General features: G+C 65.3%; 61 protein-coding genes, 1 tRNA gene and 1 pseudogene (2 of these 63 cut by a window edge). 36 read left to right on the forward strand and 27 right to left on the reverse strand.

Features of this window, described 5'->3' with window-relative positions:
- The 6 genes from HNS34_RS12935 to HNS34_RS12960 all read left to right on the forward strand — a co-directional run.
- Nucleotides 1-137 carry the 3' portion of a hypothetical protein gene (locus tag HNS34_RS12935; protein WP_172320394.1) on the forward strand. 325 nt of this gene lie to the left of the window's left edge, so 137 of the gene's 462 nt are visible here — the last part of the coding sequence; the start codon falls outside the window, past its left edge; its stop codon occupies nucleotides 135-137.
- Nucleotides 138-259: 122 nt separating this feature from the next.
- Nucleotides 260-577 carry an antibiotic biosynthesis monooxygenase family protein gene (locus HNS34_RS12940; protein WP_172320491.1) on the forward strand — a complete coding sequence of 106 codons (318 nt, stop codon included), beginning with the start codon at nucleotides 260-262 and terminating at the stop codon, nucleotides 575-577.
- Nucleotides 574-1299 carry a copper homeostasis protein CutC gene (locus HNS34_RS12945; RefSeq protein ID WP_172320492.1) on the forward strand — a complete coding sequence of 242 codons (726 nt, stop codon included), beginning with the start codon at nucleotides 574-576 and terminating at the stop codon, nucleotides 1297-1299. Before HNS34_RS12940 ends, HNS34_RS12945 begins: the two co-directional genes overlap by 4 nt.
- On the forward strand, nucleotides 1296-1562 hold the full coding sequence (locus HNS34_RS12950) for a DUF5665 domain-containing protein (protein ID WP_172320493.1): 267 nt from the start codon (nucleotides 1296-1298) through the stop codon (nucleotides 1560-1562). Before HNS34_RS12945 ends, HNS34_RS12950 begins: the two co-directional genes overlap by 4 nt.
- A 71-nt stretch (nucleotides 1563-1633) precedes the next feature.
- Nucleotides 1634-1876, forward strand: a complete 243-nt coding sequence (locus HNS34_RS12955) for a TFIIB-type zinc ribbon-containing protein (RefSeq protein ID WP_172320494.1) — start codon at nucleotides 1634-1636, stop codon at nucleotides 1874-1876.
- A 48-nt stretch (nucleotides 1877-1924) separates the two neighbouring features.
- Nucleotides 1925-2740 carry a sugar phosphate isomerase/epimerase family protein gene (locus HNS34_RS12960; RefSeq protein WP_172320495.1) on the forward strand — a complete coding sequence of 272 codons (816 nt, stop codon included), beginning with the start codon at nucleotides 1925-1927 and terminating at the stop codon, nucleotides 2738-2740.
- A gap of 67 nt (nucleotides 2741-2807) precedes the next feature.
- On the opposite strand, the gene HNS34_RS12965 is transcribed toward HNS34_RS12960, so the two are convergent.
- The 3 genes from HNS34_RS12965 to HNS34_RS12975 form a co-directional block, all read right to left on the reverse strand.
- On the reverse strand, nucleotides 2808-3197 hold the full coding sequence (locus HNS34_RS12965; protein ID WP_172320496.1) for a hypothetical protein: 390 nt from the start codon (nucleotides 3195-3197) through the stop codon (nucleotides 2808-2810).
- Nucleotides 3198-3381: 184 nt separating this feature from the next.
- Entirely contained in the window at nucleotides 3382-3768 is a 387-nt protein-coding gene (locus tag HNS34_RS12970; protein WP_172320497.1) for a hypothetical protein, read from the reverse strand.
- Nucleotides 3769-3843: 75 nt separating this feature from the next.
- A complete protein-coding gene (locus tag HNS34_RS12975) occupies nucleotides 3844-4119 on the reverse strand; it encodes a hypothetical protein (RefSeq protein WP_172320498.1) in 276 nt (91 codons plus the stop codon).
- Nucleotides 4120-4247: 128 nt separating this feature from the next.
- Here HNS34_RS12975 and HNS34_RS12980 point away from each other — a divergent pair, with 128 nt between their 5' ends.
- Nucleotides 4248-4538, forward strand: a complete 291-nt coding sequence (locus HNS34_RS12980) for a hypothetical protein (protein WP_172320499.1) — start codon at nucleotides 4248-4250, stop codon at nucleotides 4536-4538.
- A gap of 3 nt (nucleotides 4539-4541) precedes the next feature.
- Here the strand turns inward: HNS34_RS12980 and HNS34_RS12985 are convergent, their stop codons facing one another.
- From HNS34_RS12985 to HNS34_RS12995, 3 genes are read right to left on the reverse strand one after another with little or no spacing between them, the layout of a single operon-like run.
- Nucleotides 4542-4934, reverse strand: a complete 393-nt coding sequence (locus HNS34_RS12985; protein WP_172320500.1) for a RidA family protein — start codon at nucleotides 4932-4934, stop codon at nucleotides 4542-4544.
- A gap of 12 nt (nucleotides 4935-4946) precedes the next feature.
- Nucleotides 4947-5372: an excinuclease ABC subunit B gene (locus HNS34_RS12990; protein ID WP_172320501.1), complete on the reverse strand. Its 426-nt coding sequence runs from the start codon at nucleotides 5370-5372 to the stop codon at nucleotides 4947-4949.
- 47 nt (nucleotides 5373-5419) lie between these two features.
- Nucleotides 5420-5557 (reverse strand): hypothetical protein, encoded by a 138-nt coding sequence (locus HNS34_RS12995; protein WP_172320502.1) that lies wholly within the window; start codon nucleotides 5555-5557, stop codon nucleotides 5420-5422.
- A 193-nt stretch (nucleotides 5558-5750) separates the two neighbouring features.
- Here HNS34_RS12995 and HNS34_RS13000 point away from each other — a divergent pair, with 193 nt between their 5' ends.
- Entirely contained in the window at nucleotides 5751-6293 is a 543-nt protein-coding gene (locus HNS34_RS13000) for an REP-associated tyrosine transposase (protein ID WP_172320503.1), read from the forward strand.
- Between the two features lie 64 nt (nucleotides 6294-6357).
- On the opposite strand, the gene HNS34_RS13005 is transcribed toward HNS34_RS13000, so the two are convergent.
- Nucleotides 6358-6639: a hypothetical protein gene (locus HNS34_RS13005; protein ID WP_172320504.1), complete on the reverse strand. Its 282-nt coding sequence runs from the start codon at nucleotides 6637-6639 to the stop codon at nucleotides 6358-6360.
- Nucleotides 6640-6708: 69 nt separating this feature from the next.
- A complete protein-coding gene (gene uvrB, locus HNS34_RS13010) occupies nucleotides 6709-8886 on the reverse strand; it encodes an excinuclease ABC subunit UvrB (RefSeq protein WP_328700529.1) in 2178 nt (725 codons plus the stop codon).
- 351 nt (nucleotides 8887-9237) lie between these two features.
- On the opposite strand from uvrB, the gene HNS34_RS13015 reads away from it, so the two are divergent.
- The 3 genes from HNS34_RS13015 to HNS34_RS13025 all read left to right on the forward strand — a co-directional run bounded on the left by HNS34_RS13015 (nucleotide 9238) and on the right by HNS34_RS13025 (nucleotide 10149).
- Complete coding sequence (locus tag HNS34_RS13015) at nucleotides 9238-9549, forward strand: ETC complex I subunit (protein WP_172320505.1); 312 nt, start codon at nucleotides 9238-9240, stop codon at nucleotides 9547-9549.
- Between the two features lie 6 nt (nucleotides 9550-9555).
- Nucleotides 9556-10026 (forward strand): GNAT family N-acetyltransferase, encoded by a 471-nt coding sequence (locus tag HNS34_RS13020; RefSeq protein ID WP_172320506.1) that lies wholly within the window; start codon nucleotides 9556-9558, stop codon nucleotides 10024-10026.
- Between the two features lie 46 nt (nucleotides 10027-10072).
- Nucleotides 10073-10149 (forward strand) — tRNA-Arg (locus tag HNS34_RS13025).
- Nucleotides 10150-10278: 129 nt separating this feature from the next.
- On the opposite strand, the gene HNS34_RS13030 is transcribed toward HNS34_RS13025, so the two are convergent.
- From HNS34_RS13030 to HNS34_RS13050, 5 genes are all read right to left on the reverse strand, one after another.
- The gene (locus HNS34_RS13030; RefSeq protein ID WP_172320507.1) at nucleotides 10279-10632 is read right to left on the reverse strand and encodes a hypothetical protein; all 354 of its coding nucleotides are present in this window, start codon (nucleotides 10630-10632) and stop codon (nucleotides 10279-10281) included.
- Between the two features lie 38 nt (nucleotides 10633-10670).
- Nucleotides 10671-10901 (reverse strand): hypothetical protein, encoded by a 231-nt coding sequence (locus HNS34_RS13035; protein ID WP_172320508.1) that lies wholly within the window; start codon nucleotides 10899-10901, stop codon nucleotides 10671-10673.
- Nucleotides 10902-11000: 99 nt separating this feature from the next.
- The gene (locus HNS34_RS13040; RefSeq protein ID WP_172320509.1) at nucleotides 11001-12029 is read right to left on the reverse strand and encodes an ABC transporter substrate-binding protein; all 1029 of its coding nucleotides are present in this window, start codon (nucleotides 12027-12029) and stop codon (nucleotides 11001-11003) included.
- Nucleotides 11999-13363: a sensor histidine kinase gene (locus HNS34_RS13045; RefSeq protein WP_172320510.1), complete on the reverse strand. Its 1365-nt coding sequence runs from the start codon at nucleotides 13361-13363 to the stop codon at nucleotides 11999-12001. The genes HNS34_RS13040 and HNS34_RS13045 overlap by 31 nt, the downstream gene beginning before the upstream one ends.
- Nucleotides 13360-14025 (reverse strand): response regulator transcription factor, encoded by a 666-nt coding sequence (locus HNS34_RS13050; RefSeq protein ID WP_172320511.1) that lies wholly within the window; start codon nucleotides 14023-14025, stop codon nucleotides 13360-13362. The genes HNS34_RS13045 and HNS34_RS13050 overlap by 4 nt, the downstream gene beginning before the upstream one ends.
- Nucleotides 14026-14132: 107 nt before the next feature.
- Here HNS34_RS13050 and HNS34_RS13055 point away from each other — a divergent pair, with 107 nt between their 5' ends.
- The 3 genes from HNS34_RS13055 to HNS34_RS13065 all read left to right on the forward strand — a co-directional run bounded on the left by HNS34_RS13055 (nucleotide 14133) and on the right by HNS34_RS13065 (nucleotide 17281).
- Nucleotides 14133-15119 carry a Bug family tripartite tricarboxylate transporter substrate binding protein gene (locus HNS34_RS13055; protein WP_172320512.1) on the forward strand — a complete coding sequence of 329 codons (987 nt, stop codon included), beginning with the start codon at nucleotides 14133-14135 and terminating at the stop codon, nucleotides 15117-15119.
- A gap of 152 nt (nucleotides 15120-15271) precedes the next feature.
- Entirely contained in the window at nucleotides 15272-15760 is a 489-nt protein-coding gene (locus HNS34_RS13060; protein WP_172320513.1) for a tripartite tricarboxylate transporter TctB family protein, read from the forward strand.
- Nucleotides 15761-15763: 3 nt separating this feature from the next.
- On the forward strand, nucleotides 15764-17281 hold the full coding sequence (locus HNS34_RS13065; RefSeq protein ID WP_172320514.1) for a tripartite tricarboxylate transporter permease: 1518 nt from the start codon (nucleotides 15764-15766) through the stop codon (nucleotides 17279-17281).
- A gap of 166 nt (nucleotides 17282-17447) precedes the next feature.
- Here HNS34_RS13065 and HNS34_RS13070 read toward each other — a convergent pair whose 3' ends face one another.
- The gene (locus tag HNS34_RS13070) at nucleotides 17448-18029 is read right to left on the reverse strand and encodes a VOC family protein (RefSeq protein ID WP_172320515.1); all 582 of its coding nucleotides are present in this window, start codon (nucleotides 18027-18029) and stop codon (nucleotides 17448-17450) included.
- A gap of 113 nt (nucleotides 18030-18142) precedes the next feature.
- On the opposite strand from HNS34_RS13070, the gene HNS34_RS13075 reads away from it, so the two are divergent.
- A complete protein-coding gene (locus HNS34_RS13075) occupies nucleotides 18143-19120 on the forward strand; it encodes a zinc transporter ZntB (protein ID WP_172320516.1) in 978 nt (325 codons plus the stop codon).
- Nucleotides 19121-19143: 23 nt separating this feature from the next.
- Here the strand turns inward: HNS34_RS13075 and typA are convergent, their stop codons facing one another.
- Entirely contained in the window at nucleotides 19144-20964 is a 1821-nt protein-coding gene (gene typA / locus HNS34_RS13080; RefSeq protein WP_172320517.1) for a translational GTPase TypA, read from the reverse strand.
- Nucleotides 20965-21082: 118 nt separating this feature from the next.
- The gene (gene irrA / locus HNS34_RS13085; RefSeq protein ID WP_172320518.1) at nucleotides 21083-21511 is read right to left on the reverse strand and encodes an iron response transcriptional regulator IrrA; all 429 of its coding nucleotides are present in this window, start codon (nucleotides 21509-21511) and stop codon (nucleotides 21083-21085) included.
- Between the two features lie 190 nt (nucleotides 21512-21701).
- Here irrA and fabA point away from each other — a divergent pair, with 190 nt between their 5' ends.
- From fabA to HNS34_RS13110, 5 genes are all read left to right on the forward strand, one after another.
- Nucleotides 21702-22211 carry a bifunctional 3-hydroxydecanoyl-ACP dehydratase/trans-2-decenoyl-ACP isomerase gene (fabA, locus tag HNS34_RS13090; RefSeq protein WP_172320519.1) on the forward strand — a complete coding sequence of 170 codons (510 nt, stop codon included), beginning with the start codon at nucleotides 21702-21704 and terminating at the stop codon, nucleotides 22209-22211.
- A 30-nt stretch (nucleotides 22212-22241) separates the two neighbouring features.
- A complete protein-coding gene (locus tag HNS34_RS13095; RefSeq protein ID WP_328700530.1) occupies nucleotides 22242-22952 on the forward strand; it encodes a M50 family metallopeptidase in 711 nt (236 codons plus the stop codon).
- 152 nt (nucleotides 22953-23104) lie between these two features.
- Nucleotides 23105-24724, forward strand: coding sequence for a thiamine pyrophosphate-binding protein (locus HNS34_RS13100; RefSeq protein WP_172320520.1), 1620 nt, complete (start codon nucleotides 23105-23107; stop codon nucleotides 24722-24724).
- Between the two features lie 98 nt (nucleotides 24725-24822).
- The gene (locus HNS34_RS13105; protein WP_172320521.1) at nucleotides 24823-26052 is read left to right on the forward strand and encodes a beta-ketoacyl synthase N-terminal-like domain-containing protein; all 1230 of its coding nucleotides are present in this window, start codon (nucleotides 24823-24825) and stop codon (nucleotides 26050-26052) included.
- A gap of 5 nt (nucleotides 26053-26057) precedes the next feature.
- Nucleotides 26058-26864: an enoyl-ACP reductase FabI gene (locus HNS34_RS13110; protein ID WP_172320522.1), complete on the forward strand. Its 807-nt coding sequence runs from the start codon at nucleotides 26058-26060 to the stop codon at nucleotides 26862-26864.
- Nucleotides 26865-26888: 24 nt separating this feature from the next.
- Here HNS34_RS13110 and HNS34_RS13115 read toward each other — a convergent pair whose 3' ends face one another.
- The gene (locus HNS34_RS13115) at nucleotides 26889-27317 is read right to left on the reverse strand and encodes an FKBP-type peptidyl-prolyl cis-trans isomerase (protein WP_172320523.1); all 429 of its coding nucleotides are present in this window, start codon (nucleotides 27315-27317) and stop codon (nucleotides 26889-26891) included.
- 139 nt (nucleotides 27318-27456) lie between these two features.
- On the opposite strand from HNS34_RS13115, the gene HNS34_RS13120 reads away from it, so the two are divergent.
- From HNS34_RS13120 to HNS34_RS13135, 4 genes are read left to right on the forward strand one after another with little or no spacing between them, the layout of a single operon-like run.
- Nucleotides 27457-28146, forward strand: coding sequence for a haloacid dehalogenase type II (locus HNS34_RS13120; protein WP_172320524.1), 690 nt, complete (start codon nucleotides 27457-27459; stop codon nucleotides 28144-28146).
- On the forward strand, nucleotides 28143-28979 hold the full coding sequence (locus HNS34_RS13125) for an alpha/beta fold hydrolase (RefSeq protein ID WP_172320525.1): 837 nt from the start codon (nucleotides 28143-28145) through the stop codon (nucleotides 28977-28979). The genes HNS34_RS13120 and HNS34_RS13125 overlap by 4 nt, the downstream gene beginning before the upstream one ends.
- Complete coding sequence (locus tag HNS34_RS13130) at nucleotides 28976-29962, forward strand: threonine ammonia-lyase (protein ID WP_172320526.1); 987 nt, start codon at nucleotides 28976-28978, stop codon at nucleotides 29960-29962. Before HNS34_RS13125 ends, HNS34_RS13130 begins: the two co-directional genes overlap by 4 nt.
- On the forward strand, nucleotides 29959-31161 hold the full coding sequence (locus HNS34_RS13135) for an endonuclease/exonuclease/phosphatase family protein (RefSeq protein ID WP_172320527.1): 1203 nt from the start codon (nucleotides 29959-29961) through the stop codon (nucleotides 31159-31161). The genes HNS34_RS13130 and HNS34_RS13135 overlap by 4 nt, the downstream gene beginning before the upstream one ends.
- On the opposite strand, the gene HNS34_RS13140 is transcribed toward HNS34_RS13135, so the two are convergent.
- Genes HNS34_RS13140 through pcaD form a run of 3 tightly spaced genes read right to left on the reverse strand, consistent with a single transcriptional unit; the run spans nucleotide 31124 to nucleotide 34456 of the window.
- Nucleotides 31124-32344 carry a TCR/Tet family MFS transporter gene (locus tag HNS34_RS13140; protein ID WP_235952724.1) on the reverse strand — a complete coding sequence of 407 codons (1221 nt, stop codon included), beginning with the start codon at nucleotides 32342-32344 and terminating at the stop codon, nucleotides 31124-31126. The two genes, HNS34_RS13135 and HNS34_RS13140, sit on opposite strands and share 38 nt — an antisense overlap.
- Nucleotides 32337-33662 (reverse strand): class-II fumarase/aspartase family protein, encoded by a 1326-nt coding sequence (locus tag HNS34_RS13145; RefSeq protein WP_172320529.1) that lies wholly within the window; start codon nucleotides 33660-33662, stop codon nucleotides 32337-32339. The genes HNS34_RS13140 and HNS34_RS13145 overlap by 8 nt, the downstream gene beginning before the upstream one ends.
- Nucleotides 33659-34456, reverse strand: coding sequence for a 3-oxoadipate enol-lactonase (pcaD, locus tag HNS34_RS13150; protein WP_172320530.1), 798 nt, complete (start codon nucleotides 34454-34456; stop codon nucleotides 33659-33661). The genes HNS34_RS13145 and pcaD overlap by 4 nt, the downstream gene beginning before the upstream one ends.
- 144 nt (nucleotides 34457-34600) lie before the next feature.
- Here pcaD and HNS34_RS13155 point away from each other — a divergent pair, with 144 nt between their 5' ends.
- Both HNS34_RS13155 and HNS34_RS13160 read left to right on the forward strand, forming a co-directional pair.
- Nucleotides 34601-35686 (forward strand): Zn-dependent alcohol dehydrogenase, encoded by a 1086-nt coding sequence (locus tag HNS34_RS13155; protein ID WP_172320531.1) that lies wholly within the window; start codon nucleotides 34601-34603, stop codon nucleotides 35684-35686.
- Entirely contained in the window at nucleotides 35683-36906 is a 1224-nt protein-coding gene (locus HNS34_RS13160) for a mandelate racemase/muconate lactonizing enzyme family protein (protein WP_172320532.1), read from the forward strand. The genes HNS34_RS13155 and HNS34_RS13160 overlap by 4 nt, the downstream gene beginning before the upstream one ends.
- 68 nt (nucleotides 36907-36974) lie before the next feature.
- On the opposite strand, the gene HNS34_RS13165 is transcribed toward HNS34_RS13160, so the two are convergent.
- The 4 genes from HNS34_RS13165 to HNS34_RS13180 all read right to left on the reverse strand — a co-directional run bounded on the left by HNS34_RS13165 (nucleotide 36975) and on the right by HNS34_RS13180 (nucleotide 40162).
- Nucleotides 36975-37742, reverse strand: coding sequence for an FCD domain-containing protein (locus tag HNS34_RS13165; protein ID WP_172320533.1), 768 nt, complete (start codon nucleotides 37740-37742; stop codon nucleotides 36975-36977).
- A gap of 67 nt (nucleotides 37743-37809) precedes the next feature.
- On the reverse strand, nucleotides 37810-38466 hold the full coding sequence (locus tag HNS34_RS13170; protein ID WP_172320534.1) for a YiaD family glycine zipper/OmpA-like lipoprotein: 657 nt from the start codon (nucleotides 38464-38466) through the stop codon (nucleotides 37810-37812).
- Nucleotides 38467-38614: 148 nt separating this feature from the next.
- Nucleotides 38615-39193, reverse strand: coding sequence for a hypothetical protein (locus HNS34_RS13175; protein WP_172320535.1), 579 nt, complete (start codon nucleotides 39191-39193; stop codon nucleotides 38615-38617).
- A gap of 105 nt (nucleotides 39194-39298) precedes the next feature.
- Nucleotides 39299-40162 carry a methylated-DNA--[protein]-cysteine S-methyltransferase gene (locus HNS34_RS13180; RefSeq protein WP_172320536.1) on the reverse strand — a complete coding sequence of 288 codons (864 nt, stop codon included), beginning with the start codon at nucleotides 40160-40162 and terminating at the stop codon, nucleotides 39299-39301.
- Between the two features lie 68 nt (nucleotides 40163-40230).
- On the opposite strand from HNS34_RS13180, the gene HNS34_RS13185 reads away from it, so the two are divergent.
- The 3 genes from HNS34_RS13185 to HNS34_RS13195 are packed head-to-tail and all read left to right on the forward strand — an operon-like array spanning nucleotide 40231 to nucleotide 42811.
- Entirely contained in the window at nucleotides 40231-41115 is an 885-nt protein-coding gene (locus tag HNS34_RS13185) for a serine hydrolase domain-containing protein (protein ID WP_172320537.1), read from the forward strand.
- A 59-nt stretch (nucleotides 41116-41174) separates the two neighbouring features.
- Nucleotides 41175-41819, forward strand: coding sequence for an endonuclease III (gene nth / locus HNS34_RS13190; protein WP_172320538.1), 645 nt, complete (start codon nucleotides 41175-41177; stop codon nucleotides 41817-41819).
- Complete coding sequence (locus tag HNS34_RS13195; RefSeq protein WP_172320539.1) at nucleotides 41816-42811, forward strand: adenosine kinase; 996 nt, start codon at nucleotides 41816-41818, stop codon at nucleotides 42809-42811. The genes nth and HNS34_RS13195 overlap by 4 nt, the downstream gene beginning before the upstream one ends.
- 34 nt (nucleotides 42812-42845) lie before the next feature.
- Here HNS34_RS13195 and HNS34_RS13200 read toward each other — a convergent pair whose 3' ends face one another.
- The 3 genes from HNS34_RS13200 to HNS34_RS13210 form a co-directional block, all read right to left on the reverse strand.
- Nucleotides 42846-43907 carry a hypothetical protein gene (locus HNS34_RS13200; RefSeq protein WP_172320540.1) on the reverse strand — a complete coding sequence of 354 codons (1062 nt, stop codon included), beginning with the start codon at nucleotides 43905-43907 and terminating at the stop codon, nucleotides 42846-42848.
- A 31-nt stretch (nucleotides 43908-43938) separates the two neighbouring features.
- Nucleotides 43939-44355, reverse strand: a complete 417-nt coding sequence (locus tag HNS34_RS13205; RefSeq protein WP_172320541.1) for an OsmC family protein — start codon at nucleotides 44353-44355, stop codon at nucleotides 43939-43941.
- 61 nt (nucleotides 44356-44416) lie between these two features.
- Complete coding sequence (locus HNS34_RS13210; protein ID WP_172320542.1) at nucleotides 44417-45235, reverse strand: sulfotransferase family protein; 819 nt, start codon at nucleotides 45233-45235, stop codon at nucleotides 44417-44419.
- Nucleotides 45236-45368: 133 nt separating this feature from the next.
- Here HNS34_RS13210 and HNS34_RS13215 point away from each other — a divergent pair, with 133 nt between their 5' ends.
- The 7 genes and pseudogenes from HNS34_RS13215 to speB form a co-directional block, all read left to right on the forward strand.
- Entirely contained in the window at nucleotides 45369-46946 is a 1578-nt protein-coding gene (locus HNS34_RS13215) for a DUF5928 domain-containing protein (RefSeq protein ID WP_172320543.1), read from the forward strand.
- Between the two features lie 12 nt (nucleotides 46947-46958).
- Nucleotides 46959-47342, forward strand: a pseudogene (locus tag HNS34_RS13220) (HIT domain-containing protein).
- Between the two features lie 127 nt (nucleotides 47343-47469).
- Entirely contained in the window at nucleotides 47470-47658 is a 189-nt protein-coding gene (locus HNS34_RS13225; protein WP_172320545.1) for a zinc-finger domain-containing protein, read from the forward strand.
- Between the two features lie 79 nt (nucleotides 47659-47737).
- Nucleotides 47738-48184 (forward strand): hypothetical protein, encoded by a 447-nt coding sequence (locus HNS34_RS13230; protein WP_172320546.1) that lies wholly within the window; start codon nucleotides 47738-47740, stop codon nucleotides 48182-48184.
- A gap of 83 nt (nucleotides 48185-48267) precedes the next feature.
- The gene (polA, locus tag HNS34_RS13235; RefSeq protein WP_172320547.1) at nucleotides 48268-51060 is read left to right on the forward strand and encodes a DNA polymerase I; all 2793 of its coding nucleotides are present in this window, start codon (nucleotides 48268-48270) and stop codon (nucleotides 51058-51060) included.
- Between the two features lie 215 nt (nucleotides 51061-51275).
- Nucleotides 51276-52583 carry a short-chain fatty acid transporter gene (locus HNS34_RS13240; RefSeq protein ID WP_172320548.1) on the forward strand — a complete coding sequence of 436 codons (1308 nt, stop codon included), beginning with the start codon at nucleotides 51276-51278 and terminating at the stop codon, nucleotides 52581-52583.
- A gap of 125 nt (nucleotides 52584-52708) precedes the next feature.
- Nucleotides 52709-53538, forward strand: partial view of an agmatinase gene (speB, locus tag HNS34_RS13245; protein ID WP_172320549.1) — the 5' portion only. Its footprint extends 127 nt past the window's final position; 830 of the gene's 957 nt are visible here — the first part of the coding sequence; it begins with the start codon at nucleotides 52709-52711; the stop codon falls past the right edge of the window.

The following is a 53538-nucleotide window of genomic DNA, read 5'->3' on the forward strand; positions in this document are numbered from 1 at the left end:
TTTACCCCCATGCCCAACATGAGACCGATCGGATCGGGGTGATGGAGCAGGAGATGGCCGCGCGCGGGATGACCATCCCCAACGGCAACACGCCCTATACCACATTGCACACCAACCAGGGTGGCACGGTCAGCTGACGCGGACGCGTGGATGAAGCTGGCGGGCGGGTCCGGAAAAGGGCCTGCCCGTTCTGGCATCCGGGTCTGGCGGGGGCTGCGATGGGTTGCTAGGCTGATCTCCAGTGATGGGAGTAAGCCAGATGCCGAACATTCAGAAAGGTGCCGACCTGCAAACGGTCATCACCACATTCGAGACCACGCCGGGAACCTGCCAGGACCTGCTGGACGCGCTGACCGACGCCTATGCCGTCTTCATCTCGAAGCAGCCGGGATTCATCGGGGCGGGCCTGCATGTCAACGATGCGCAGACGCGGGTGGCGAATTACTCGCAATGGACGCGGCGCGAGGATTTCCAGGCGATGCTGCGCTCGGACGAGATGCGCAGGCGCAACCGGATCATCCATGACATGTGCCGCAGCTTCGAGCCGGTGATGTATGATGTCACCGCCACGTTTTGACGATAATCGCGCTTGAGGTCTGCGTCGACACGCTGGCCGGTGCGAAGGCCGCGCAGGAGGGGGGCGCGGACCGGGTGGAACTGTGTTCGTCGCTGTCGGAAGGCGGGCTGACGCCGTCGGCGGGGTTGATGCAGGCGGCGGCAAGGCTCGACATTCCCTGTGTCGCCATGATCCGGCCCCGGTCGGGGCTGTTCGATTTCGACGCGGGCGATCTGCCCGTGATGCTGGCCGATATCGCGGCGGCGAAGGCGGCGGGATTGGCGGGCGTGGTTCTGGGCGTGCAGGGCGCCGATGAGCGGCTGGACACCGGGTTGCTGCGGCAATTGCTGGAGGCCGCCCGCCCGTTGCCCGCGACGTTGCACCGGGTGATCGACGTGGTGCCGGACCCGATGGCGGCGCTGGACCAGGCGATTGCGTTTGGCTTTGAACGGGTGCTGACATCAGGCGCGGAGCCTGCGGCCCCCGATGGCGCGGCCCTGATCCGGGCGATGGTGGCGCGCGCGGGCGGACGGGTCTCGGTCATGCCGGGCTGCGGGCTGGAGCCGGGGAATGTCGCCGCGCTGGTGCGCGCCACGGGCGTGACGGAGGTTCACGCGGCCTGCGCCTCGCCCGCGCCCGGCGCGCGCGCGTTTTCCGATTTCGACCCGCCGGGCGGGCGCTTCGTGACCGATCCGGCAAAGGTGCGCGCGATGGTGGCGGCACTGGACGGGGTGACGCCATGAGCAGTGATTTCAAGAGCGAGCTCAAGCTCTTGCGCCAGGAGGTCGCGCGCCTCAACGCGCATCGGTTCATCCGGTTGCAGAACTCGGTTCCCCGGATGCTGGCCTTCAACTTCGCGCGCGGGCTGGCCTTTGGCCTCGGCACCGTGGTCGGCGCGTCCTTCCTGGTCTCGGTCGTGGTCTACGCGCTGAGCCAGATAGATTTCATCCCCGTCCTGGGCGATTGGGCGGCGCAGATCGCCGACCAGATCCGGAACGCGCCCTGACGGGACTTGTCCGGCCTCCGCGTTCTCCTATCTAAAGGGTCAGGATTAACGCAGCCCAGGAGACCTAGCCGATGCAATGCCCCGTCGATGGAGCCACCCTTGTCATGACCGACCGCAACGGGGTCGAGATCGACTACTGCCCCACCTGTCGCGGCGTCTGGCTGGATCGGGGCGAACTGGACAAGATCATCGAACGCAGCGCCGCACCTGCCGCGCCGCCCCGTGGCGAGGATCGGGACTATCGCGAGCGCCGCGACAAGCCCCGCAAGCGCGAGGGCGTGGGGTCGTTCCTGGGCGATATCTTCGACTTCTGAGGCGCGGTCTGGCATGGTGGCACCCGAGACCCCACCAGCGGAGGCCCCATGTCCGAGCTACCCGTGATCGGCGCGCAGTTGTGCGTGCTGGATATCGACCGCCACCGCGACTGGCTGTTCGAGAAGAACCGCGACCTGGAGTTGCCGGAATTCTGCCTGGCCGACATCCTGAACGCGCCCGCGCCCTTCATCGGGATGGCGAAGGCCAAGCTGGATGGCTGGCACGGGCGGCTTGGTATTCACGGGCCGTTTTCGGGGTTCGAACTGGACGTGAAGGATGCCGAGATCCGCGCCGTGGTGCAGAAGCGGATCGACCAGGCGCTCGATGTCTGCGCCGCGCTGGAGGCGCGCCAGATGGTGCTGCATTCGCCCTATGACGTCTGGGATCATGCCAACCTGGACAATGGGCCGGGCGACCGCGCGCGCCATGTCCGGGCGGTTCTGGAAACGCTGAAACCGGCGCTGGACCGGGCCGAGGCCCTGGGCGTCGTGCTGGTGCTGGAGAACATCAAGGATGTCGATCCCGCCGCCCGCGCCGCCGTGGTGGACGCCGCCGACAGCCCCGCCCTGCGCCTCTCGGTCGATACCGGCCACGCGCTTTGGGCGCATGTGACCTGTGGCGCGCCGCCCGTGGATCGGTTCATTTCGCAGGCGGGCGCGAACCTGGCGCATATTCACCTTCAGGATGCCGACGGCTATGCCGACCGGCACTGGCCGCTCGGGCGGGGCAATATCTTGTGGGAGGCGGTCTTCACCGCGCTGGCCGGGACCAAGGCCGCCCCGCACCTGATCGTCGAGATCAACGATTTCGACCGGGTCCGCGAGAGCGTGGCGCATCTGGAACGGTTGGGGCTGGCCTGCTGACCGGGTCGGCGCGGGAACGCCCCCGACCGGGTTTGGCGGGGGCGTTCGGTCATGTTGCGCTCTGGCGTCAGTCGAATTGCACCTGGATCAGGTCAAAGGCCGGATCGGCGACCCGCGCGCAGGCCGTCTGTCCATCATCGCTGATCGGCAGGGCAAGCTCTCCGCCCGCTGCCAGCATGGCGATGGCCTGGGTGATCCGTGTGCCGGGGGCCATCGTGACGCAGGCATTGACGGCGCCCGGCATCATCGGAACGGCGGCGATGGACTGGTTCGGTTCGGTCGGCGCGACGGCAAGGCCGGTCGCGTCGAGCGTCTGCCCGTTGCCGTCCATCTGGGTCATGGCGACCTCGATCTGGGCCGGGTGGGCATTGCTTGAGAAGGCCGCGATGAACTGTTCGGCGGTGGCGGTGGTGGCGGTGGCGCCCAGAACGAGGGCGGCAGTAAGAAGGCGTCGCATGGTACGTTTCCTTTCCTGAAGCATCCGCCCGTCCAACTGAAGCGGGCGCATGGGGGCTGCGCGGGCGGTGCCGGTCTTGCAGTGACCTGCGTGGCCGCCCGTGATGCGGAAAGAACGCCGCCGGTGCGGTTCGGTTCCCGGCGCCCATCACCATATGTGGCAAATGCGCAACAGGTTAGGTGCCTCAGTCGAAATTCACCACGATCATGTCGAGATTGGACAAGCTGCCGGGGGTGCAGGTCGTGCGCCCGTCGGAGGTGGCGGCAAGCGCCTGTTCGCTGCCGTTTTCCATCAAGGCGCGCGCGCTGGTGATGCGCTGCGATCCGCTCAAGCTGACGCAGACGCGCGCGGCTGAGGGCAGCATGTTCACCGCCCAGGTCGATTGTCCGGCCCCGATGCGCGCGATGCGCTGGCGCTCGGTGTCGATGGTGCCGCCGGAGGCGTCGAATTGGGTGATCTGAATGTTGAGCGTGTTGGGGTGCGAGGGGCTGAGGAAGGTGGCGATGAATTGTTCGGCGCTGGCAATATGGGCCGAGCCGAGAAGCAGCAGGGCAGAGAGGGCAAGACGCATTGCAATGTTCCTTTGGAGAAATCAGGGCGCGGTTATTTTAACATAATATGGGCTCGTGCGGAATTGAATCGTCGCTCAGGGGGCGGGGGCCACGCAGAGCACGACCTCACGCGTGGTGCAGGCGGTGTCGAGGCAGGTGATCTGGTCGAGATGGACGGGGTCGGAGGGCGCGGGGTCTTCGCCAAAGGCGAGCACGCGGGTCACGCATTGCGGCGTCGCGGGCAGCGCGGTGCCCAGATCGGTGACATAGCTGGCGGCGGCAAGGTCGAGCCCGATGGCGGGGCGCGCGTTATGGGCCAGCGCGGGGCTGACGCCGAGGGCGAGGCAGAGCGGGGCGAGGAACTGGCGCATGGGGTCAACCTCCGAGCGGGCATTCAGGGGTTGGTCGTGCGGGGGCGGGAACGGGTTCAAAAATCCCGATGGTTTACCCGGTGTTTACTCCGGCTTCGCTAGCGTCGGGCGCGAAGGAGGGCCGTGCCATGCATCCGGCAAGCGAGTATTTTCAATTGAAACAGCAGATCAAGGAGATGACCGCGCGCGCCGATGCGATGCGGGCGGGGTTTCTGTCCGGCGCGCTGCCGGTGGCCAGCAACGCCCATATCGTGCGGGTCCGGCAGCAAAAGCGCCGCGTGTTCAAACGCGACCGGCTGCCGCCCGAGATCCTGTCGGACCCGCGATACTGGGACGAAGCGGTGTCGCCGGTTGTCTCGGTTCGGTCCACCACGCCGCTGCTGGAAGAGGAGGAGTTCGAGCTGCTGGAACGCTGGTAGGCGTCAGGGTCGGCGCGCGATGCAATCGACCTCGACCAAGGCCCCCACGGCCAGCGCGGTGACCCCGATCGTGGTGCGGGCGGGGCGACTGTCCGGGGCGAAATAGCCCTGGTAGGTGTCGTTGAACGCGGCGTAGTCGCGGGTGAACTCGGTCAGGTAGGCGCGGACCTGCACGACATGGGCGAGGTCGAGGGAAAGCTCCCCCAGGATCAGCGCGAGGTTGTCCATGACGCGGGCGGTCTGCGCCGCGATTCCCTCGGGCAGGGGGGCGTCGGGGGCCTCCGGGTCTGTGGGCATCTGGCCGGTCAGGAACACGAATCCGTCGGTCTCTACCGCGTGCGAAAACGGCGCGACCGGGCGGGGGCCCCTGGCGAAGAGGTGAAACTCGGGCGGCATGGGCGGATCCTTTCAGGCGGAGGGCGCGTCGGTGCAGGCGCGGAAGGCGGCGACGGCGGGGGCGGCATCGGTCAGCGGGACCGGAATTGCGGCATCACCGGTCAGCGCCGTTGCGGTGCGATTGAATTGCAGACCGTCCAGAACGTTGCCGAAGCCCCGGTCGGTGACGGAGAGAGAGAACCCGTCGATGACATGCCGGTCGGTGGTGATCAGGTTGGGTCTGTCCCCGGTGAATTGCAGCGCGAAGACGGGGGCCACGGGCCAAGGTGTCCCTGCGCGGGTCAGGATAATCGCGTATTCCGGCGGGCCGGGGTCGTAGGTCAGGCGGATATGCAGATCGGGCTCGGTATGGGTGAGGGTGCAGAGCGCGCCTTCGCGCGCGGCTTCCCAGCCATGGGCCGGGGTCGTGAGAACAGCAAGGAGAAGGAGCGCGCGCATGGGGGGAAGTGTGGCCCGGCGCGCGGCGTTTGTGAAGGGTGCCGGGATCAGCGCCGGGTGAAGGGGCAGATCGTGATCGTCATGTCATCGCAATTCCGCCCGGAACAGGCCACGGCGCGGATCGCGGTATGGTCGGGAAAGCTGACCGCGCGGTCGCCGTCGGTGATGATCTCATAGTCAGACATAAGCACGTGCTTAGGGCTATCCCTAAGCCTCCATGGGTATGCCCAAGTGTCCCGTCGAAAGGGGGACCAGTTCATCAGGTGACGTTGGGGAAGGGTTCAAGGGTGGGGTGGTGTGAAGGGATGCCTAGGGTGGGCAGTTCTGCCCGCCATCCGGATCAACACGACGTTAAACTTCCTGCGTCAATGATGGCCCATGCCGACCTATCGCCGCCTTCATCTGCCCGGGACCAGTTACTTCTTTACTGTCAATCTTGCGGACCGTCGGGCGTCCCTCCTGACCGATCGTATCGCCGATCTGCGCCGTGCTTATGCCGAGACGGTGGCCTCAGCCCCGGTCATCTGTGATGCGATGGTGGTCCTGCCGGATCACCTCCATGCGGTCTGGACCTTGCCGCCCGGTGACAGCGATTATTCCGAGCGCTGGCGCAAGATACAGCACCGTTTCACGCGTGCCGTGGGGGCGGAGGTGGACAGAACTGCCCACCCTACGCGGTCGGCCAGCAAGCGGGCGAAGCGGGAAGCGGGGATCTGGCAGCGGAGGTTCTGGGAACATACGATCCGGGCCGCGCAGGATTATCGGATGCATGTCCGGTATTGTTGGGGCAACCCGGTGAAACACGGGCTGGTCGCCCGGGCCGCAGAGTGGCCGTTTTCCTCGATCCACCGCGATATTCGGGTGGGACGGGTCGATGCCGGTTGGGCCGGGGAGTTGCCGGAGGGGATGTTCGGGGAGTGAAGGGCGGTCGGGTTTGGTGGGCGGAGGTTGGGATGGTGGGCAGAACTGCCCACCGTACGGATTGCTATTCCACCGCTTTGAGGTGGCCAAGAGATTGCCATTCAACGACCTCGTGGCAATCCTTCAAAAGCTCGATCCACTCACAGATTTGAGCATTCACGTCCTTGTCGTCAAAGCCGAAGGTGAAGCCGTCTGAATACCACACGTTCCCATCTTCTTCCCGACGACAGGTAAGCGAGTAATCGATGTCAAAGCCATTTTTGGTCTCGGTGACTTTCACAAACAAAATGAAGGGTAGGCCGGTCCTCTTGTGAGTGAATGTTTCACGTCGCTGGGCATATTGCATTAAAACGCTCCATTTTAGCATGAAGCGATTGTTGCAGCGCCAAAGGCAATCGAAAATGCACGGCTGACGCTACCGCCCCCTCCTCGCCTTCCCGCCCCGCTGCCCCGGCCGACCCGCCGTGGAGCGTCCGCTCATCTTCGCCGCGCCCTCGACCGCCGCATCCACCGCCGATTGCCGGGCGAGGGGGTCGTCTGACACCACGAGGTCGACCACCTCCAGCCGCTTGACCTCGTCGCGCAGCCTTGCGGCTTCCTCGAATTCCAGGTTCTCGGCGGCCTTGCGCATCTGCTCGCGCAGGCCCTCCAGGTGGGCCTCCAGGTTGGCGCCGTGCAGCGGTTTCTCGACCTTTGCCGTGACCCGGTTCATGTCGACATCGCCCTGGTAGAGACCGGCGAGGATATCCTCGACGTTCTTCTTGACCGTCTCGGGGGTGATGCCGTGTTCCTCGTTATAGGCCAGTTGCTTGGCCCGCCTGCGATCGGTCTCGCGGATGGCGCGCTCCATGCTGCCCGTCACCCGGTCGGCATACATGATCACCTTGCCATCGACGTTACGCGCGGCGCGGCCGATGGTCTGCACCAGCGAAGTTTCCGAGCGCAGGAAGCCTTCCTTGTCGGCGTCCAGAATGGCGACCAGCCCGCATTCGGGGATGTCCAGCCCCTCGCGCAGCAGGTTGATCCCGACCAGCACGTCGAAGGCGCCGAGGCGCAGGTCGCGCAGGATCTCGATGCGTTCGATGGTGTCGATATCGGAATGCATGTAGCGGACCTTGATGCCCTGTTCATGCAGGTATTCGGTCAGATCCTCGGCCATGCGCTTGGTCAGGACCGTCACCAATGTGCGGTAGCCTGCGGCGGTGACGCGGCGGATCTCGTCCATCACGTCATCGACCTGCGTGGTGACGGGGCGTATCTCGACGGGCGGGTCCAGAAGGCCGGTGGGGCGGATCACCTGTTCGGTGAAGACGCCGCCGGTGCGCTCCAACTCCCAGGCGGAGGGCGTGGCCGAGACGAAGACCGATTGCGGGCGCATCGCGTCCCATTCCTCGAACTTGAGGGGTCGGTTGTCCATGCAGGACGGCAGGCGGAAGCCATGTTCGGCCAGCGTGAACTTGCGTCGGTAGTCGCCGCGATACATGCCGCCGATCTGCGGCACCGAGACGTGGGATTCATCGGCGAAGACGATGGCATTGTCGGGGATGTATTCGAAGAGGGTGGGGGGCGGTTCGCCGGGGGCACGGCCCGTCAGGTAGCGCGAGTAATTCTCGATCCCGTTGCAGACGCCGGTGGCCTCAAGCATTTCGAGGTCGAAGCGCGTGCGCTGTTCCAGACGTTGCGCCTCCAGCAGCTTGCCCTCGTCTTCCAGCTGTTTCAGGCGGACCGTCAGCTCCTCGCGGATGCCCTTGATCGCCTGTTTCATGGTCGGCGTGGGGGTGACGTAATGCGAATTGGCATAGACGCGGACCTTGTCCAGCGTGTCGGTCTTGGCCCCCGTCAGCGTGTCGAACTCGGTGATGGCCTCAAGCTCCTCACCGAAGAAGGAGAGCCGCCAGCCGCGATCCTCCAGGTGGGAGGGCCAGATCTCTAAGCTGTCGCCGCGCACGCGGAAAGACCCACGCTGAAACGCGGCGTCGTTGCGGCGGTATTGCTGCGCGACCAGGTCGGCCATGACGGCGCGCTGGTTGTATTCCCGGCCCACCTCCAGATCCTGGGTCATCGCGGTGTAGGTCTCGGGGCTGCCGATGCCGTAGATGCACGAGACCGAGGCCACGATGATTACGTCGTCGCGTTCCAGCAGCGCGCGGGTGGCCGAGTGGCGCATCCGGTCGATCTGCTCGTTGATCTGGCTTTCCTTTTCAATGTAGGTGTCCGAGCGCGGCACATAGGCCTCGGGCTGGTAGTAGTCGTAATAGGAGACGAAATACTCGACCGAGTTGTCGGGGAAGAAGCCCTTGAACTCGCCGTAGAGCTGTGCGGCGAGCGTCTTGTTGGGGGCCAGGATGATGGCGGGGCGCTGCGTTTCCTCGATCACCTTGGCCATGGTGAAGGTCTTGCCCGAACCGGTGACACCCAGAAGCACCTGGTCCTGTTCGCCGTCCTTCACCCCTGCCGCCAGTTCCGCGATGGCCGTCGGCTGGTCGCCCGCGGGCTTGAACGTGGTGCTCATGACGAAGCGCTTGCCGCCCTCCAGCTTGGGCAGGTCGCGGTTGGGCGCGGCTGTCATCATCGGCGATTGTGTCGTGGACATGGGCGATTCCCTCAGACTGCCCCATTAGAATGATCTTATTTTGTTCCGGTTCAAGGGGGGCTGCTGACAGGGTTTGTCAGGAGGCGCAGGGCTTTGCGCATTTGCCGACAATTTTAGCGAAATGCGAGAGGCTATTCGCTTGCCGTGCGGGGTCATGCGCGCCTAATCTCTGCCTGCAAGCATCTTTCGGTTGCCGGTCGGTCCCCCCGCACCACCCACCCCACCCCTCGCTCCACGGGGGGCGCCGGTCGGCAACCCGCTTGACCCACCCCTCCCCGCGACCAGAATGCCCGTTGCATCGGCGCCCGTTTGCCGGGATAAAAGGGCGCATCAGCCAAGGAGTCCCGCCAGATGCGCGCGCGTATTTACAAACCGGCCCGGAACGCCATGACCTCGGGCACCGCCAAGACCAAGACCTGGGTGCTTGAATTTGCCCCCGCGGAGCGGCGCGAGGTCGATCCGCTGATGGGCTGGACCAGTTCCGGCGACATGAACAGCCAGGTGAAACTGCGCTTCGACAGCGCCGAGGCGGCGCAGGATTACGCCCGCGCCCATGGCATCGACGCCATCGTCCAGCAACCGAAGCGCCGCAAGCCCAATATCCGCCCCGGCGGCTATGGCGACAATTTCGCCACCAACCGGCGCCAGGTCTGGACCCACTGAAGGCCCATGCCTGACGGCCTGTCCTTCCAAGCCGACGATCCCGCACGCGCCCCCGTGGCCGACCTGCTGGCGTGCCATCACGCGATGATGCGGGCCGGGTCGCCGCCCGACAGTTGCCATGTGAGAACGGCGGAGGAATTGGTCGGCGGTGGGGCGCAGGTCTTTTCCATCACCGATGCAGGCGGCGCGGTTGTCGCGGTCGGCGGGTTGAGCCCGGTTGCCCCCGATCACCTGGAGCTGAAATCCATGCATGTCGCGGCTGGCCTGCGCGGCACCGGCATCGGGGCCCACCTGCTGGCACGGATGATCGAGGCCGCCACCCGCGCCGGGGCCACGCGGCTGAGCCTGGAGACCGGGTCCGGCCCCGACCACGCCGCCGCCCGCGCGATCTATGCCCGGGCCGGGTTCGTGCCCTGCCCGCCCTTCGGCAGCTACCGGCCCGATCCGCTGAGCGTGTTCATGACGAAGGTGCTCTGATCACGCTTGCATCCCGCCCGCCCCTTGCGCAATGAAGGGGACCAGCGGTCCCGTAGCTCAACTGGATAGAGCAGCTGACTTCTAATCAGCAGGTTCGGGGTTCGAGTCCTCGCGGGATCGCCAAGCTTGCCATGTCTGATCCGGCGGCTTGTGCCCGAGGCAATCCGCGCGCGACCGGGCGTCGCGGAAACCGCCGGGGGCTTCATGGCCGATCGGCGAATCCCGGCCCCTAGTCATCCGGGCAGTCGCAGCTCATGCAACGATCTGTGACAGGACATCGCGGATCGGGGCCGGCACTGCGCCATCGTAGGCGTTCCAGTAGCTGGGGGTCGATTTATAGGCCAGCTTGATATGCGAATGGACGTGCCGGAACATCAGGCTCTGCTGCAGGATCCGCAGGTCGCCCCGGACCTCTTCGGCGAGAACGCTGGCGAAGATCCTGTCGGCCTGGACGGCATCGCCTGCGGCAAGAAGGGCCTGTGCCCGCTGCATGGCCCCGGCGTGAGCGTTCGGGGCGGCGGTGCTCTTCGGATTTCGTTCGACGACCCTGCGCAGCAATGCCGCGGCGGCGGTGGCCTCGCCTTCCGCGTTCAGCGCCTGGGCCATGTCGATCTGGTTGCGCGCCCGTGCTGCGCCCGCGTCGATCAGCGCAGCGAGTTTTTTGCCGCCATCGCATGATCAGGGTCGGATTGCAGTACCGCCCGGTAAAGGGACCGGGCGCGCGCCGGCATGTCAGCGGCAACGAAGCCCGCAGCTTGGGACATGCGCAGCGGGTTGTCGATGGCCTTCGCTGACTGCACCCGATCCTGGTGCCGCTCCATGCGCGCCAGCACCGCGTCCCTGGCCATGTGTATCGCCGATGTCGCTTCAGCCATTGTCGCACTCGTTCCTGTCAGACCAGACGCGGCAGTTTCCACCGAACCTCTGGCAAGTTCAAGGGCTTGGTGCGGTTGGACGCAGCTTGGATCCGGCCGCTATTCGGCCTGCACCATCGCCGCCTCCCATTCGCGCAGGAATTGCTGGCGTTTCAGCCGGTCCAGGTAGACCAGAAGGCCGGGGCCAAGCGCGATGGGGCGCAATCCGGCATTGCCCGACAGCCCCTCGCCGGTGATGCCCGGAAAGGCGAAACCGTTGTCGGGGCGCAGCCATGAGGTCTGGATCAGATGGTCGATGAAGGCCCCGGCCTGGTCGGGCAGGGTGGCGGTTTCGGGGATCAGCACGGTGCGCAGCATCACAGTGGTGAAATCCTGCGGCGCGATGATGTGGATCGCGTCATGCAGGTCGGCGCGGGCCTGCGCGTAGGAGCCGAGCACGTTGTAAGCCACCGCGATCTCGCCGCTGGCGACATCCTCGATCATCGCGCCGGAGCAGCAGTAGAGCCGGGTTTGCAGGCTGCCCATGACCTCGGCCAGCCGCCAGAAGGTCTCGGACGTGCGCCCGTCCTGGGTGGCGAAGAGGTAGCCCAAGCCGCTGACCCGCACGTCATAGGTGCCGATCCGGCCCGCGAAACGGTCGGGATTGTCGCGCAGCACGGTGATCAGTTCCTGCCGCGTCCGGGGCAGGGGCAGCCCCTCGAAGGCCGCGCGCGACAGGACCATGGTGGCCGGCTCCTGGGTGAAGGCGAAGACCTGCCCGTGCCAGCGCGCCCAGGGCGGCAGGGCCGCGGTCTGGACCGACTGGTAGAGCCGCGCCAGCCCGTCATTGGCCAGCTTCACCTGCAAATCCATCGCGCTGGAAATGGCCAGGTCAAAACTCTCGCCCTCCTCGGCCAGGGCGATCATCAGTTCTGTTGTGCTGACGACGTGATAGGCGACGGAAATGCCCGGGTTCGCCTGCTGAAACTCCAGGATGAAGGGGGCGAAAAGCTCGGTATCGGCGGTCGAGATGACGCGCAGCTCGGCGGTCTCGTTCTCGGCCGGAAACTGCACCAGTTCCTCGATCTCGAAACCGGGCGCGGCACTGGCGACGAGGCTCAGCGCAAGGGAAAGGACAAGCTGACGCATGCGCCGGGGCCTCCTTCATTGTTGGACATTGCAAGGTGGCCGCCATGGGCGCGGGCGACCTCATCGGCGATGGTCAGGCCAAGGCCCGACCCGACAACGCCCGTGGCGTTCGTGCCGCGCGTGAACCGGCCCCTGAGGGGGGTGGTGTCGGCCTCGGGAAAGCCGATGCCCTCATCGTGGATGGTGAGCGTGGCTGTGGTGCCGTCCGAGGTGGTTGTCACCGCGATCCGGGTCTCGGAGGGGGCGTATTTGATCGCGTTGTCCAGCAGGTTGCGCACCGCGTTCTGGATCAGGATCGTATCGCCCATGATAGCGCCGCGCGCGCCGGTCTCAAGCCGGATCTCCATGTCCTTCAGTTCCGCCACCGGGCGCAGGCGGTCCACAAGCTCGACCACCAGCGCGTTCAGGTCGAGCGGTTCCAGTTCCAGCTGGTCGGCGCGCAGCGACACCATGGCGTGGTCCAGAAGCTGCCCGGCGGCGCGGCTGCTCTCATCAATGGCGCGGATCATCTCGCGCAGGGAGGCGCGGTTCTCCTCGCGGTCCACCCGGCGCAGCGTGTTCTCGGCATGGGCGCGGACCGTGGCCAGCGGCGTGCGCACGCGGTGCGCGGCCTCGGCGATGAAATCCTCGGTCCGGTTCAGCGCGGTTGAAAGCCGCGCGATCAGCCGGTTGAGCGATTGGACCAGGGGCACCATCTCGCTCGGCACTTCGGCCTCCACGGGCCGCAGGTCCTGCGGGCCGCGCCGCGAGACCGAACCCGCCAGCCGCCGCAGCGACCCGGCGGTGACCTGCCCCGCCAACACCGCCAGCACGGCGGAGACGGCGAAGAAGCCGAGGCCCAGATAGACCGAGATGCGGCTGATGCGTTGCAGGGTCTGGGCCTGCGCATCGCGGGTCTGGCCGACGGTCACGGCGATCTGGACCGGGGCGCCGTTCACGGACAGACGCCGGGTCGCGGTGACGGTGCGCAAGGTCTCGTCGCGATAGGGCAGGGTGGCGGTGCCGGGGGTGGTCGCGGGCAGGTCGTCATAGCCGGTGATCACCTCGCCATCCTGCATGATGCGGTAGAACACGCGGTCATCGCTGGGATTGTCCAGCATGGTGAAGGCGGAATAGGGGATATCGACGCTGACCTCGCCCGAGGCAACCGAGACGGCATCGAGGATTGAGGCCACCGAGGCGGACAGGATCCGGTCCTGCGATTCGGCGCTGATCTGGCGGGCGAAGCTGGAGACGATGAGAAAGAGGATCACTGCCAGGATCGCCGCGCTGGTCAGCAGTTGCAGCGTCAACCGGCGGCGGATCGAGCCGCGGGCGCGGGGCCAGCCGGTCATGGCACCGACAGTCTGTAGCCAAGCCCGCGCACCGTCACGATGGCCACGTCGGAGCCTTCAAGGTGCTTGCGGATGCGCCCGACATAGACCTCGATCGCGTTTTCCGAGACGTCCTCGTCATAGGAAAACAGCCGGTCGATGAGTTGCGGTTTGGCAATGATCTGACCGGGGGCGGCGAAGAAGACCTCCAGGAGGCGCAGCTCGCGATTGCGCAGGGTGATGGCGCGATCCGCGACCGTCAGCGTGCCCGCGAGCGTGTCGAATGCGACGTTTCCGAATCGAATCCGGTTGCTTGCGGTGCCCGCGCGGCGGCGCAGGACGGCCCTGACCCGCGCCTCCAGCTCGGCGAAATCGAACGGTTTGGAGATATAATCATCGGCCCCCATATCCAGCGCACCGACCCGGTCCGAGACCTCGGAGCGCGCCGTCAACACGATCACCGGCGTCTCGGCCCCGCGCGCGCGCTGCGCGTTCAGAAAGTCGCGGCCATCACCGTCGGGCAACATAATATCCAGCAAGATCAGATCGTAACCCGTTGTCGCGGTGTAGTCGGCGGCGGTGGCAAGGTCGCTTGCGTGATCGACGACATGGCCATCCTGGCCGAGCCGGTCCAGGATCGCGGCGGCCAGTTGCGGGTTATCTTCGACAAGCAGGAAACGCATGGGGTGCCGGAAAAGCCTTTGGGGCGTGACAGCAAGGTGTCAGGTTGAGGTGGTGATCATTCGACATGGGCAGGCAAGCCCCAATTTGTCAAACTGGGAGGACAGACATGACAAGATTGACTTTGACCCGCCGGGCCTTTGCGGCCGCGGCGGTGGCGACCATGAGCCTTGGCAGCCCGGCCTTTGCCGGAGGGCATCAGATGCTGGACAGTGTCCACTTCCTGATCCCCGGCGGGGCGGGCGGCGGCTGGGACGGCACCGCGCGCGGCACCGGCGAGGCGCTGACCGAGTCCGGCCTTGTCGGCACGGCCAGCTACGAGAACATGTCGGGCGGCGGCGGAGGGGTGGCCATCGGCTACCTGATCGAAAACGCCGAGAGCCAGTATGGAACGCTGATGGTGAACTCCACCCCCATCGTGATCCGCTCGCTGACGGGCGTGTTCCCCTACAACTTCTCGGACCTGACGCTTGTCGCGGGCACCATCGGGGATTACGCGACGCTGGTGGTGAATGCCGATAGCGACATCGAGTCCATGGACGACCTGCTGGCCGCCTATCGCGCGGATCCGCAGGGCACCGCCATCGGCGGCGGCTCGGTTCCGGGCGGCATGGATCACCTGGTCGCGGCCATGGTGATGGAAGCGGCGGGCGAGGATCCGCTTGAGGTGACCTACATCCCCTATGACACCGGCGGACCGGCCATGGCGGCGCTGCTGTCGGGTGAGATCGCGGCGCTATCGACGGGCTTTTCCGAGGCCGTCGATCTGGCCGAGGCCGGTGAGGTGCGCATCATCGGCGTGACATCGGAAGAGCGTGTGCCGGCCTATCCGGACGCGCCCACGATGATGGAGCAGGGTATCGACACCAGCTTCGTCAACTGGCGCGGCTTCTTCGGCGCTCCGGGGATGCCCGAGGATCAGGTCGCGGCCTACCAGGCAGCACTGGCGGCGATGTACGAGACGGAAGAATGGGAAGAGGTCCGCGCCCGCAACGGCTGGGTCAATATCCACAATTCCGGCGACGATTTCCGCGCCTTCCTGGAAGAGCAGGAAGAGGTGATCGGCACTCTGATGCGTACGCTGGGCTTTCTCTGAAGCCTGACGCCTGAAACGGGGACGAGGCTTTTCGAAAAGCCTCGTTTTCCGGATTTTCAGAATCCGGGAGGCGCGGGGGTGACCCCGCGCGGCCCAAGGCGCATCGACGCGCCTTCCCCCTCCGACCGCAAGCGAGCACAAGGGAGACTGACATGGCCCTCGACCGATGGATCGGCCTCGTGATCCTGATGATATGCCTGGCCTATGGCTACGGCGCGTTCTTTACCATGGATGCGGGCCTGCCGCCCTTCATGCAGCGCAACCCGGTCTGGCCCTCGACCTTCCCCAAGGTGCTGTCGGTCCTGGCGATCCTGACCGCGCTGGTCATCGTTTTGGGGCTGGAAAAGCCCGCCGGTGAGCCGTCGCCGCAGGATATCAACTATCGCCGCCTGGGCGATTACAAGATCGGCCAGGCGTTGACGCTGTTGGGGCTGATGGTGGCCTATGCGCTGCTGCTGCGTCCGGCGGGGTTCCTTCTGTCCACCACCGGCTTCCTGATCATCAGTGGGATGGTCCTGGGCGAGCGCCGGTTTCACATCCTGATCCCCGTCGCGCTGATCGCGGCCGGGTTCATCTGGTGGCTGGTGCAGGAGGTGCTCGGCATCTTCCTGCGCCCCTGGCCGTTCTTCATGGGAGTATGAGCGATGCTTGAAGGCATGATGATCGGCCTCTCGACGGCCTTTTCAGTCACAAACCTCCTGATGGTGATCGGCGGCTGCCTGATCGGCACCTTCATCGGCATGTTGCCGGGCCTGGGTCCGATGTCGATCATCGCCATCATGATCCCGGTGGCGATCACCATCGGCGATCCCTCCGCGGCGCTGATCCTTCTGGCGGGCGTCTATTACGGGGCCATTTTCGGCGGCTCGACCTCGTCGATCCTGATCAATGCGCCGGGGGTCGCCTCGACCGTGGCGACCAGCTTCGACGGCTACCCGCTGGCGCGACAGGGCAAGGCGGGCAAGGCGCTGACGGTGGCCGCGATCTCGTCCTTTTGCGGCGGCACGATCGGGGCGATCCTTTTGATGATCTTCGCGCCGATGCTGGCCTCGGTCGCGCTGCTCTTTCATTCCGCCGAGTATTTCGCGCTGATGGTGGTGGGCCTGTCGGCCATCGCGGCCTTCGCGGGAACCGGCAATGTCGCCAAGGCGCTTCTGATGACGCTGCTTGGGCTGATCATGGCCACCGTGGGGGAAGGCGCGCTCTTCAACATGCCACGCTTCACGATGGGGATCATGGACCTGCAATCGGGCTTCGGCTTCATCACGCTGGCCATGGCGATGTTCGCCCTGCCCGAGGCCATGTACCTGGTGCTGGACCCGAGCCGGTCGAACGAGGGCGGACCGGGCGGCGAGATCAAGGACATGCGCATCACGCGGGCCGAGGCGCGCCAGATCGCGCCCGTGATCGGGCGGCAATCGGTGCAGGGCTTCCTGGTCGGCGTGCTGCCCGGCGCGGGGGCTACCATCGCCTCTTTCCTGGGTTACGCGGTGGAGCGCAATATCGCCCCCAAGGAGGAGCAGGACCAGTTCGGCAAGGGCTCCCTCAAGGGCCTCGCGGCGCCGGAATCGGCCAATAACGCGGCCTGCACCGGGTCTTTCGTGCCGCTGCTGACGCTTGGCATTCCGGGCTCGGGCACCACGGCGATCCTGCTTGGCGCGTTGATCGCGCTCAATGTCAGCCCCGGCCCGCGCCTGATGATCGACGAGCCGCAGATCTTCTGGGCCGTGATCATCTCGATGTATCTGGGCAACCTGATCCTGCTGGTTCTGAACCTGCCGCTGATACCCTATATCGCCAAGGTTCTGGCGGTGCCGCGCAGCTTCCTCATCCCGTTCATCCTCTTCTTCACCCTGATGGGGGCCTATATCGGGCAGAACAACGCGACGGAACTGCTGATCCTGGTGGGGTTCGGCATCTGCGCGACGATCCTGCGCTTTGCCGATTACCCGCTGGCCCCGCTTCTGATCGGGTTCATCCTGGGCTCGATGCTGGAGGACAATTTCAGCCGCGCGATGCAGCTTTACGGCGGCGTCAGCTTCATCCTGGAACGGCCGATGACGCTTGGCCTGCTTCTGCTGGCGGTGGCGCTGGTGGTGGTGCCGAGCTACCGGGCGCGGAGGGCGCGGGCGCGGGCCAAGGGCGTGGCCGACGGGGATTGATCGGGATCGACGCCTTCGGCGCCGACCGGGGAACGCGCGGCCTCGGGCCCCTGACGGGGCCGCTCGGGCCGCGCGTGGTGCCCCCGCCTGGAATGGCGGAGGTTTCGCGTGGGGGCCAATGTCGGATGCCTCCGGCGGGGATATTTGCGGAACAAAGAAGGCGGGATCAGTAGGGATCTTGCGGTCCGCGATCCGCGCTGAGGCTTTGCTGGTGGCGGGTGACGAGGGCTTCGATGGCGTCGGCCAGGTGAACCTCCGCGATATGGCCGTCGCCCGCGGCGACCCGGATGCGATGCGCCTCGATCATGACATCGGCATGGGTGCAGCCGGTGGGCGGCTCGAACCGGTAGCAGGCCAATTCTATGAGCAGGCCCATCGGATCCTTGAAATAGATCGAGTCCATGAAGCCGCGATCCTTGGGGCCGGAATGTGTGATGCCGCGCGCGTCCAGACGCTCGACCGCCTGGCTGAAGGTGGCCTTTGAGACGTTGAAGGCGAGGTGATGCACGCAGCCGGGTTCGGTCGGCGTGCGGCGCGGGTCGGCTGTGCGGCCCTCATTGGTGAAGACGGTGATGAGCCGCCCGTCGCCGGGGTCGAAATAGAGATGCCCCTCGTCCGGGTTGTCCAGATTGGGCTGGTCGAAGATGAAGGGCATTCCCAACACGCCCTCCCAGAAGTCGATGGATGTCTGGCGATCCGCGCCGGTCAGGGTAATGTGATGCACGCCCTGTGCCTGTAGCTTTCTCATATCTCGGCTCCTGCTGGTTTGAGCCGCAACTGTAGCCCGTTTGGCGCATCAGGCAAATTCGGCTTTGCCAAAGCGGCGCGGGCTTTGCAGACTGGACAAAAAAAGGGGACGCGATGGCAGGCTTACCAATTCCGCCGCTTCTGTCGGTGGTCATTGACCGGCAGGGTGGCGCGACTGTTCGGGCGGAGGACGCGTTTGCCGATCCCGCGCCGGAGGCCGCGCTGCTGTGGCAGCATCTCTACCGCGACGCTCCGCGCGCGGAGGCGGAACTGGCGGCCTCGGGGCTGGACGGTTTCGTTCTGGACGCGCTGACCGCCAAGGAAACAAGGCCGCGCTGCACGGTGCATGGATCGGGCGTGGTCCTGAACCTGCGGGGCGTGAACCTCAACCCCGGCGCGGAGCCTGAGGACATGGTCTCGGTCCGGTTGTGGCTGGAAGCGGGGCGCATCTTCGGCGTCTGGCTCAGGCCCCTGCAAGCGGTGGAGGATCTGCTTGGCGCGATGGAGCGCGGACAGGCCCCGGCGACGCCCGGCGAGTTCGTCGCCCGTCTGGCCCTGCGCCTGGCGGATCGGGCCGAACCGGTGGTCGCCACCCTGAACGAGAGGATCGACACGCTGGAGGAACAGGTGCTGGACCAGGAGGCGGGCCTGGCGCGCGGCGACCTGGCCGAGGTGCATCGCAGCGCCATCATCCTGCGCCGCTTCATGCAGCCGCAGCGCGACGCGCTGACCACGCTGGAGATCGAGGACCTGGACTGGCTGACCGAGCGCGACAGATCGCGCCTGCGCGAGGCGGCGGAGCGGGTGCAGCGGCTGGCCGAGGACCTGGATGCGATCCGCGACCGCGCGCAGGTTGTGCGCGACCAGATCATGGAGCTGCGCAGCGACCAGATGAATTGGCGGATGCTGGTCCTGTCGATCGTGGCCGCCGTGTTCCTGCCGCTCGGGCTGCTGACGGGACTCTTGGGGATCAACGTGGGCGGCATGCCGGGGGCGGAAAATCCCTGGGCGTTCTGGATCGTCACGGGCGTGTTGGTGGCGCTTGGGTCGGCGCTGGTCTGGTGGGTCTGGCGGTTGGGGATGTTCCGGTAGGGGCGCAATGCCCCTCCCCTATCTCACCCCGCCGCTTTCGCCTGCCGTTTCCGCTCATGCGGGTCGAGATAGCGTTTGCGCAGGCGGATCGCGTTCGGTGTCACCTCCACCAGTTCGTCATCGTCGATATAGGCGATGGCCTGTTCCAGCGACATGGTGACGGGCGTGGTCAGGCGCACGGCCTCGTCGGTGCCCGACGCGCGCACGTTGGTCAGTTTCTTGCCCTTCAGCGGGTTCACTTCCAGGTCGTTGTCGCGGGAGTGCTCGCCGATGATCATGCCGGTATAGACCGGCTCCTGCGCGCCGATGAACATCTTGCCGCGATCCTCCAGGTTCCACAGCGCGAACGCGACCGAGGTGCCGTTCTCCATCGAGATCAGCACGCCTTGGCGGCGTCCCGGAATGGTGCCCTTGAAGGGTTCCCAGGCGTGGAACACGCGGTTCAGGACGCCGGTGCCGCGCGTGTCGGTCAGGAATTCGCCGTGATAGCCGATGAGCCCACGTGACGGCACATGCGCGATGATGCGGGTCTTGCCCGCACCTGCCGGTTTCATCTCGACCAGGTCGCCCTTGCGCGCGCCGGTCAGCTTTTCGATCACCGCGCCGGAATACTCGTCATCGACATCGACGGTAACCTCCTCGACCGGCTCCAGCTTCTGCTCGCCATCGTCGCGGATCAGGACCTGCGGGCGCGAGATGGACAGCTCGAACCCCTCGCGGCGCATGTTCTCGATCAACACGCCCATCTGCAATTCACCTCGGCCCGCGACCTCGAAGGCCTCGCCGCCGGGCGTGTCGCTGATCTTGATGGCGACGTTGCTCTCGGCCTCCTTCATCAGCCGTTCACGGATGACGCGGGACTGCACCTTCTTGCCGTCGCGGCCCGCAAGGGGCGAGTCGTTGATGCCGAATGTGACGGTGATGGTGGGCGGGTCGATGGGCTGCGCGTAAAGCGGCTCATCGACGGCCAGCGCGCAGATCGTGTCGGCGACTGTAGCCTTGGACATGCCCGCGATGGAAACGATGTCGCCCGCCTGCGCCTCGTCGATATCCTGCTGCGCGAGGCCCCGGAAGGCCTGGATGCGGGTGACGCGGAACTGCTCGATCTTCTCGCCCACGCGGGAGAGCGCCTGCACGGTGGCCCCGACCTTGAGCTTGCCGGATTCGACGCGGCCGGTCAGCAGCCGACCGACGAAGGGGTCGGCGCCGAGCGTGGTGGCCAGCATCCGGAAATCCTCGCCCTGGCGGGCGATCTGGCGCGGGCGCGGCACGTGGTTGACGATCAGGTTGAACAGCGCATGCAGATCCTTGCGCGGGCCATTCAACTCGGCATCGGCCCATCCGTTGCGGCCCGAGGCATACATATGCGGGAAATCCAGCTGGTCCTCATCGGCATCGAGCGACGCGAAGAGGTCGAAACACTCGTCAAGCGCGCGGTCGGGTTCGGCGTCGGGCTTGTCGACCTTGTTCAGCACCACGATGGGGCGCAGGCCAAGCGCCAGCGCCTTGGAGGTCACGAACTTGGTCTGCGGCATCGGGCCTTCGGCGGCATCGACCAGCAGCACCACGCCATCGACCATGGAGAGGATGCGCTCCACTTCGCCGCCGAAATCGGCGTGGCCGGGGGTGTCGACGATATTGATCCGCGTGCCCTTCCATTCGACCGATGTGGGCTTGGCGAAGATGGTGATGCCGCGCTCGCGTTCGATGTCGTTCGAATCCATCGCGCGTTCGGCCACGGCCTCGTTGGCACGGAAGGCACCGGATTGTTTCAGAAGCTCGTCAACAAGGGTCGTCTTGCCGTGGTCAACGTGGGCGATGATCGCAATATTGCGAAGGTCCATGGGGGGAGGCCTTAAATTTCAGGATTTGGCGAGGCGTTACAATGGCGCGGGCGCAATGGCCAGCCCAAAACTCCTTCCAGGGAGTTTTGGAATTCCTTGTGAGGAATTTGGCGCGCCGTCAGGATGTCTTGCGCAGGCGGATCACCACATCGACCTTGTCGATCTCGAAGCCTTCCGGCGGGGTCGGCAGAGTGGCGATTTCCAGTTCGGATTTCTTCGCATCGACCAGCCGCCCTTCGCAGCTTTCGCATTCCATGAAGAAATGCGGGTGGTCGTCCATGCGCGTATCGAAATAGGAGCGGGTGCCGTCAACGGTGACTTCCTGCACCAGCCCCGCGTCGCAAAAGGCGCGCAGCGTGTTGTAGACGGTGGCCAGCGACACCTTTTCGCCCGCCGCGACCGAGGAGGCATGCAACCCCTCCGCCGTGACGTGGCGATCCTGCCCGTCGCCCACCAGCAGCGTTGCCAGCGACAGGCGCTGACGGGTCGGGCGCAGATCGGCCTGGGCCAGCCATTTGGTGCTGCGTTCGAGGGCTTCGGGGGTCATCGGGGCGGCATTCCTTGCGTTACAGGGTCAATATAGGGGGTGATCGGGAGGATTTTCAATTGGAATCGGGCCTGAAGCCCTTAGATTGGACTTAGGTGTTTCCTTGCGCCCGCATCGAAGCGGATGCTAGGGGACGACGGATTTCAGGCGCTGGTGCCTGGGGTAGCAATAGCGAAGGGCAGGGGGCTTAATGGCTGGATATCCCACGAGTTTCGACCGGGACGATCTGTTGAAATGCGCACGCGGAGAGCTGTTCGGCCCCGGCAATGCGCAACTGCCCGAACCGCCGATGCTGATGATGGACCGCATCACCGATATTTCCGGCGATGGCGGCGCACACGGCAAGGGGCATGTAATCGCCGAGTTCGACATCACCCCGGACCTGTGGTTCTTCGAATGTCATTTTCCCGGCAACCCGATCATGCCCGGCTGTCTGGGGCTGGATGGCCTCTGGCAACTGACTGGCTTCAACCTGGGCTGGCGCGGCTGGCAGGGGCGCGGCTATGCGCTTGGCGTGGGCGAGGTCAAGCTGACCGGCATGGTCCGGCCCGACCGCAAGATGCTGACCTACAAGATCGACTTCACCAAGGCGATCCAGACGCGGAGGCTCACCATGGGGGTTGCCGACGGCATCGTCGAGGCCGATGGCGAGGTGATCTACCAGGTCAAGGACATGAAGGTCGCGTTGAGCGAGAGTTGATTGGGGTGCCGCATCGCCCGCCCTCGGCGGGTGCCGCGTTTCATCGCGGTGCCGACCCATGCTGACCTACCTGCGCGGGCACTGGCGGCTTCTGGCGATCACCCTGATCGTCTTCGCGCTGTGGTCCACGCCAGTCTCCTGCCGCTCAAGTTCCTCGTCGTCTTCTTCCACGAGCTGTCCCACGCGCTGATGGCCATTGCCACCGGCGGGTCGGTCGAGAGCTTCTCGGTCAATTTCCAGCAGGGTGGAGAGGTCTGGACGCGGGGCGGGTCGCGGTTTCTGACGCTGACGGCGGGGTATCTCGGCTCGCTCCTGATCGGGGCGGGGGTGTTGCTGGCGGCACTGCACAGCCGGATGGATCGGGCGATCCTCGGCGGGATCGGGGTGCTGATGCTGGCGGTCCTGGTGCTCTATGTCCGCGACCTTGCCGCCATTGTGATCTGCGGGCTGACCGGGGCCGCCCTGATCGCCGCCTCGCGGTATCTGCGCGAAGGGGCCTGCGACCTGATCCTGCGGGTGATCGGCCTGTCCAGCCTGATCTACGTGCCCTACGATATCTGGGATGACACGATCCGCCGCGCGGACCTGGGCTCGGACGCGCGGATGCTGGCCGAGGAGATCGGCGGGACAACGATGATCTGGGGCGGTCTTTGGTTCCTCCTCAGCCTCGCGGTCATCGCATGGTGCCTGTCGCGCGGGTTGGGGCGGGACAGCAACCTGCATCTCGGGCCGCGCCGGTAATCGGTTTGCACCGGGCTGGATGCGGGATTTTGCAACAAGACCGGCCCCTGGGTGCGCGTATTCCGCATGGATCGGGCAATACGGGCCCAAGAACGCGCACACTTCGCGGTCATTGGCCTGTATGAGGGGGCAAGCAATCCAGGAGGTTCCCGATGGAGAAGATCCACGTCCACCAGTCCCTCGCCAAGGCCGTCGCCGAGCATGGTGTCAAAACGATGTTCGGCCTCATGGGCGACGCCAATCTCTTTCTGGTCGACAGCTTCGTGCGCGACTGCGGCGGACAATTCGTGCCCGCCGCGCATGAGGCAAGCTCGGTCCTGATGGCGCTGGCCTATACCCAGGTGACCGGCAAGATCGGGGTGGCCAGCATCACCCATGGCCCGGCCCTGACCAACACGGCGACGGCGCTGACCGAAGGGGTGCGGGGCAAGGCCCCGGTGGTCCTGCTGGCCGGCGATACGCCGGTCGCCAATCCGCGCCACCTGCAAAGCATCGACCAGCGCGAGTTGGTCAAGGCCACGGGCGCGGGGTTCGAGCAGCTTCGCACGCCCGAGACCGTCGCCGCCGATGTCGCCCGTGCCTTCTACCGCGCGGCGGTGGAGCGGCGGCCCATCGTGTTGAACATGCCGGCCGATTTCATGTGGCAGGAGGTCGCCCATACCCGCCAGGTGCTGGACGTGTTCTCGGCGCCCGGCGGGGTCTCGGAAGGGGGGATCCTGGATGAGGCGATCGGCATGATCGCGTCGGCCCGCGCGCCCATCATCCTTGCAGGTGCCGGGGCCATCGACGCCCGCGACACGCTCATCAAGCTGGCCGACCGGCTGGAGGCACCGCTTGCGACGACGCTGAAGGCCAAGGGGCTGTTCACGGGCCACAAATACGACATGGACATTTTCGGCACGCTGTCGACCCCGGCGGCCTATGAGTTGATCGACAAGGCCGATTGCATCGTCTGCTTCGGCACCGGGCTGCACAGCTTCACCACCGATCAGGGCAAGCTGGTGAAGAACAAGCGGGTCATCCAGATCGACATCGAACCGACCGCCATCGGCAACAGCGTGCACCCCGATGCGGGGCTGGTGGCCGATGCCGGGCTGACCGCCGAGACCATCGCCTGGTGGCTGGACGAGGCCGAGATCCCCGGCAGCGGCTTCACCCGCGACATCGACCCCGACACCTTGCGCGCGCATCCGGTGGCGGCGGACAAGTCGGGTGAGGGCTTCGTCAACTATGTGCGGGCGCTGGACCGGCTGGAGGAGGCGCTGCCAAAGGATCGGATCCTCGTCACCGATGGGGGCCGCTTCATGACCGAGGTCTGGTGCCGCATCACGGTTCGCGATCCGCGCAGCAATATCGTGACCGCCAATTTCGGCGCCATCGGTCAGGGCTTGCAACAGGCCATCGGGGCCGGCGTGGCCGCGCCGGACAGACCCGTTGTGCTGTTCACCGGCGATGGTGGCTTCATGATGGGCGGCATCAACGAGTTCAACACCGCCGTACGCCTGGGGCTGGACATGATCGTGATCCTTGCCAACGATTCCGCCTATGGGGCCGAACATATCCAGTTTCTCGACCGCAAGATGGACCCGAGCCTGACGCAGTTCGACTGGCCCTCCTTCGCGGAGGTCGCCACATCGCTTGGCGGAACCGGCCTGGAGGTGCGGTCCGCGGAGGATCTGGAACAGGCCATTACGGCGATCGAGGGGCGCGCGGGGCCCATCCTGATCGACCTCAAGCTCGATCCCAACGACGTGCCCCGGATGCGGATCTGACGGGCGGGCCCGGAAACCTGTCTGGCCGCCCGCCCTGCCCCTTGCCCTGCTTCCCGTCACCGTCCTACAAGTGACCAGCGGATCAGAAGGAGCAGTTTATGCGCCGAGTAGTTGTCACCGGATTGGGGATCGTCTCCTCGATCGGAAATAACGCCGAAGAGGTCGAGGCCAGCCTGCGGGCCGGGGCATCCGGTATCGAGGCCAGCCCGGAAATGGTCGAGCACGGCTTCCGCAGCCAGGTTGCGGGCACGCTCAAGATCGACCCCAAGGAGCATGTGGACAAGCGCGCCCTGCGCTTCATGGGGCCGGGCGCGGCCTATGCCCATATCGCCATGAGCCAGGCGATTGCCGATGCGGGGCTGTCGGATGATGACGTGGTGAATGTGCGCACGGGCCTCGTCGCGGGCTCGGGCGGGCCGTCGACCAGCGCCATGCTGTCGGCGCATCAGACGGTTCTGAAATCCGGGGCGACCAAGCGGATCGGACCGTTCGCGGTGCCGAAATGCATGTCCTCGACCATCAGCGCCAACCTTGCGACGGCGTTCAAGATCAAGGGCATCAACTACTCCATCACCTCGGCCTGCTCGACCAGCCTGCATTGCATCGGCAACGCGGCGGAACAGATCATGATGGGCAAGCAGGACGTGATGTTCGCGGGCGGCGGCGAGGAGTTGGACTGGACGCTGTCCTGCCTCTTCGACGCCATGGGCGCGATGTCGTCCAAGCGCAACGATGATCCGACCAGGGCCAGCCGCGCGTTTGACCAGGACCGCGACGGCTTCGTGATCTCGGGCGGCGGCGGCATCGTCGTGCTTGAGGATCTGGATCACGCCCTTGCCCGCGGCGCGACGATCTACGCGGAAGTGACCGGGTTCGCCGCCACCTCGGACGGGCATGACATGGTGGCACCGTCTGGCGAGGGTGGCGAACGGGCGATGCGGCTGGCGCTGCAAACCCTGCCGGAGGGGCGCCGCGTCAGCTATATCAACGCGCATGGCACCTCGACCCCGGTGGGGGACGTGGGCGAAGTGGAAGCCTGCCGCCGCGTCTTCGGCCAAGGCACCGTCCCGCCGATCAGCTCCACCAAGTCGATGACCGGCCACGCGCAGGGGGCCGCGGGCGCGCTTGAGGCGATCTTCTGCCTGCTCATGCTGAGGGGCGATTTCATCACCCCCTCGATCAATGTCGAGACGCTGGCCGAGGGCATCAACCCCGGCGAGGTTGCGACGGACCTTGTTGAAAGCGCGGGGCTGGACACGGTGATGACCAACAGCTTCGGCTTCGGCGGCACCAACGGCTCGATGCTGCTGTCGCGTTATAACGGATAGATTTCATGGCAAATTTGATGAACGGCAAACGCGGATTGGTCATGGGGGTCGCAAACGAGCGCTCCATCGCCTGGGGCATCGCCAAGGCGCTGCGGGCCGAGGGGGCGGAACTGGCTTTCTCCTTCCAGGGCGACAATTTCGGCAAACGGGTGCGGCCATTGGCCGAGCAACTGGATGTCAACCTGCTCTTGGATGTGGACGTGACCGACGATGACAGCCTGGATGCCTGTTTCAGCAAGATCGAGGAGGAATGGGGCCGGCTGGATTTCGTCGTCCATGCCATCGCCTATTCCGACAAGACCGAACTGGCGGGCCGCTTCATCAACACCACGCGCGAGAATTTCAAGAACTCGCTGACGATCTCGTGCTATTCGCTGATCGACGTGGCGCGGCGGGCCGAACCCCTGATGACCGAGGGCGGCACCATCCTGACGCTGACCTATATGGGGTCGAACCGGGTGACGCCGTTCTACAACGTGATGGGCGTGGCCAAGGCGGCGCTGGAAAGCTCGGTCCGCTACCTGGCCAACGATATGGGGCCGAACGGCATCCGCGTGAACGCGATCAGCCCTGGCCCGATGAAGACGCTGGCTGGCGCCGCGATCTCGGGCGCGCGACGCACCTTCAACACGGCGCGCGACAATGCGCCCTTGCGGGCCAACGCGACGCTGGAGGCCATTGGCGGCACGGCGGTCTACCTTGCCTCGGACATGGGCGCCTGCACGACCGGTGAGATCATCACCGTCGATGGCGGCTATCACGTGCTTGGCATGATGCAGCCGGAAAACCTGCAAGGGCCGGGGGCCGCGTAAGGGCAGCCCCCGCCCGAATTCCGGTCAGTCGACCGAGACGACCTTGACGGCAAAGGTCAGATCCTTGCCCGCGAGCGGGTGATTGGCGTCCAGAACGACCTCGCTCTCGGTCACTTCGGCCACCGTCACCGGCATGGCCTGCCCTTCGGGGGTCTGCAGCTGCAACTGGGTGCCGAGGTCGAGCGGAATGCCATCGGGCACCGAGGAGCGCGGCACGCGCTGCATCGCCTGCGGGTTCTTCTGGCCATAGGCGTCATCGGCGGGCACGGTGACGGTCTTCTCTTCACCTTCGGCCATACCGTCCAGCGCGGTTTCCAGACCCGGGATGATCTGGCCTTCACCCATCGTAAAGCTCAGCGGATCCCGCCCTTCGGAGCTGTCGAAGACCGACCCGTCGGCCAGCGTTCCGGTGTAGTGAATTGCGATCTTGTTTCCGGCGGATGCCTGGGACATGTAACTTTCCTTCATGTTTCGCGATTTGAAACCGCGCAACCTAAAGCCCATGCGCGTGATGTAAACCGGATTTCCCGAACCTCGCATCTTTCCGCTGACCTCTGCCTGTGCCAGTCTGCCGCCAAAGGGGGACCGCGCGATGACCATCACCACCTGCATTTTCGATGCTTACGGCACGCTCTTCGATGTCAGTGCCGCCGCCCGCGCAGTGGCCGAGGAGCCCGGCGCGGGCGCCTTCGCCGGGGTCTGGCAGGACGTCGCCGGCCATTGGCGCGCCAAGCAGTTGCAATACACCTGGATCCGGGCGCTGACCGGGCGGCACACGGATTTCTGGCAGGTCACGCAAGACGCGCTGGATTGGGCGTTGGACCGTTGCGACGTGGCCGATGCGGAACTGCGCGAGCGTCTGTTGGGGCTCTATTTCACGCTGGCCGCCTATCCGGAAGTGCCGGGGATGCTGGCCGAGTTGAAGGATGCGGGGCTGGCGACGGGGATCCTGTCGAACGGCTCGCCCGAGATGTTGCAGGGCGCGGTGGACAGCGCCCTCATCGGCGACATGCTGGACGCGGTGTTGAGCGTCGAAAGCGTCGGTATCTTCAAGCCGGATGCGCGGGTCTACGACCTTGTCGGGGCGTATTTCGGGTGCCGCCCGGACCAGGTGCTGTTCGTGTCCTCGAACGGGTGGGACGTGACCTCGGCCAGCGCCTACGGGTTCCGCACGCTCTGGGTCAACCGCGCCGGTGAGCCGGTGGACCGTCTGCCGGACCCGCCCGACAGGATCGCCTCGGACCTCACTGGCGTTGCCGGGTTGCTCGGGCGGTTTTCATGAGGAATGTCACGACCGCGGACGGGCTGACGCTGGCCTATGACGATCAGGGCGCGGGCGTGCCGCTGCTGTGCCTCGCGGGCCTTACCCGCAACATGGACGATTTCGAGCCGGTGCTGGAGGCGTTCGGAGATCGCGCGCGCATCATCCGGCTGGACAGTCGCGGGCGCGGGGCGTCGGATTTCGCCGAGGATGTGATGACCTATTCGGTCGTGCAGGAGGCCGCCGACGCGCTGGCGTTGGTGGATCACCTGGGGCTGGAGAAGGTGGCCATCCTCGGCACGTCGCGGGGCGGATTGCTGGCGATGACGCTGGCCTTTCAGCACAAGCATCGGCTGGCGGGCGTGCTGCTGAACGATATCGGGCCGGATATCGACGCGGACGGGCTGCGCTTCATCATGACCTATCTGGGTGAACCGCCGCCCTTTGACACGCTGCAAGATGCCATCGAGGGGTTGCCCGATCGCATGGCGCCCGCGTTCCGCAACGTCTCGCCCGAGGGGTGGGAGAGGTTCGCGCGGCGCTGCTGGTCGGTGGCGCCCGATGGCAGGCTCGGGTTGCGCTATGACCCGCGCCTGCGCGACGGGGTCGAGGCGCAGGCAGAGGGGTTGGAACCGCCGGACCTCTGGCCGCTTTTCGGGCTGTTGGAGGGGGTGCCGCTTGGCCTGATCCGGGGCGCAAATTCCGATCTGCTGACGCGCGAGACGGCGGGCAAGATGCAGGCGCTGCGCCCCGATATGGATTACACCGAAGTGCCCGACCGGGGCCATGTGCCGTTCCTGGACGAGCCCGAGAGCACTGCCGCCATCACGCGGTTCCTGGAGCAGTCCCGATGAGCGACATTACCTTGATCGAGGCCGCCGAAGCGCGCCTTCAAGGCCACGCGCGGCGCACGCCCATGCTGTCCTCGCCCTTCCTCGATGAGATCGCGGGGCGGCGGGTGCTGGTCAAGGCGGAGGCACTGCAACATAGCGGATCGTTCAAGTTTCGCGGCGGATGGGCGGCGGTCTCGGCGCTGCCGGAGGCGGCGCGCAAGGCCGGTGTGGTCGCCTTCTCCTCGGGCAATCACGCGCAGGGCGTGGCGATGGCCGCACGGGCGCATGGCGCACCTGCGGTGATCGTCATGCCGGAGGATTCGCCTGCGTCCAAGCTTGCAAATACGCGCGCACTCGGGGCCGAGGTCGTGACCTATGACCGCAACAATCCCGATCAGCGCGACGAGATCGCGGCGCAGATGGTGCAACAGCGGGGCCTGAGCCTGATCAAGCCCTTCGACAACCGCGAGGTCATCGCGGGGCAGGGCAGTTGCGGGTTGGAAATCGCGGAGCAGGCGGCAGAGGCGGGTGTGGACCGGGCCGATGTGCTGGTCTGTTGCGGCGGTGGCGGGCTGACCTCGGGCATTGCCCTGGCGCTTGAGGCGCGCGCGCCGGGGCTGCGGGCAAGGCCGGTGGAGCCGGAAGGGTTCGACGATGTGGCGCGGTCTCTGCAATCGGGCCGGATCGAGGAGAATGTGCGCAAATCCGGTTCGCTTTGCGATGCGATCATCACGCCCAAACCCGGCGAGATCACCTTCCCCATCATGCACCGCCTCTGCGGCCCCGGCCTTGTGGTCAGCGAAGAAGATTGCCAGCGGGCGATGGCGCTGGCCTTTTCACGGCTTAAGCTGGTGCTGGAACCGGGCGGGGCGACGGCGCTGGCGGCGGCGCTCTTCCAGCCCGACAGCGTCACCGGCCCGGCTGTCATCGCCGTGGCCACGGGCGGCAACGTCGATGCGGGGCTTTTCGCGGACACCCTCAGACAGTTCGGAGACAGCGCATGAGTGACGTCACCATCGCCAGTTTCAACGTCAAGAACCTGATAGGGCCGGAACAGGAATATTACGAGTTCCAGAAATACACGGCCGAGGAATACGCCTGGAAACGCGACTGGCTGGCCGATCAGGTGCTGACCCTGGATGCTGATGTGATCGGGTTTCAGGAGGTGTTCGAGCCCGACGCACTTGAGGATGTGATGGAGGAGGCCGACCAGCGGGCCCGCGCGCTCAATGACGTGGCACAGCCCGCGCGCGGCGTCGGCTACGGGCGCAAGGCGATCTTCCGGCGGCTGAAGCTCGAAGGCTATGCCAACGCGGCCGTCGCCTTTGCGCCGAACCTCAATGATAGCGAACCGGGGCAGCGGCGGCCCGGTCTGGCGGTGGTCTCGCGCTTCGGCTTCGTGGGGGAGCCGGAGGTGATCCAGGACATAGACCCGCCGCTTGAAGTGCCCTTCTCCGCGCTTGGCGGCGAAACGGGCGCGGGCAGTTTCACGCTGAAACGGCTCTCGCGCCCCATCCTCAAGGTTCGGATCGCGATGGGCGGGCGCGTCGTGACGCTCTTCAACTGTCACCTGAAATCGAAACTGGGCGAATATGACCGCCCGCCGGGGGCGGACTTCGCGCCTGCCGCCGACCTGACGGATTACGACCCCGTGGGCCGCGCGCTTGGCAGTTTGCGGGCGGGGCTGCGCCGGATGGGCGAGGCCTTCGTGCTGCGCCGCCTCATCGTGGCGGAGTTGAAGGCGGGCAACCCGGTCATCGTATTGGGCGATTTCAACGACCATGAGAACGCGGTATCGTCCGAGATCATCGCGGGCGAGATCCCGTTCAAGAATTACGCCTGGATGCTGCGCCACGATGCACAACATGCGGGCGACCGGTATTCACGGGAAGAGGCCCGCCAGATCAGGGAGGACGTGGAGGCGATGCGGCTGCACTCCGCCGAAAGCCTCTTCGTGCAGAAATCCCTGCGCGACATGGTCTATACCGCCACATTCGGCGGCAAGTTCGAGAGCATCGACCGGATTTACCTGTCGCGGCATTTTCTGCCCGGCACACCCGACACGGTGGGAGAGATGACCTATTTCTCGGTCCTGAACGATCACCTGACCGATGGTTCACACCCCGAGGCGCCCTATAACAAGCTGGCCTCGGATCATGGGCAGATCATGGCGCATCTGCGCTTGCGCGACGGCGCGGCCTGAAGGCGAAGAGGGCCAGGCATCCGGCGATCAGCAGTGCTGCGAAGAGGAACGGCGCGCCCGGTGCATAGGGGCTGGCGTCCTCGCGGGAGAACCACCAGAAGATCTGGGTCATCACCAGGGGCGAGATGATGGTCGCGATTGCCTGGAGCGATCCCTGAACCCCTTGCAACTCGCCTTGCTGATCGGCGCTGGCGCGCTGGCTCATCAATCCTTGCAGGGCCGGTTCGGTCATGTCGGTCAGGGCCAGGAGGGGCAGAACGGCCCAAAGCATCCAGGCCTCGCGGATCAGGCCCAGGTAGATCAGCGTCACGATGGTCAGGCAGAGGCTGCCATAGATCACCCGCCGTTCGCCGAAGCGGTGAATGATCGGTCGGATCAGGAAGGCCTGGGTGATGAAAAGGCCGATGCCGTAGGCCGCCAGCGACAGGCCCACGAGGCCTGGATCGAAGCCGAACCGCGCCTGCGTCCAATAGGCCCAAACGGCGGGATAAACCCACGAGGCGACATGGTAGATCAGGATGACGAGGAGAAGCTGCCGCATCCCCGGCAGTTTCTCCATCGCCTTGAGGCCGCCAAGCGGATTGGCGCGGCGGATGTCGAAGGTGCGGCGGTGGCGCCGTGCCAGCGTCTCGCGCAGGACGACCCAACCGAGGCCGAAATTGAGCAGCGCCAGCAGGGCCGCGCCCCAGAACGGCGCGCGCGGGTCGAGATCGCCGAGCAGGCCGCCAAGGGCAGGCCCCGCGACGAAACCGATGCCGAACCCCGCCGCGATCAGGCCAAACTTGGCGGAGCGCTCGGGTCCGTCATAGATGTCGGCCACCATCGCGTAGATTGTCGTGTAGGTGGCCGAGGTGATGCCCGCGACGACCCGCGCCAGGATCAGCACCCAGATCGTCTGCGCCAGGGCCATCACCACGTAATCGGCGGCCAGCACAATGAGCGAGATCAGCAGGATCGGGCGCCGCCCGTACCGATCCGAGAGGTTGCCCAGGACGGGCGAGAACAGGAACTGCATCACGGCGAAGATCGCCGAGAGGATCCCGCCCCAGACCGCGGCCGAGGCGAGGCCCACCCCGCGCACCTCCTCGATCAGGTCGGGCATGACCGGGAAGATGATGCCGATCCCCATCGCGTCCAGCGTGATGGTTGCCAGGATGAAAACCAGCGTCGGGCGGTCAGCCATCCTTGCGCGCCCGCACGGCACGGGCGAAGGCGCGGGCCTCGTCGGGCGCTTGGCCAAGGGGGGCGGATTGGGTCAGGTCGAGGTCGGGATGGGCGCGGGCCAGAAGGTCTTGCAGGGGGGTGCCGGTTTCCTGTGCCTGCCGGCACAACGCCTTGACCTCGGCCTGCGCATCGGGGCGCGGGATATGGGCGGCAAGGGCAAAGCTGAGCGCCTCGGCATGGATGAGGCCAAGCGGATCGGAGAGGTTTTCGGCCATCCGCTCCAACTGCGGCTCCAGCGTTTCGATCAGATCGGCGGCGGTGGTCAGCGCCTTGGCCGTGCCCATGACCATCGCGGGCAGGCTCAGCCATTCGGTGAACCACGCCGCCCCGTCGCGTTGCTGCCGATGGAGGGCGGCCCCTTGCATCGCGCCATTCAGCGCGATGACATGACGCGCCAGCGCCACCAGCACGGACGCCCCCACCGGGTTCTGTTTCTGCGGCATGGTCGAAGAGGCCCCTGCCGCGCCGAACCGCACCTCGCCACTGTCGGTCTGCGAGAGGAGCAGCAGGTCGTCGCCCAGTTTGCCAAGGCTGCCCGCCACCAGCGTCAGCCAGCCCGCCAGTTCCGTGACGCTATCGCGGGTGCTGTGCCATGAATGGCCCGGATCGCAGAGGCCAAGCGCCTCGGCCATCGCCTTGCGCAATCCGGGCGCGTCGGGGCCAAGCGCGCTGCTGGTCCCTGCCGCGCCGGAAAGCGAGACCTGCAACAGGCGGGGCCGCAATGCCGCCAGCCGGTCCAGATGCGCCAGGTGCGGCCAGCCCCAGGACGAGACGACCGCGCCGAAGCTGGTGGGGGTGGCGCTTTGGCCATAGGTGCGGGCGGTGATGGGCGTGTCGGCTTGGGTCTCGGCCATCGCCGCCAGAGCATCCAGCAACCGGGTCTGCGTGGTCTCCATCAGGCTCAACGCCTGGCGCAGGCGCAGCGCCAGCCCGGTGTCGATGATGTCCTGAGACGTCGCCCCCCAATGCAGGTATTGCGCGTGCTCAGGCGCGTCCATCGCGGCGCGGAAGGCAGCGACCAGCGCGGGCACCGGCACGCCGTTCTGTCCCGTCGCGCCGGCAAGGCCCGAGGGGTCGATCTGCACCTCCATCGCGGCGCGGTGGATCGCCTCGGCGCTGTCCTGCGGGATCAGCCCCAAGGCACCTTGCGCCTTGGCCAACGCGCCTTCGACCAGCATCATGGCGCGGATCTCGGCGCTGTCGGTGAAGAGCCGGGCACTATCGGTGTCGGCGAAGAGGTCGCGGTAGAGCGCGCTGTCGAAGGGGCTGACGCTCATGATCCGCCCCCGTGACCGATGGAGGTCAGGAAATCGGACAAGAGCGCGGCATAGGCTTGCGGTTGTTCCGCACAGGGCAAATGCCCCGCGCCGCGCATCAGCTCGAACCGCGCGCCTGGGATAAGGTCGGCCAGGTCGCGCACCAGGTCGGGCGGCGTCGCGCCATCCTCGGAGCCTGCGATGACCATGGCGGGCAGGCGCAGACCGCTGGTCGGCGTGATGAAATCGGCCCCCGCGATGGCGGCGCAAACCCCGGCATAGCCCTCTGCGGGCGTGGTTTCGACCATGCGTTGCCAGGGCGGCATCGCGGCCCCCTCGCGGAACTTGCGGGAAAACCAGCGCTCCATGATCGCGTCCGACATCGCGGCAAGGCCCTGCGCGTGAACCATCGCGATTCTCTCCTGCCACATCTCGCGGGTGCCGATCTTGACGCCGGTATTGGACAGCACCACGGCCCGGATCATGTCCAGCCGCTTGGCCGCCAGCCCCTGCGCGATCATGCCGCCGACAGAGAGGCCGACCAGAACCGCCTCGCGCACCTCAAGCGCGTCCAGCAGCCCTTCGAGGTCCGACACCATCGCCCCCATGGCGTAGGGTGCGGGCGGGCAGGCGCTGAGGCCATGGCCGCGCATGTCGTAGCGGATCAGTTTCAGGCCCGCGGGCAAATGTGCCACCACATCGTCCCAGAGCCGCAGATCGGTGCCGAGCGAGTTGGAGAAGACCACCGGGGCGCCATCCGGGTCGCCATCAATCCGGTAGTGGAGATCGGTGCCATTGACGGGAAGGCTCAACATGGGTCGGGTCCGGCGTTTGGATGCGATGCGTACCTTTTGCGGGCTTTGGCCCCAGGGCGCAACTGTCGCGTGCCTGGAAGGGGTTGCACCAGGGCGCACGCATCCGCATGGTCATCGCGACACCGGGCAAGGGAGCCACCGCCGATGACCAAAGTGAAAGCCGCCGTCTGCCATGCGTTCGGGCAGGATCTGCGCATCGAGGAGATCACCCTTCGGCCGCCCGATCTGGCCGAGGTCGAGGTGCGGCTGGAGGCGGTCGCGATCTGCCATTCCGACATATCCTACATGGACGGCGCCTGGGGCGGCGACCTGCCTGCCGTCTACGGGCATGAGGCGGCGGGGCGGATCACCGCCGTGGGGGCAGGGGTGACAGGATATCGGGTCGGGCAGAAGGTTCTGGTGACGCTGATCAAATCCTGCGGCACCTGCGGGCCTTGCGCGGGCGGCGCGCCGGTCTATTGCGACGGAACGCCCGCGGCGGAGGGGGCGATTACGCTCGCGGATGGTTCCACGGCGCTGAAGGCGATGAATTGCGGGGCCTTCGCCGAGGCCGTGGTGGTGCATCAGAGCCAGCTGGCCCCCTTGCCCGACGACATGCCCTCGGACGTGGCCAGCCTCCTGGCCTGCGGTGTCATCACCGGCATTGGCGCGGTGGTGAACACGGGACGGGTGCGGCCCGGTCAGAACGTGGTGGTGATCGGCGCGGGCGGCGTCGGCCTCAACACCATCCAGGGCGCGCGCATCGCGGGCGCGGCGCGGATCATCGCGATGGATATGTCAGAGGACAAGCTGGAGGACGCGTGCGCCTTCGGGGCGACCGACGCGCTGCTGGCGACCGGCGACAAGCCCTGGGAGGCGGTGGCCAGGATCACCGGCGGCAGGATGGCCGATGCCGTCTTTGTCACTGTCGGCGCGATCCCGGCCTATGACCAGGCGCTGCGCCTTCTGGGCAAGGGCGGCATGGCCTATGCGGTCGGGATGCCCCATTCCGGTGCCAAGGCCGAGTATGAACCGGTGATCATCGCCGCCGTCGGGCAGGGCATGAAAGGCAGCAAGATGGGCGACACCGTGCTGGCGCGGGACATTCCCTGGATGGTCGATATGTACGGGCAGGGCCGGCTGAAGCTGGATGAGCTGATCTCGGGTCGCTGGCGGCTGGACCAGATCAACGAGGCAATTGCCGACACCAAGACCGGCCATGCCCGTCGCAATGTGATCGTGCTGTCATGAGGCTGGCGGCGCTGGAGATCTTCACCGTTGCCCCGCCTGATCCCGGCATGGGCGGGCGCTACTGGATATTTCCCAGGCTGACCACGGCCTGCGGGATCGTGGGTTACGGCGAATGCTATGCCTCCACGGTCGGACCTGTCGCAATGCGGGCCGTGATCGAGGATGTGTTCGCGCGCTATTTCGAAGGCGAGAACCCCGAGAATGTGGAGCGGATGTTCCGCCGCACCTATTCCAGCGGCTTTACGCAGCGCCCCGATCCGACCGTGATGGGTGCGTTTTCGGGGCTGGAGATCGCCTGTTGGGATATCCTGGGCAAGGCGCGGGACCGCCCGGTCTGGGCGCTGATGGGCGGACGGATGAATGAGCGTGTGCGCGCCTATACCTATCTCTACCCGTTGGCGCATCACGACTCGGCGGATTTCTGGATTTCGCCCGAGATGGCGGCAGAGGCGGCTGCGGCCAAGGTCGAGGAAGGCTGGACCGCGCTCAAATTCGACCCGGCCGGCCCCTATACGATGCGCGGCGGGCAAATGCCGGCGATGTCGGACGTCACCCGTTCCGTCGCTTTCTGCAAGGCGATCCGCGAGGCCGTGGGCGACCGGGCCGACCTGCTTTTCGGCACGCATGGGCAATTCACGCCCGGTGGTGCAATCCGCCTGGGACAGGCGTTGGAGCCCTATTCGCCGCTCTGGTTCGAGGAGCCGACGCCGCCCGACAATCACGCCGCCATGGCCGAGGTCGCGCGGGCGGTGAGGATCCCGGTGGCCACCGGCGAGCGGCTGACCACCAAGGCGGAGTTCACGCAGGTGCTGCGCGCGGGCGCGGCGACGATCCTGCAACCGGCGCTTGGCCGTGCGGGGGGCCTCTGGGAGGGCAAGAAGATCGCGACCTTGGCCGAGGGGTTCGGCGCGCAGATCGCGCCGCATCTTTATGCCGGACCGGTGGAATGGGCGGCCAATATCCATCTGGGCGTGACCTGCCCCAACCTGCTGCTGGTCGAGACGATCGAGACGGAGTTTCATGCAGCCCTGATCGGGGCGACGATCAAGGTCGAGGAGGGGTTCATCGCCGCGCCATCGGGGCCGGGGCTTGGGATCGCCTTCAACGAGGATCTGGCGCGGGCCCATCCCTGCGACAGGGCGGGGCTGCATCTGGAAATGCAAGATGACCCATGTGACTGGCAGAACGGCAACGCCTTTGCGGGCGGCTCGCCGGAATAGCGGGCGGGCGGCCCGTCGACGGGCCGCACACGCGCTCGGTCGACCGAGCGCATCCCCCGGTCGTTAGCCTAGCGCTCCTGCTCGTGGGCGTAGCGAAGCCGGGCGATTTCCTCGTTGCGCTCGATCTTCTTTTCCTGCGTCAGCGCCTCTTCGACGAAGCCCAGATGCAGCTCGATCGCAGCGCGCGCCGCATCGGGGTCGCGCGCCTGGATCGCGTCGTTGATGGCGCGGTGATGCTCCAGCAGGATGTCGCGGGTGTTGCGGTGGCGGAACATGGCGGCGCGGTTGAAGAACACGCCCTCCTTCAGCAGATCGAACATCGACCGCATCATGTGCAGCATGATCACGTTATGGCTGGCCTCGATGATGGCAAGGTGGAACTGCGCGTCCAACTCGGCCTCATCCGCGGGATTGCGCTTGGAATGGGCGGCTTCCATCTTGGTGAACAGCGTGTCGATCACCTTGAGGTCGGTCTTGGTTGCCGACAGCGCCGCGCGCGCGGCGGCGATCCCCTCCATGTCGCGGCGGAAATCGAGATAGTCGAACACGGCTTCCTCATGCGCGCTGAACAGCTTGATGAGGGCGGGGGAAAAGGCGCTGCCCAGAACCTCGGCCACGTAGATCCCCGCGCCTGCGCGCGCCGTCAGCAGGCCGCGATCCTGGAGATCCGAGACCGCCTCGCGCAGCGACGGGCGCGACACGCCGAGCCGTTCGGACAGTTCGCGTTCGGACGGCAGACGTTCGCCGGGGCGCAGGATGCCGCGCAGGATCAGCTCCTCGATCTGGTGAACGACGGATTGCGACAGCTTTTCGGATTCGATGCGCTGGAACGGCATGGAGGCACCCCCTGATTGGTCAGGTTAGATGACCACATCAGGGGGTGTCCAGAAAAAGCCGCCCAGGTCAGGCGTTTGGACGGATGAAAATCTCGACCCGGCGGTTCTGCGCGCGGCCCTCGGGCGTGAGGTTGGTGGCCACCGGCTGATCTTCGCCGCGTCCGATGCTTCGCACGCGCGAGGGGGCGACGCCCTGTTCCAGCAAGATGCCCGCAACGGCCGAGGCGCGGCGCGCCGACAGGTCCTGGTTGTATTCCGCCGACCCCGTATTGTCGGTATGGCCCACGACCTCGACCGTGCTGTCGCGGTATTCCTGGAGGTTGCGCGCCAGCGCCCGGATGTCGGCCTGAAGATCGGCCCGCACGGCGGCGCTGTCGGTGGCGAAGAGGATGCCCTCGGGCATGGTCACCAGCAGGTAATCGCCCCGGTTGTCGATCTGGATCCGGTTATTCGCCATCGAGGCGCGCAGATCGGCGGCCTGCTGGTCCAGCGAATAGCCGATCGCGCCGCCGACAGCCGCCCCCGCCGCCGCGCCGAGCACCGCGTTGCGGCCCCGGTTGTCGTTATCCGAGGCGGCGCCGAGGAACCCGCCGAGGATGCCGCCGATGATGGCCCCGTCGCGGGTGCGGTTCTGGTTGGGGTCGGTATTGTAGGCCGGTTCGCAGGCGGCCAGCCCGAATGCGGCGATGGTGCCGAGCGCGATCATGCGGAAGGAGGTATTCATGGTGCTGCCTTTCCCAAAAAGAGGGGCCCGACTGATGCGGGCCTTGTTCGGCGGGACTATATCAGCCCTTACGGGTTACGGCAGGGGAAAACCATCGACAGGCGAATTATTGCCCGCCTGCCGATGAGACAAAAATCGGGCGGCGGGGTCAGCAGCTGGTGAACTCGACCGCCAGCGGGTTGAAGACGATGGCCCGGATCGACGTATCGCCATGCGGGTTGCTGTCGTCCGATATATCGTCGCCCATCGTGTCTCCGATCAGCCGGACCATCTGGACCGGGCCGGTCGAATCGGCGTTAACGGTCATCATCAGCGCCCCGTCCTCGGACCCCAGGCAAGTCCCCGCGCAGGTCGGGCGGGACAACACAACGGTGCCCCAGACCGGGCGATCAATGCGCGAGACGAAGCGGGCACCGTCCGACGGCTGCCAACGCCAGACCTCGAAGGTTTCTTCTGTGCGTGTGAATGATCCGTCGCCTCCCGTTTCGCGAGCCGAAAACTCGACATGAGCGAAAATCGCGCGTCCGCCGCGCCCGACTTCAAGTGTGACGCCGATATACATGTTGGGACCGTTGCCGCCGAACTCGCGGTCACCGGTGATGACGGCGGTGGGTACGATGGGCGTTGTGATCGAGGTGAGGTGCAAAATGCCTGTTTCCTGCGCCGATGCCGGTGACAGGCTGGCGAGAACGATGGCGGAGGCGGAAAGAAGGGCAAGGGGTTTCATAGGAAGAATCTCCACGGAATGTGCTGAGTTGAAGTATCAGGTAGCAATATTCGTGGGTCGAATTGACGTAGGGGAAGGTTCAAAACCCGGTCGCCCTCGACCGCCTTACGCGCTGCGGCGCATGTCCTCCTCGGCGCTTTCCCAGGCCAGCATGGCGCGTTTCACCGGCAGGCCCCAGTGGTAGCCGCCAAGCCCGCCCGACTTGCGCAGTGCGCGGTGGCAGGGGATCAGCCAGGAAATCGGGTTGCGCCCGACGGCGGTGCCAACTGCGCGCACGGCCTTTGGGTTTCCGATGGCCTCGGCAATCTCGGAATAGGTGGTGACATGGCCCGTGGGGATGCGCAGCAGGGCCTCCCACACCTTGATCTGGAAGGGGGCTCCGATGAGGTAGAGCCGCGCTTCGCCGGGTGTCGCGCCGAAGGCCGCATCGACCCAGGGCTTCAGCGCGTCGGGGTCTTCGCTGAACCGCGCCTCGGGCCAGCGGGATTGCAGGTCGGCCATGGTGGCCTCTTCCCCGGTTTCGGCGGCAAAGCCGATGCCACAGATGCCCTTGTCGGTCCCCATCACGATGGCGGGGCCGAAGGGGCTGTCGAAAAGGCCCCAGGCGATCTCCAGCCCCGCGCCGCCGGCGGCAAACTCTCCGGGGCTCATCGCCTCCCATTTCACGAACAGGTCATGCAACCGGCCCGAGCCGGACAGGCCGACCTCATCCGCCGTCGCCAGCGTGGTGAAGCGGTCGCGCAGCAGGGTGCGGGCGTGGTCCAGCGACAGGTATTGCTGGTAGCGCTTGGGGCTGACACCGACCCATCGCGAGAACACCCGTTGCAGATGCGCGGGGCTCATGTCGAGGGCGCGGGCCAGGGCCTCCAGCGAGGGGCCGGGGGCGGGGGCCGCGTCGATGATATCCAGCGCGCGGCGGATGACGTTGTAATGGTAGGCGGTCTCGGGCGTGTCGGTCATGGCGGGCATCTCCTTGCCCGCAAATCTAGGCGCGCGGACCTTGCCACGCGACCCGAAACTTGCGCCTTATGCGGGTCATGACGGTGAGCGCATGGATGGATCGGGATGAAGGGGCGGGCGGCGACGGCCCCGAGGGAGCGCTTTTCCCGTGGTGGAGCTTCACCAAGACCGTGATGAGCATCTGTGCGCTGCGGCTGGCCGAGGCGGGTGCGCTCGACCTCGAGGAACCCTTGCCAGGACGTCCCTATTCGATCCTGCATCTGATGGCGCATCGGGCGGGGGTGCGGGATTATGGAGGGCTGGAGAGCTATCGCAAGGCAGTTGCGTCCGGCGAGGCTTCGTGGCCGGTCGCCAGACTGCTGGATGAGGCTGGCGCGGATACCCCCCTTTGGCCGCCCGGTTACGGGTTCGCCTATTCCAACATCGGCTATCTGGAGTTGCGCGACGTGCTGGAACGCGCCGCCGGGTGCGATATGGGCCGGATGGTCGCGCGGCTGATCACAGGGCCGCTTGGGCTGACCTCGGTGTCGCTGGCCACGACGCCACAGGAATTCGAGCGCATCCACTGGGACAGCGCGGGCGGCTATCACCCCGGATGGGTCTATCACGGCTGCCTGATGGGCAGTGCGGGCGATGCCGCGCGGGTGCTGCACACGGTCATGACGGGCGGGCTGATCTCGGAGCAGTCACTAAAGAAGATGCAGACATCCCATTTCACAGGCGGCGCAATTCCCGGCAGGCCGTGGTCGGCAATCGGCTATGGCCTCGGCCTTATGCAGGGTGTGGTGGAAGGGCTCGGGCCTGCCCTGGGCCATAGCGGCTGCGGGCCGTTCTGCGCCAATGCGGTCTATCATTTCCCCAATACCGGCGTGACGGTGGCCAGCTTTACCGATGGCGGGGATGAGGCCCCGGCGGAATGGGAGGCTACGCGGATCGCCCGCGAAATCGCCGCTTCGCGTTGATCTTCCGGCGGGCTCGCTCTACTCCTGCCTCTGACCCGACCCCCGGAGCCCTCGCGATCATGTCCAAGCCGCTTCCCTATGCCACGATCCACGAAATCTTCACCCGCTTCCGCGAGGCCGAGCCGGAGCCCAAGGGCGAATTGCACCACACCAATGCCTTCACGCTGGTCGTGGCCGTGGCCCTCAGCGCGCAGGCGACCGATGCTGGCGTCAACAAGGCGACGGCGAAGCTGTTCGAGATCGCCGACACGCCGCAGAAGATGCTGGATCTGGGCGAAGATCGGCTGATCGAGCATATCAAGACCATCGGGCTTTACCGCAACAAGGCCAGGAACGTCATCAAGCTGAGCCGGATCCTGGTCGAGGACTATGGCGGCGAGGTGCCGTCCTCCCGCGCGGCGCTGCAATCCCTGCCGGGTGTGGGGCGCAAGACCGCCAATGTCGTGCTGAACATGTGGTGGGGCATGCCCGCGCAGGCGGTCGATACGCATATCTTCCGGGTCGGCAACCGCACCGGCATCTGCCCCGGCAAGACCGTCGACGCGGTGGAACGCGCCATCGAGGACCGGATCCCGGCGGAGTTCCAGCTTCACGCCCATCACTGGCTGATCCTGCATGGCCGCTACAAGTGCAAGGCCCGCAAGCCCGGCTGTCCGACCTGCCTGATAAACGATCTCTGTGCCTTCGAGGAAAAGACCATATGACCAAGACCTATGATGTTGTCGGGATCGGCAACGCGATCGTCGACGTGATCTCGCACGGGACCGACGATTTCCTGGAGAACATGGGGATCACCAAGGGCATCATGCAACTGGTGGAGCGTGAACGCGCCGAGCTGCTCTATGCCGCGATGAGCGACCGGACCCAGGCACCGGGCGGGTCAGTCGGCAACACGCTGGCGGGGATCGGTTCACTCGGCCTCGTGACGGCCTTCGTGGGCCGGGTGCGCGACGATACGCTTGGCCGGTTCTACGCCGAGAAGATGCAAGACGAGGGCACCGATTTCCCCAACCCGCCGGTGGCGAGCGGGGAAAACCTGCCGACCTCGCGCTCGATGATCTTCGTCAGCCCCGATGGCGAGCGGTCGATGAACACCTATCTGGGCGAGGGGGCCGAGTTTTCCGGCGCCGATGTGGATGCGTCGGTGATGGAAAACGCCCGCATCCTGTTCCTGGAGGGCTATCTCTACGACAAGGACAAGGGCAAGGAGGCCTTCGCCGCTGCCGCAGCCGCCTGCCGCAGCGCGGGCGGGCAGGCGGGGATCACGCTCTCCGATCCGTTCTGCGTCGACCGCCACCGCGCCGATTTTCGCAAGCTGATCGAAGACGAGATGGATTTCGTGATCGGCAACGAGGATGAATGGCTGTCGCTCTACCAGACCGCTGACCTGACCGCCGCACTGGATGCGGCGGCGGATGTTTGTCCCATCGTGGTCTGCACCCGGTCGGGGCAAGCCGTGATCATCCGGCAGGCCGGTGTCACGGTCGAGGTGCCGGTAACGGAGGTCACGCCGGTGGACGCGACCGGTGCGGGCGACCAGTTCGCCGCCGGGTTCCTCTACGGGCTGGCGACGGGGCGCGACATGGAGGCATGCGGGCGCATGGGGGTTGCCGCCGCCGCCGAGGTGATCGGCCATATCGGCCCGCGCCCGAAACGGGCGTTGAAGGCGATCTTCGCGGAACAGGGTTTGATTTGATGGCGTTCAGGCTCCTGGCTAACGTCAGCCTCCTTTACGCGAGAACCGATGCAACGGCGTCGAGGTCATCCGACTGAAGTTTGGGTGCCAGCCAATCGAACACACGCTTCTGTTCGTCTCGCGTAAGCTCTGCCGGAACAGCGTTGTCCCAGGGGGTGAGACAGCCATCGACCGCCAGGGACGGAAACTGATTTACGTCCTCGGTGTAAATCTTCAGCGCCTGTTGCGCATATTCTGGCGGCAGGAACCGGTAGTCCCGGGACTCGATTTCCATTGGTGGCTTCGTGTGCCTTGCCATCTTGAGACCGGCACGGGAGACCCGAAAAATCACGTCAGTGGGCAGCTCGGTCTGCTGCAAATGCCAAAGCAGTATGGTCAGCGCGACCGGACGTGACTGGTTCAATCGCTCTTGCGGCGCGGCGTTGGCCAAGATCTCTTGGTGCGGCAGGTCAAGAGCTTTCAGGAAATCGGGAATGACGCCGTCTCCGATGCGGAATGCAGAATAGGGCCGCACGATGAATTCCGCCTGTGGCAACATTCTGCAATATGCCTCGGCAACGAATCGCACCCCCCGCGCCTCCATTTCGCGGACATGAGGTGTGTTCTGGATCATCGGGATTTTCTGTCCATGATGCACGGTCGATCTTGGTTGCAGCCTGCCCCAAATGAACTGTCGGTATAGGCTCTCGTTCCAATCATCGAGACGCCGGGCATAGACCAGGATGCGAACCGGATCTTGCCCAACCAGGTCTTTCAGGACGTTGGCATCAATGCGCTCAATGTTGTTGTAAAGCATCTCATGGGACAGAAGTATCTGCTTGGTATCGGGATCGGATTTCGCATCAGCGAGGATCTTCATCAGGATTCGATGCGCTTCACTGGGAGGGAAGTCGAACCAATGCTGCATCATTGGCGTCAGGGCATGGACCAGAAGATGGTGGTGCGGGGAAACCGCGAGCGCGGGATGATCCTCACCGGTAGGATAGAATAGCCCGTATTGCTGCAACAGTTTGTGATTCGATTTGAGGAACCCCTGTACCGAGCTTGAGCCGGTTTTAGGTGCGCCGATGTGCAACGTAATCTGTGTGCTGGTCACGTGGGATGCTCCGGGTGCGATATTGCGGGTGTCAGTCTGAGGAAATTACCTCGAAATCATGGGTAATCTCTGCCGTCTTGGCGATCATCGCCGAGGCCGAGCAGTATTTCTCGACCGAAAGCTGGATCGCCCGTTCCACCTTGGCCGGGCTGACGCCGCGCCCCTTGACGATGAAACGCATATGGACACGGGTGAAGACGGCGGGCGTCCCCTCGGCACGCTCCGCATCCAGTTCGACGATCACATCCTCGACCGGCTCGCGCCCCTTTTCCAGGATCGAGACCACGTCATAGGCCGAACAGCCCCCGGTGCCGATCAGGACCAGCTCCATCGGGCTGGGGCCGGGGGTGGTGCCGTCCTCTTCCTTGGTGCCGAAGACGAAATTGTGGCCGGTGCCGGAATGGCCGATGAAGGTCCGCTTGCCGGTCCAGTTCACGCGCGCTTTCATGGGGGTCTCCTGTTGATGTTTCCCCGTGTCTTACTGCGATGTCAGGCTGGGAAACAGAGGGTCAATCGCCGAGCTTGGCGTGCACCTCGTCCAGGTCGATCTCGCCTATGGGCATCTTGTTGCCCGGATTCTCGAAATCGTATCTGAACAGCTGGAAGTCGCGCTTGTAGATCTCGTAGACCAAATGCATCGACAGGTCGTCGAAATAGTCCTCCACCGGGTGCAGGCGCTTGGGCCCGTGACCTTCGGATTCGTTGAAGCGCGGAATCTCCTCCAGCTTCACCTCGTGCTTGTTCTCGATCGAATCGAGCACGCCCTGCATCCCCTCGTTGAACTTCTCGGTCCAGAAGATGCGGTCATAGCGGCCGCCATTGACGATGAAGGTGGAGACATGGCCCGACATGGCCGACCAGTGGATATCCGGGTCCATCGGGCGGCGCCAGCGGATGGTGTCGCGGGCAAACAGCAGGAAGCGGCGGAAGCTGGCGATCTGGTCAAACTCGCCCTTGCCATCCTCGCCGCCGACCTCGATGCCGTATTTCTGGATCAAGAGCGGCACCAAATTGCCGCGGTAGCGCTTGCCGTTGCGCTGGATGCCGCAGATCTTGTCGAAAAAGCTGGAGAGAATCCGCGTGTAGGGGTTGCGTACGCAGGTGAAGGCAAAGCTCTTGTGGCCGCGCACATTGGCCTCGATCAGGGGTTGCGAGCCTTCCAGCGCCCATTTGTGCAGCCCCTTCTTGGCGTCATGGATGTCGCCGTCGAAGAATTCGCCCGAATCGGCGTAATACATGATCTGCCCGATGGTCGAGCAGGCGCATTTGGGCACCACGCGATAGACCACACTCTCGCTCTCGGTCATCCAGGTTCCGGGAAAACCCATACTCGTCTGTCTCCACTATTTTTGTCTGTTCTGCGGATTGATCGGGAATCGGCAAACATCTAGGCTGTCTTTAACTGGTATTAGGCCTTATTGGCACAACAATAAGGAAAGATTGAGGCTTGTTGTTTCGCGCATGGCAAAGATTGCCTTCATATTGTTGTGCCACAAGGACCCGGAGGCGATCATCCTCCAGGCCCGCCGCCTGACCGCGACCGGCGATTACATCTCGATCCATTTTGACGCCCGCGCCGGGAATGACAAGTTCAACCAGATCACCGCGGCGCTGGCCGACAACCCGTCGGTCACTTTTGCGCGCAAGCGTGTCAAGTGCGGATGGGGGGAATGGAGCCTGGTGCAGGCCACGCTCGGCGCGGTCGAGGCAGCGGTTGCGGCCTTTCCGGATGCGACGCATTTCTACATGCTCTCGGGCGACTGCAACTCGATCAAGTCGGCGGCCTATGCGCATGATTTCCTGGATGCCAACGACAAGGACTATATCGAAAGCTTCGATTTCTTCGCCTCGGACTGGATCAAGACGGGGATGCGCGGCGAACGGCTGGTCTACCGGCATTTCGTCAATGAGCGCAAGCACAAGCGGCTGTTCTACGCGCTGATGAACCTGCAAAAGCGCCTGGGGCTGGAACGGGCCATCCCCGAGGACATGCAGATCATGATCGGCAGCCAATGGTGGTGCCTGCGGCGCAGCACCATCGAGAAGATCCTGGCGTTCTGCCAGGACCGCCCCGATGTGCTGCGGTTCTTCCGCACCACCTGGATCCCGGATGAGACCTTCTTTCAGACGCTGGTCAATCACCTGGTCGCGCTGCGCGAGATCGAAAGCCGCACGCTGACCTTCCTGATGTTCACCGATTACGGGATGCCGGTGACGCTCTACAACGATCATTACGACCTGCTGCTGAGCCAGGATTTCCTCTTCGCGCGCAAGATCTCCCCGGAATCGGCGGAGCTGAAGGAGCGGCTTGGCCAGCTATGGGCCTCGGACCGCCGGGAATTCGCGATCTCGGGCGAGGGGCGGACGCTCTACAAGTTTCTCGCCGGGCGCGGCCGGATCGGGCGCCGCTTCGCGCCCCGGTTCTGGGAAAGCGAAAGCACCCTGGGGCAGGAGCGGGAGCTTCTGATGGTCGTGTGCAAGAAATGGCATGTCGCCAAGCGCCTGCTGGAAACCGCCAAGCGGGTGACGCGGACGCGGGGGCTGGAATACATGTTCGACGAGGCGTCGTGCGAGATCCCCCACCTGGGCGGGCTGGAACGCACGCTTGAGAAACGCAACCGTCACCGGCGCGCGGTGATGCGGCTTCTGTTCGACTTCTACGGGGTCGACCGGCTGATCATCTGCCTCGACCCCAACAATGTCGACCTGATGCGCGATTTCATGAACGACCAGTCCAGCGCACGCATCCTGGAAATCCAGTGCACCTTCACCGATGACTACCTGATCGGCCATGCGCAGCGCGTCGGACTGGCCCATGACGGCACACCAGACGGGGTGGTCGAACACCTGTTGCCGACCCTGCGCCATGAGTTCGACTATGAGGCGACCCGCATCCGCGAGGCCGGGTTCTCCAACCATTGGCGCGTGCGCGAGGACCGTGAGCCCGGCGAAAACGCCGTCGCCATCGCCGAGTTCTTCGGCTGCGACATGGACGCCGCGCGCGAGATCGCCGAAACCCCGCATCTGTATTCCGACTGAGGAGGCACCGATATGGCCTATGCCTATGACGACCAGAACATCTTTGCGAAAATCCTGCGCGGCGAGATCCCCAATGACACCGTGCTTGAGACTGAGCACAGCCTCGCCTTCAAGGATATCTCGCCCTCCGCGCCGCATCATGTGCTGGTGATCCCCAAGGGGGCCTATGTGACATACGATCACTTCGCGGCAGAGGCCAGCGAGGCCGAGATTGTCGATTACACCCGCGCCGTGGGCCAGGTCTGCGCGCAGCTTGGGGTGGACCCCGGCGCGGGCGGGGGCGGCTACCGGATGATCTCGAACGCCGGGGACCATGGCGTGTAGGAGGTGCCGCATCTGCATGTGCATATCCTGGCGGGACGCAATATCGGGCGGATGATCGAGAAACAGGGCTGATCGCGCGGGCTCCTCGGGGGATTTGCCTTTGCGGGCAATCCCCCTCCTCGCCCTTGCCGGGGGCGGGACAATTTGTAATATCGGGCGCAGGAAACGCCGCCCCACGCACCGCAAAGGAAGCCCCCGGATGAGTATCGACGCCCCCGAAACGGAAGTTGTCAACGCCTGGCGCGTGTCGTGCGACGGCGGCGAAGGCGCGCTTGGCCATCCCCGCGTCTGGCTGTCGCTGGACCGGGAGACGGGCGAGGTCGAATGCGGCTATTGCGACAAGAAGTTCATCCACGAAAGCTTCCTGAAGAATGCTGAGAGCGCCTGAGTCGGTCGTGCTGGTCACCGCCTGACGGTCGCGCCCTCTACGTGGCAGCTCTCGGAGCCTCAGCAGAAGGAACTGCAACATGTCGATGCCTGCCACCCGGACTGCTCCGTTTGCCAACTGGGCCATGTTGCTGGGCGCTGCCGCGCTGGTGCTGACCCTTGTCCACCTGTTTGCCGGTCCATTCGCCCCGGTTGATTCCGCGGGCGTGACACTTGGCGAACTGGCCGCCGAGATTCAGCAATCGGGCCTTCGCGCATTGCGAGGTGAGCCGCAACCCGAGGCGCAGCCACGTCCCTGGGACATTGACCGCATCCTTGCATTGGCGACGGCGGCAATAGGGGCCGTGGCCATCGTGCTGGCCGTCATCGGGTTCGTTCAGCACGAACCGCGGCGCGCGGTGATCGGCGGTTTCGGCCTGGGTGCGACGGCCCTCGCCTTTCAGCTCATTGCCTGGTTGGCGTTCGCGATCCTCGGAACCATGATCGTCATCGCGTTGGTCCAGTCTCTCGACCTTGATTTCGGCTGAGCCGATCGGCGCGCAGCGGCTGGACTTCGGGCCAAACGGTTGTCATGAACGAGGCTGGACAGGGCGGCTGACGGGGGACGGACATGGCATTCGGCAAGGGACATCACCTGCATCTGGTCGATGGATCGGCCTTCATCTTCCGTGCCTATCACGCGCTGCCGCCGCTGACGCGCAAGTCGGACGGGCTGCCCATCGGGGCGGTCTCGGGCTTTTGCAACATGCTGCACAAGTTCGTCGAGGATAATCACGGGCCGGATGCCCCCACCCATGTGGCAGTCGTGTTCGACAAGGGCAGTCACACCTTCCGCAACGACCTCTACGATCAATACAAGGCCAACCGCGAGGCGATGCCCGAAGACCTGCGCCCGCAGATCCCGCTGACCCGCGACGCCACCCGCGCCTTCAATATCGCCTGCCTGGAAATCGAGGGCTATGAGGCCGATGACATCATCGCCACCCTGGCCCGCCAGGCGCGCGAGGCGGGCGGGCGCTGCACCATCATCAGTTCCGACAAGGACATGATGCAACTGGTCGGCGGCGGCGTCGAGATGCTGGACGCGATGAAGAACATCCGCATCGATCGCGAGGGCGTTGAGGCCAAGTTCGGCGTCGGGCCGGAGCGGGTTGTCGATGTGCAGGCGCTGGCCGGTGACAGCGTTGACAACGTGCCGGGCGCGCCGGGCATCGGGGTGAAGACGGCGGCGCTTTTGATCAACGAATTCGGCGATCTCGATACATTGTTGGAGCGCGCGGGCGAGATCAAGCAACCCAAGCGCCGCCAGACGCTCATCGACCATGCCGACCAGATCCGCCTGTCGCGGCAGCTTGTCCTGCTCGATGACGCGATGGAGCTTGATTTCAGCCTGGACGATCTGGACCTGCGCGCGCCCGAGCCGGAAACCCTGCTGGCCTTCCTGGCCGAGATGGAGTTCCGCACTCTGACCAAGCGCATCGCCGACAAGATGGGCGTCGAGGCGCCCGAGATCGAGATCGCACCCCAGGCCGAGGAGGGCGCGGAGGCGCCCGAGGAGGTGCCGTTTGACGCCGCAGGCTACGAGATCGTGCGCGACGCGGAGGCGCTGCAGGTCTGGATCGACACGGCCCATGCGCGCGGCTACATCGCGGTGGACACCGAGACCACGGGCCTCAACGAAATGCAGGCGGGGCTGGTGGGTGTCTGTCTTTGCGTCGAAGCGGGCAAGGCGTGCTACGTGCCGCTGATGCACAAGCCCGGCGGCGATGACCTCTTCGGCAGCGACACGCTGGAAGAGGGGCAGATGGGCCTGGATGAGGCGCTGGCGCTGCTGAAACCGATGCTGGAGGATGCGAGCGTCCTCAAGATCGGGCAGAACATGAAATACGACGCCAAGATCCTGAAACGCTACGGGATCGAGGTGGGCCCTATCGACGACACCATGCTGATGTCCTACGCGATGCATGGCGGTATCCACAATCACGGCATGGATGCGCTCAGCGAACGCTATCTGGGCCACACGCCGATCCCGATCAAGTCGATCCTGGGCAGCGGCAAGTCCATGAAAACCTTCGATCAGATCAAGATCGAGGACGCCGCGCCCTATGCCGCCGAGGATGCCGACATCACCCTGCGCCTCTGGCAGGCGTTCAAGCCGAAGCTGCACCAGGTGCAGGTGACCACGGTTTATGAGACGCTGGAACGCCCGCTTGTCCCCGTTCTGGCGCGCATGGAGATGCACGGGATCAAGGTCGACCGCGATACGCTTTCCCGCATGTCGAACGCCTTTTCCCAGAAAATGGCGGGGCTGGAGGCCGAGATCCACGAACTTGCCGGACGCAGCTTCAATGTCGGCAGCCCCAAGCAGTTGGGTGAGATCCTCTTTGACGAGATGGGGATCGAGGGTGGAAAGAAGGGCAAGACCGGCGCTTATGCCACCGGCGCGGATGTGCTGGAGGATCTGGCGACCGAGCATGACCTGCCCGCGCGGGTGCTGGATTGGCGGCAGCTTTCTAAGTTGAAATCGACCTATACCGACGCGTTGCAGGACCATATCGACCCCGATACGGGCCGGGTGCACACCTCTTACGCCATCGCCGGGGCCAGCACGGGGCGGTTGGCGTCTACCGATCCGAATTTGCAGAACATTCCGGTGCGCACTGAAGAAGGGCGACGGATACGCGAGGCGTTCGTGGCGGAGCCCGGCAATGTGCTGGTCTCGCTGGACTATTCGCAGATCGAGCTGCGCATCCTGGCCCATATCGCCGGGATCGAGCAGTTGAAGCAGGCGTTCAAGGACGGCATCGACATCCACGCGCTGACCGCCAGCCAGATGTTCGGCGTGCCGCTGGAGGAGATGACCCCGGACGTGCGCCGCCGCGCCAAGGCGATCAATTTCGGGGTGATCTACGGCATTTCCGGCTTTGGCCTCGCGCGCAACCTGCGCATCCCCAGGGCCGAGGCGCAGGACTTCATCAACACCTATTTCGAGCGCTTCCCCGGTATCCGCGACTACATGGACGACACGAAAGAATTTGCAAAATCAAACGGTTACGTTCAGACACTTTTCGGACGCAAGATCCACACGCCCGAGATCAACGCCAAGGGCCCGCGCGCCGGTTTCGCCCATCGCGCGGCCATCAACGCGCCGATTCAGGGCACGGCGGCGGATGTGATCCGGCGGGCGATGATCCGCATGGATGACGCCATAGAAGGGCTGCCCGCGAGGATGCTCTTGCAGGTGCATGATGAATTGCTCTTCGAGGTCGAGGAGGGCGCGGCGGAGACGCTGATCGCCCGAGCGCGGGAGGTGATGGAGGGGGCGTCGGATCCTGCCGTGAAGCTCTCGGTTCCGCTGACGGTCGATGCGGGGCAGGGCGCGAACTGGGCCGAGGCGCATTGAGCCTGCACAGACGCACAGCAGCTTTCAAACCCTGTGCGTTCGCGAACCCGAGAACAAAACGGTTATTCCTATCTTACTGACGCTTATTGCCCTTTCTTGAAAGAGGCTTTTGGGGGCTCGGTCGACTTGCGGGCAGACCGACCTTCCCGCCCCTTTACCGCGGTGCTAGGGGGGGGGCAGAGTGACATCTCTGTCAGTAAACAGGAGCCCTTCCCATGCTGAATTTCATCTCTCGTCCGATGGTCCGCCTGGTAGACAGGTATCTGCCCGATCCCTTCGTCTTTGTGCTGGTGCTTACCCTCGTGGCCGGCATCGCCGCCGTGCTGACCCAAGAGAGCGGCCCGCTTGACGTGGTCATCATGTGGGGTGACGGGTTCTGGAGCCTTCTGACCTTCTCCATGCAGATGTTGCTGGTACTGGTGACGGGCTACATGATGGCGTCCACACCCTTGGTGCGGCGTGGCCTGTCAGCGCTGGCGGCCCTCGCGCGTAGTCCCGGCGGGGCGATCTTGCTGGTCTCTCTCGTCTCGCTGGCCGCATCCTGGATCAACTGGGGATTCGGACTCGTGGTCGGAGCTCTGTTTGCGCGGGAACTGGCGCGCACGATCCGCGTCGATTACCGCCTGCTCGTCGCCTCGGCCTATTCCGGATTCATCGTCTGGCATGGGGGGTTGGCAGGGTCGATCCCGCTTTCGATTGCGACCGAAGGGCACCCCTTCGTCGACATCACGGGCGTGATTTCGACATCCGAGACGATCTTCTCGGTCTACAACATCGCCATCGTAGCGGCCTTGTTCATTGCGGTTCCGCTGGTCAATCGCGCGATGATGCCGCGCAACGAGGATGCGGTCTATGTCGATCCCGCGCTCCTCGTCGAGGATGAGGTAAAGAAACCCGACAACGCCACCCCGGCTGAACGCATGGAGCACAGCTTCGCGCTGCCGATCCTGGTCGGCGCGGCGGGCGCGGCCTGGCTGATCCAACATTTCGCTACCGGCAACGGGCTGTCGCTGAATGTCATCAACTTCCTGTTCCTGACCTTGGCGATCCTGTTGCATGGCAGTCCGCGAAACCTGCTGAACGCGCTGGACGATGGCGTGAGAGGCGGGGCCGGGATTGTGATCCAGTTCCCGTTCTATGCCGGTATCATGGCGATCATGGTGCAGTCGGGGCTTGCGGCCAGTATTTCCGAGGGGTTGGTGAGCTTCGCCACTGAAACCTCGTTGCCATTCTGGTCATTCCTGTCTGCCGGTATCGTCAACTTCTTCGTGCCCTCGGGCGGCGGACAATGGGCGGTGCAGGCCCCGGTCATTCTTCCGGCGGCCGAAGCGCTTGGCGCCGATCTTGCCCGCACCTCGATGGCCGTGGCCTGGGGCGATGCCTGGACCAACATGGTACAGCCGTTCTGGGCGTTGCCGATTCTGGGCATTGCCGGGCTTCGGGCAAAGGACATCATGGGCTTCTGCGTAATCCATCTGATCCTGTCGGGCTTCATTATTGCCCTTGGCCTGACCTACATCTGAGATCAGCAGCATAAGTGGGGACGGGGTCACGAGGCTGCCAATGATCGCGGGCCAACGGCCCCGCCCCTTGCGGTGAAGGAGCGGACAGGATTTGGTTTCACCAGGTATAGGCGAGGAGGTGAAGCATGACCCACGGACAGGACAAGGGCGGCATCAACCTGCCTTTCACCGGCATCGCCACCTTCGGCAAATCCCCCTATTTGGCCGATTGGGAGGCTCTGGATGCCGATGTCGCCATCCTCGGTGCGCCGTTCGATTTCGGCACCCAGTTCCGGGCCGGCGCGCGGTTCGGGCCGCGGAGCATTCGTGAGGCATCGACGCTGTTCTCCTTCGGCCATGGGGGTGCGTATGACCACGAGGATGACGTGACCTATCTGGGGCCGGAGACCTCGATCGTCGATCTGGGCGATGCCGATATCATCCATACCGATACCGATGGCAGCCACGCCAATATCGAGGCTGCCGTGCGCTTCATCCTGTCGAAAGGCGCGCTGCCGGTGGTTCTGGGGGGCGATCATTCGGTGCATATCCCCTGCATCCGCGCCTATGAGGGGCGCGGGCCGATCCATGTCGTGCAGATCGACGCGCATCTGGACTTTGTGGATGAGCGCCATGGGGTGCGGCATGGCCATGGCAACGCGCTGCGGCGCGCGGCGGAGCAGGATCATGTCAGCGGCATCAGCCAGCTTGGCATCCGCAATGTCAGTTCCACCGCGAAGGAGGGCTATGAGGCGGCGCGTGCGATGGGGACGGATATCCTCTCGGTCCGGCAGGTGCGGGCGATCGGGGTCGAGGGGATGATCAAGCGGATTCCGGCGGATGTGGACCTTTACTTTACCATCGACATCGACGGGTTCGATCCGTCCATCGCGCCGGGCACCGGCACGCCGAGCCATGGCGGGTTCCTCTATTACGAGGTGCTGGAGCTGCTGGCGGGGCTGGCGGCGCGGCAGCG

It is taken from the genome of Alterinioella nitratireducens (assembly GCF_013155465.1).
Taxonomy (GTDB): domain Bacteria; phylum Pseudomonadota; class Alphaproteobacteria; order Rhodobacterales; family Rhodobacteraceae; genus Alterinioella; species Alterinioella nitratireducens.

Bases quoted from the DNA above. Each gene is read 5' to 3' on its own strand.
- HNS34_RS12940 (WP_172320491.1), top strand. From the start codon at position 260: ATGCCGAACATTCAGAAAGGTGCCGACCTGCAAACGGTCATCACCACA.
- HNS34_RS12950 (WP_172320493.1), top strand. From the start codon at position 1,296: ATGAGCAGTGATTTCAAGAGCGAGCTCAAGCTCTTGCGCCAGGAGGTC.
- HNS34_RS12955 (WP_172320494.1), top strand. From the start codon at position 1,634: ATGCAATGCCCCGTCGATGGAGCCACCCTTGTCATGACCGACCGCAAC.
- HNS34_RS12960 (WP_172320495.1), top strand. From the start codon at position 1,925: ATGTCCGAGCTACCCGTGATCGGCGCGCAGTTGTGCGTGCTGGATATC.
- HNS34_RS12965 (WP_172320496.1), bottom strand. From the start codon at position 3,197: ATGCGACGCCTTCTTACTGCCGCCCTCGTTCTGGGCGCCACCGCCACC.
- HNS34_RS12970 (WP_172320497.1), bottom strand. From the start codon at position 3,768: ATGCGTCTTGCCCTCTCTGCCCTGCTGCTTCTCGGCTCGGCCCATATT.
- HNS34_RS12975 (WP_172320498.1), bottom strand. From the start codon at position 4,119: ATGCGCCAGTTCCTCGCCCCGCTCTGCCTCGCCCTCGGCGTCAGCCCC.
- HNS34_RS12980 (WP_172320499.1), top strand. From the start codon at position 4,248: ATGCATCCGGCAAGCGAGTATTTTCAATTGAAACAGCAGATCAAGGAG.
- HNS34_RS12985 (WP_172320500.1), bottom strand. From the start codon at position 4,934: ATGCCGCCCGAGTTTCACCTCTTCGCCAGGGGCCCCCGCCCGGTCGCG.
- HNS34_RS12990 (WP_172320501.1), bottom strand. From the start codon at position 5,372: ATGCGCGCGCTCCTTCTCCTTGCTGTTCTCACGACCCCGGCCCATGGC.
- HNS34_RS12995 (WP_172320502.1), bottom strand. From the start codon at position 5,557: ATGTCTGACTATGAGATCATCACCGACGGCGACCGCGCGGTCAGCTTT.
- HNS34_RS13000 (WP_172320503.1), top strand. From the start codon at position 5,751: ATGCCGACCTATCGCCGCCTTCATCTGCCCGGGACCAGTTACTTCTTT.
- HNS34_RS13005 (WP_172320504.1), bottom strand. From the start codon at position 6,639: ATGCAATATGCCCAGCGACGTGAAACATTCACTCACAAGAGGACCGGC.
- uvrB (WP_328700529.1), bottom strand. From the start codon at position 8,886: ATGTCCACGACACAATCGCCGATGATGACAGCCGCGCCCAACCGCGAC.
- HNS34_RS13015 (WP_172320505.1), top strand. From the start codon at position 9,238: ATGCGCGCGCGTATTTACAAACCGGCCCGGAACGCCATGACCTCGGGC.
- HNS34_RS13020 (WP_172320506.1), top strand. From the start codon at position 9,556: ATGCCTGACGGCCTGTCCTTCCAAGCCGACGATCCCGCACGCGCCCCC.
- HNS34_RS13030 (WP_172320507.1), bottom strand. From the start codon at position 10,632: ATGGCCCAGGCGCTGAACGCGGAAGGCGAGGCCACCGCCGCCGCGGCA.
- HNS34_RS13035 (WP_172320508.1), bottom strand. From the start codon at position 10,901: ATGGCTGAAGCGACATCGGCGATACACATGGCCAGGGACGCGGTGCTG.
- HNS34_RS13040 (WP_172320509.1), bottom strand. From the start codon at position 12,029: ATGCGTCAGCTTGTCCTTTCCCTTGCGCTGAGCCTCGTCGCCAGTGCC.
- HNS34_RS13045 (WP_172320510.1), bottom strand. From the start codon at position 13,363: ATGACCGGCTGGCCCCGCGCCCGCGGCTCGATCCGCCGCCGGTTGACG.
- HNS34_RS13050 (WP_172320511.1), bottom strand. From the start codon at position 14,025: ATGCGTTTCCTGCTTGTCGAAGATAACCCGCAACTGGCCGCCGCGATC.
- HNS34_RS13055 (WP_172320512.1), top strand. From the start codon at position 14,133: ATGACAAGATTGACTTTGACCCGCCGGGCCTTTGCGGCCGCGGCGGTG.
- HNS34_RS13060 (WP_172320513.1), top strand. From the start codon at position 15,272: ATGGCCCTCGACCGATGGATCGGCCTCGTGATCCTGATGATATGCCTG.
- HNS34_RS13065 (WP_172320514.1), top strand. From the start codon at position 15,764: ATGCTTGAAGGCATGATGATCGGCCTCTCGACGGCCTTTTCAGTCACA.
- HNS34_RS13070 (WP_172320515.1), bottom strand. From the start codon at position 18,029: ATGAGAAAGCTACAGGCACAGGGCGTGCATCACATTACCCTGACCGGC.
- HNS34_RS13075 (WP_172320516.1), top strand. From the start codon at position 18,143: ATGGCAGGCTTACCAATTCCGCCGCTTCTGTCGGTGGTCATTGACCGG.
- typA (WP_172320517.1), bottom strand. From the start codon at position 20,964: ATGGACCTTCGCAATATTGCGATCATCGCCCACGTTGACCACGGCAAG.
- irrA (WP_172320518.1), bottom strand. From the start codon at position 21,511: ATGACCCCCGAAGCCCTCGAACGCAGCACCAAATGGCTGGCCCAGGCC.
- fabA (WP_172320519.1), top strand. From the start codon at position 21,702: ATGGCTGGATATCCCACGAGTTTCGACCGGGACGATCTGTTGAAATGC.
- HNS34_RS13100 (WP_172320520.1), top strand. From the start codon at position 23,105: ATGGAGAAGATCCACGTCCACCAGTCCCTCGCCAAGGCCGTCGCCGAG.
- HNS34_RS13105 (WP_172320521.1), top strand. From the start codon at position 24,823: ATGCGCCGAGTAGTTGTCACCGGATTGGGGATCGTCTCCTCGATCGGA.
- HNS34_RS13110 (WP_172320522.1), top strand. From the start codon at position 26,058: ATGGCAAATTTGATGAACGGCAAACGCGGATTGGTCATGGGGGTCGCA.
- HNS34_RS13115 (WP_172320523.1), bottom strand. From the start codon at position 27,317: ATGTCCCAGGCATCCGCCGGAAACAAGATCGCAATTCACTACACCGGA.
- HNS34_RS13120 (WP_172320524.1), top strand. From the start codon at position 27,457: ATGACCATCACCACCTGCATTTTCGATGCTTACGGCACGCTCTTCGAT.
- HNS34_RS13125 (WP_172320525.1), top strand. From the start codon at position 28,143: ATGAGGAATGTCACGACCGCGGACGGGCTGACGCTGGCCTATGACGAT.
- HNS34_RS13130 (WP_172320526.1), top strand. From the start codon at position 28,976: ATGAGCGACATTACCTTGATCGAGGCCGCCGAAGCGCGCCTTCAAGGC.
- HNS34_RS13135 (WP_172320527.1), top strand. From the start codon at position 29,959: ATGAGTGACGTCACCATCGCCAGTTTCAACGTCAAGAACCTGATAGGG.
- HNS34_RS13140 (WP_235952724.1), bottom strand. From the start codon at position 32,344: ATGGCTGACCGCCCGACGCTGGTTTTCATCCTGGCAACCATCACGCTG.
- HNS34_RS13145 (WP_172320529.1), bottom strand. From the start codon at position 33,662: ATGAGCGTCAGCCCCTTCGACAGCGCGCTCTACCGCGACCTCTTCGCC.
- pcaD (WP_172320530.1), bottom strand. From the start codon at position 34,456: ATGTTGAGCCTTCCCGTCAATGGCACCGATCTCCACTACCGGATTGAT.
- HNS34_RS13155 (WP_172320531.1), top strand. From the start codon at position 34,601: ATGACCAAAGTGAAAGCCGCCGTCTGCCATGCGTTCGGGCAGGATCTG.
- HNS34_RS13160 (WP_172320532.1), top strand. From the start codon at position 35,683: ATGAGGCTGGCGGCGCTGGAGATCTTCACCGTTGCCCCGCCTGATCCC.
- HNS34_RS13165 (WP_172320533.1), bottom strand. From the start codon at position 37,742: ATGCCGTTCCAGCGCATCGAATCCGAAAAGCTGTCGCAATCCGTCGTT.
- HNS34_RS13170 (WP_172320534.1), bottom strand. From the start codon at position 38,466: ATGAATACCTCCTTCCGCATGATCGCGCTCGGCACCATCGCCGCATTC.
- HNS34_RS13175 (WP_172320535.1), bottom strand. From the start codon at position 39,193: ATGAAACCCCTTGCCCTTCTTTCCGCCTCCGCCATCGTTCTCGCCAGC.
- HNS34_RS13180 (WP_172320536.1), bottom strand. From the start codon at position 40,162: ATGCCCGCCATGACCGACACGCCCGAGACCGCCTACCATTACAACGTC.
- HNS34_RS13185 (WP_172320537.1), top strand. From the start codon at position 40,231: ATGACGGTGAGCGCATGGATGGATCGGGATGAAGGGGCGGGCGGCGAC.
- nth (WP_172320538.1), top strand. From the start codon at position 41,175: ATGTCCAAGCCGCTTCCCTATGCCACGATCCACGAAATCTTCACCCGC.
- HNS34_RS13195 (WP_172320539.1), top strand. From the start codon at position 41,816: ATGACCAAGACCTATGATGTTGTCGGGATCGGCAACGCGATCGTCGAC.
- HNS34_RS13205 (WP_172320541.1), bottom strand. From the start codon at position 44,355: ATGAAAGCGCGCGTGAACTGGACCGGCAAGCGGACCTTCATCGGCCAT.
- HNS34_RS13210 (WP_172320542.1), bottom strand. From the start codon at position 45,235: ATGGGTTTTCCCGGAACCTGGATGACCGAGAGCGAGAGTGTGGTCTAT.
- HNS34_RS13215 (WP_172320543.1), top strand. From the start codon at position 45,369: ATGGCAAAGATTGCCTTCATATTGTTGTGCCACAAGGACCCGGAGGCG.
- HNS34_RS13225 (WP_172320545.1), top strand. From the start codon at position 47,470: ATGAGTATCGACGCCCCCGAAACGGAAGTTGTCAACGCCTGGCGCGTG.
- HNS34_RS13230 (WP_172320546.1), top strand. From the start codon at position 47,738: ATGTCGATGCCTGCCACCCGGACTGCTCCGTTTGCCAACTGGGCCATG.
- polA (WP_172320547.1), top strand. From the start codon at position 48,268: ATGGCATTCGGCAAGGGACATCACCTGCATCTGGTCGATGGATCGGCC.
- HNS34_RS13240 (WP_172320548.1), top strand. From the start codon at position 51,276: ATGCTGAATTTCATCTCTCGTCCGATGGTCCGCCTGGTAGACAGGTAT.